Genomic DNA, 45,292 nt, shown 5'->3' on the forward strand with positions numbered 1-45,292 from the left:
TCTGGCCGCGCTGCAAGCCGCGCAGCCGGCTTTTGCCGCGTCCTGCAACTGGAGCGCCAAGATGGAAGAAGACGAAGGCGGCAGCGTGCTGACGGCTTCGGTGTGCGGCGGACCGAAGGCCGAGGCGCATCTGATGCTGGTCTGTTTCGACAAGCCGTTGCTGAGCTACGATCTGGGCGCGGCCGGCCAGCAGCTGGAGCCCGGCATCAGCGCTTCCTTCACCTTCAAGGGCGGTGACAAAAGCATGACCAAAAAGCTCGACCTCGAGGCCATGTACAATTACTTCACGGCTGAGCTGAGCAAAGACGATCCACTGCTCGGCTTGTTGCGCGGCAAGGGCGACGTCACGGTTACGGCCGACAAATATGGCGAGAACAGCTTTCCGCTGACGGGCTCGAGCGCTGCGATCGGCAAGGTGCTGGCGCAGTGCGGCAAAGGTTCGGCCGGCGAAGCGGACTGAAGCTCCCTACTTCGACCACGCAGCTTGGTCCCGCGCCTCCGTCAGGGCAAAGCCAAGCGGGTTCTAGCCGCGCCCCGGTTTGCCGTTTCGCTCATCGACGGGGGCACGGGTTTGGAGGCGGCAACATGCGGCCTGAGTTTTCAACGCGAGCTGCGCTCTCCCTCCGGTGTCGCCACCAGCAAGGCGGCGGTGGCATTGGCTGCGGCAATCGCTGCTTCCATCTGATGGCCACGCGCAAGGCCTGCCGCGAAGGCGCCGACGAATTCGTCGCCGGCGCCATGGGTGCTGACGACCTTGACGGGGACGGCCGCCAGCGCGAAGGCCGCGCCGGTCCGGTCGCAATAGGCGACGCCTTCGCCGCCGGCGGTGACGATCGCCGAGGGGTAGGCATCGATCAGCCGCCGCGCGGCTTCGGTTGCGCCGGCGAGCGTATCGACGACCGGAATGCCGGCCAAAAATTCCGCTTCGATGGCGTTGACGATGACGATGTCTATCAGCGCGGTCAATTCGGCCGACAGTGTTCGCGCCGGTGCGGCGTTGAGCACGACGCGGCCGCCGGATGCCTTCACCGCGCGCGCGGCAGCGATGTTTGCGGCGTCGGGCACTTCGTTTTGCAGCAACAGCACTGCCGTCTGTACCACCACCTCCCTTGCTGCCACGACGTCATCATCGTCCAGCGTGAGATTGCTGCCGGAGACGATCACCGCACCATAGTCGCCATCGCTGTCGAAGATCGCCACGCTCATGCCGGAGCCTGCGCCTGCCGCCACGCGCACGAAGCGGCGATCGACGCCGGCGCGATCTAGATTGGCCAGCAGCGCCGTGCCGAAATCGTCGTCGCCGACGGCGCCGATCATCGCCGCGCGCACGCCGGCGCGTGCCGCCGAGACCGCCTGGTTGCCGCCCTTGCCGCCGCATTTCGGCTGCCAGGCACGGCCGGTCACCGTCTCGCCCTTACGCGGACGGTCGGGCGCGTCCACCATGATGTCGTAATGCAGGCTGCCGAAGACGGTGACCAGCGGAACCGTCATGTGCCGCGGTCTTTTCGTTTCGAGGTGACCGCCGACATGGTGCGGCCGAGATTGCGCTCCGCCGCCTGATAGTCGCGCTGCGCCACCGCCACGAACAAAGCGTCGAGGATGTTGAGCTGGGCGATACGCGCCGCCGCGTTCTCGCCCATCAGCGGCGAGCCTTGCGCCGTCGAGCACAGCACGATGTCGGCAATCTGCGCCAGCGGCGAGTTGTCGTAGTTGGTGATGGCCAGCGTGCGGGCGCCGCTCTTGCGGGCAAGATGGATGGCGTCGATGACGGCCGACGTGTTGCCGGAATGCGAGAAGCCGACGGCGATGTCGTCGGCGCCGAGCAGCGAGGCCGACATCAGCATCATGTGCGAGTCGTCATAGACCGATGCGCGGATGCCGATGCGCAGGAATTTGTGCGAGACATCGCGGGCGATCTGGGCGGAGCCGCCGACGCCATAGAAATCGCGGTTCCTGGCGCGGTAGAGCAGATCGGCGGCACGGTCGAAATCGTCCATGTCGAGGATCGCGAGCGTCTCCTCCAGCGCCTGGATCGAGGTGCGGAACACTTTCTGCACGATCTCGGCCGAGCTGTCGTCGACCGACAGTTCCTGGTGCATCTCGGCGGTCGGGAGGCGGCTGTATTCATAGACGGCGGTGCGGAAGTCGCGGTAGCCGGAGAAGCCGAGTTTCTTGGCGATCTTGACCACCATCGCCTCCGACACGCCGGCCTCCTCGGCGATCTGCTTGAGCGGAATGGTCTCGTCGAAACCGCGCCGGCCGAAGACGGTTTCCACCACCTTGGCCTCAAGCGGGGTGAGATGCGGCATCATCATGCGGATGCGCGGCCCCACGGCTTTCAGATCGAGATTGCTCAACGTCATCCACGTCCCCTCGTCTCCGGCCCGAGCATGGCTTCCTGGACGATAGCCTGCGACGTCACGGCGTCCTGGCTGGCCATCGCGGCGGACAGGCGGTTATCCTTCTCCAGCCGGTCGACAACGCGCAGCAGGCGCTTGACGGTGGCGATGTTGACTTCGCATTCGCGCACCGGATCGAGCCCGGTCATGTCGGGGAAAGTGTCGAAGTAGATGGCGCCGGCGTAGCCGTCGCGACGGATCTGGCACAGCAGTTCGATGGTCTGCAGCGTGTGCACCGCGCCGACCATCAGGCCGTCGTCGCGCTTGGCATAGCCATCGTTGAGATGGACGCCGAGCAGCTTGCTGTGGCGAGCGATCAGCGCCGCGGCGAAGGCCGGCTGTTCGTCGGCATAGAGCACATGGGCGAAATCGAGCGTGACGCCGAGATTGGGTAGGCCGACCTCGCGGATCGCCAGCAAGGTGGTCGCCGCATCCGGCATCAGCGAGTAGGAGCGCGGTTCGTTAGGCTTGTACTCCAGGCTGATCTGGCAGCCGGGATCATGCGCGGCAACTTCACGAATCCCCTCGATTTCGTGCTGCCAGAGCGTCGCATAGTCAGTTTGAAATGCATAGTCGAAGCCATCCTGGCCCAGCCACAGCGTCATCAGACTGGCGCCGGCCGCGCGCACCGCATCGATACCGGCCTTGGTCAAGTCGATGGCTTCGCGGCGCACCGCCGGGTCCGGATTGGTGAAGGCGCCGAGCTTGAAGGCCGGATTGGAGTAGTAACGCATGGCAAAGCCATTGATGGAAAGCCCGAAATCGCCGAGCTTTCGGGCGATTTCAGCCGGCTTTTCACTGACATGATCGGGGAAATTAAGATCAAGATCGGTCAACCCGTCGACCTTGGCCGCGCGAGTGGCCATCTGCAGCATGGACGGCTTGCCGGTGAGATCAGGCCATTCGGCTTGCGGCCGCGAGGCGAAGGAATTCAGGCGGGTGGCGAAGCGACTGTTTGTCATGATCGACCTTTCAGTGATTTACTTCACATAAATACGAGTATTTGTAAAGTTATCATTTGCGAGGCGGTTTGTAGCGCGCAACATCCTGCTTGGCCGAGATCTTCGGCTGCGCCTCTGCATCCATGCCGGGAGTTTCGAGTCCCGCAACGGTGCGGATGCTGGTGCGAGCCCTTGCGCCCTGCCTGCCGATTGACCAATCTGGCCGACACTGTCATGAGCCGCGGTTGGGGGATCGCACATGCCAACGCTTTATCAACTGAAACCGGCCTTTCAGGCCAGGCTGCGGCCGTTGGCCGACCGGCTGGCCGATGCCGGCGTCACCGCCAACCAGATCACGCTTCTCGCCGCAGCACTGTCCATCGCCACAGGCCTGGTGGTCACTGCCTTTGCCTTCCGTCCCCTGGTGTTCCTGTTGATGCCGGTGGTGCTGTTTGTGCGCATGGCGCTCAACGCCATTGACGGGATGCTGGCCAGGGAACATGGACAAGCATCAAAACTCGGCATGTATCTCAACGAACTCTGCGACGTCGTCTCGGACCTAGCGCTGATCCTGGCCTTTGCCACCTTGTTCCCGGCCTGGGGTGTCGTCGCCTTCGCTATTACCGCCATGCTGGTCGAGTTCGCCGGCGTGCTTGGCGTTGCCGCAGGCAGCGGGCGCAACTATGCCGGGCCGTTCGGCAAGAGCGACCGGGCCCTGGCGCTCGGCGTCATCGCCTTCCTCATCGCCTGCGGCCTGTGGTTCCAAGCGATTGTGCCCTTTGTGTTTCCGGTCATGGCTACACTGTCAGTCGTAACCGCCATCAACCGGATACGCGGCGGCCTTAGAGCGGGCGGCGCATGATGCCAAAGCGTCAGGCGCCCGACCGCCAGAGGGAAACCATGATCCACCAGACCATTGCAGCCGGAGCACCGGCAAGCCTCGAGCGCATCGCGCTGGAGCGCACGTTCAAGAGCCATGACGGCACCGAGATCTTCTACCGCTACTGGCCGGCCGCCGGGTCGACGCCAAAGGGTGCGATCCTTCTGTTCCATCGCGGCCACGAGCATGGCGGCCGCATGGCGCATCTGGTCGACGAACTCGCCATGCCCGACCATGCCTTCTACGCCTGGGACGTGCGCGGCAATGGCCGCTCGGCCGGCGAGCGCGGCTATGCGCCATCCTTTGCCGCCCTGGTTCGTGACATCGACTGCCTGGTGCGTGAGATCGGCCGGGATGGTTTTGGCCAGCGCGACATCGCGCTGATCGCGCAGTCGTTCGGCGCCGTGCTGGCTGCTGCCTGGGTGCATGACTATGCGCCCGACATCCGCGCGCTGGTGGTGGCTTCACCGGCCTTTTCGGTCAAGCTCTACGTGCCCTTCGCCAAAGAGGGCATTGCGCTGTGGCAGAAGCTCAAGGGCCGCTTCTTCGTCAATTCCTACGTCAAGGCGAAGTTCCTGACGCATGATGCCGAGCGCATCGCTTCCTTCGACGCCGATCCGCTGATCACGCGACCGATCGCCTCCAACATCCTGGTCGAGCTTTACGACCACGCTGCCCGCATCGTCTCGGACGCGCGCGCCATCACCGTGCCGACGCAGCTCTTGATCTCCGGCAGCGATTGGGTGGTGCGGCATGGACCGCAGCACGAGTTCTTCGTCAATCTCGGCAGCAGCGCCAAGGAGCGGCATGTGCTGCCCGGCTTCTTCCACGACACGCTGGGCGAGCGCGATCGCAAGCAGGCGCTGGACCTGATCCGGCCATTCCTCGAAAAGCAATTTGCCACGCCGGAGAAAACCATCGACTTGCTTCAGGCCGACCGCGCCGGCTACACCCGCGACGAGGCCGAGAGGCTGGCCTCGCCGCTGGCGCTGCTGTCGCCAAAGGGTATCTACTGGGCGATAAGCCGCGCCTCGATCGGCATCGGCGCCTGGCTGTCTTCGGGCATGAAGATTGGCATCGCCACCGGCTTCGATTCCGGCTCGACGCTCGACTATGTCTACGAGAACGACGCGCGCGGCATCGGCTTCATCGGCCGCATGATCGACCGCACCTTCCTCGACGCCATCGGCTGGCGCGGCATCCGCCAGCGCAAGCTGCATCTGGAAGAGCTGATCGGCAACGCCGCCGCCAGCCTGAAGGCAGCCGGCCGTCCCGTCCACATGCTCGACATCGCCGCCGGTCACGGCCGCTATGTGCTCGATGCCGTCGCCAAATGCACTGAACCACCAGCAAGCGTGCGGCTGCAGGATTATTCCGAGCTCAATGTCGGGTTGGGTTCGAAGCTGATCGCCGAGCGGCGTCTGCCGACCAGCGTCAGCTTCCACCAGGCCGACGCCTTCGATGCCGACATGCTGGCCGGGCAAAAGCCGGCGCCGGACCTCGCCATCGTCTCCGGGCTTTACGAATTGTTCGCCGACAACACGATGATTTCCCGCTCGCTCGGCGGGCTGGCCAGCGCCATGCAGTCCGGCAGCCTGCTCGTCTACACCAACCAGCCATGGCATCCGCAGCTGGAGATGATCGCGCGCAGCCTGACCTCGCATCGCGGCGGCCAGGCCTGGGTGATGCGGCGGCGCACGCAGGGCGAGATGGACCAGTTGGTGACGGCTGCCGGTTTCGAAAAGATCGACCAGCGCATCGACCAATGGGGCATCTTCACCGTCTCGGTCGCACGGCGCGTCTGAGACCATGGCCCTGCCTGTCACTGACCCTGCCCCGGCGCGGGAACCCTATTTGGGCATCGTGCTGAGGGCCGCCCTTTGGCTGGCGCTGCTGGCGCCGTTCTTCTATTCGACCTATGGCTTTGCCAACTGGCTGGCGTCGCGGCGCGACCATGTCGGCAGCATCATGTTTGCCTGGGAACACGCCATCCCTTTCGTCGCCTGGACGATCGTGCCCTATTGGTCGATCAATCTGTTCTACGGCCTATCGCTGCTGCTCAACACGACCAGGCGCGGTGTCAACCGGCTCGCCGGCCGTTATCTCTCGGCGCAGATCATTGCCGTCGCCTGCTTCATCGCGTTCCCGCTGACGGCGACATTCGTGCGGCCGGAAACCACCGGCCTGCCGGGTTTCCTGTTTGCAGTGCTCGGTGGTTTCGACAAGCCGTTCAACCAGGCGCCATCCCTGCACATCGCACTCCTGGTGATCATCTGGGACCATTGGCGTCACGTTCTGGCACGTCACCGTCTCGGCGGCATTCTCCGCCCGGTCTGGCACGTCTGGTGTTTTCTCATCGGCGCCTCGGTGCTGACGACCTGGCAGCATCATTTCATCGACATTCCGACCGGCGCCCTGCTCGGCCTGTTTGCGCTGTGGCTGTTTCCGTCCAAGGGCGAGCTGCCATTCTGGGGTTTTCGGTTGACCGCCGACCCAAGGGCGCGGCGGCTGGCGGGTTATTACGGGCTGGGGGCGGCCCTTGCCCTGGCCGGCGCTGCCGAGGGCGCGTTGGTCTCCGCCGATTTTCTCATCCTGTTGTGGCCGGCATTGGCGCTGGCCATCGTCGCCTTCGGCTATGCTGGGGCCGGCGCCAAAGTGTTCCAGAAGGCAGCCGATGGTAGCGTCTCACTGGCCAACCGTATCCTGCTCCTGCCCTACCGGCTTGGCGCCCGGATCAATGTGTGGGTATGGACCCGCCAACTGGCGCCGCAAGCGGAGATCACCGACGGTGTTTTCCTCGGCCGGTTTCCGAGTGCCGACGAGGCCAACCGCTTCGGCACAGTGATCGACCTTGCCGGCGAGATGGAACGGCCGCGCGGCGTGACCTGCCGCTGGATCAGCTACGCGATGCTCGACCTCGTGGCGCCGCCTCACGACAGGCTGGAGCGAGCGGTGGCGGCGATCGAGCTGGCGCGCCGGCGCGGCACCGTCCTGGTCTGCTGCGCGCTCGGCTTCCAGCGCAGTGCAGCCGTCGTCGCCGACTGGCTGGTTGTGACCGGACGCTCGCACACTGCCGCGCAGGCGCGCAGGAAACTCGCCGCATTGAGCCGGCCCGTGCATCTTCAGATCGGGCTGGAAGAACCGACATGAGTTGGCCGGCATGAGTGGCGAGAATTTTCCCGAGAACGCCGAAATATTCGCCGCCGGACTGATGGTGCAGGCGGTGTGGCCGATCCTGCTCGTGGTGGCGGCTGTGATGGCAGCGCCGGTCATCGGCCTGGTGGCCGGGCCGCAGACGACAGCGCTGTCCGCGGCGGCCTGGCTGGTCACGGCGGCGAGCGCCGTGGCCACGCTGGCTCTTTCGGCCTTGCTTTTGTTCGATGCGCTGCTGTTCCGGCTGATGGCAAGCCACGCCAGCGAGGCCGCCGGGGGTGCCGCGGTCGACGATGTGCTGGCGCGCATGCGCCTGAAATCCACCACTGCCGGCGGCCGCTCGCTCGACCATCGCATGGCAGGCACGCGCCGCCTGCTGACAAGGCAGCGCATGGCGCTCGCCATGTTTGCTGCGGCATCCCTTTTCGCAGCATTTGTTTGAGCCATGACAAAACTTCACCTGCGCGCCAACACCTTCACCTTGCTGCAGACGGTGACGTCGGTCGGCCTGTCGGCGGCGGCCTGGGTGGTAACCGGCGTCAGACCAATCTGGAACGGCAGCCAGCCGTCGGAGCGGCAGCGCATCTATTTCGCCAACCATGCCAGCCATGGTGATTTCATCCTGCTGTCGGCTTGTCTGAGCGAGAAGGTGCGCGCCCGCACCCATGCGATCGCGGCGGCCGAATATTGGGGCAAGTCGCGGCTGCGCCGCTTCATCGCGCAGGACATGCTGTCGTCCGTGCTCATCCACCGGCAGTGGACCGACGAAACGCAACACCCGATCTCGATCATGCTGTCGGTGCTCGACGACGGCCACTCGCTGATCCTGTTTCCCGAAGGCACTCGCAACACGACGGAGGCGGATCTGCTGCCGTTCCGCTCCGGCCTCTACAATCTGTCGATGGCGCGGCCGGATGTCGAACTCATCCCGTGCTGGATCGAGAACATGTCGCGCGTGCTGCCCAAGGGCCAGTTCCTACCGGTGCCGCTTTTGTGCCGCGTCGTCTTCGGTCCGCCGGTGGCGATCGCGCCCGGCGAAGAACGCCGCACCTTCCTCGAGCGCGCGCGCCAGACGCTGCTGTCGCTCAACCCGCGTCCGGATCGAGACGACTGATGCCACTCACGCTTCCACCGATGCATGAAACCGTCATCCTGCTGGCCGGCCTTGTCTGCGTGCTGACCACGGCGAGCGTCATTGCCGGCATCCTGTCGTGGCGGGCGCCGAAGCCGTTGCCCTCGACGCTCGTCAACTTGAACCAGCGCATCAACGCCTGGTGGGTGATGGTGCTGGCGATCACCGTCGCCTTCTTCTTCGGCCGCACCGGCATGACCATCCTGTTTGCGCTGATCTCGTTTGCCGCGCTGCGCGAGTTCGTGACGCTGACGCACAGCCGGCGCAGCGACCACTGGGTGCTGCTCGGCATGTTCGGCATCATCATTCCCTTCCAGTACTGGCTGGTGTGGACCGCCTGGTACGGGCTGTTCACCATCTTCATCCCCGTCTACTGCTTCCTCTTGATGCCGGCGATCACCGCGCTCAACGGCGACACCGAGCGCTTCCTCGAGCGCGTGTCCGCGCAGCAATGGGCGGTCATGATCTCGGTCTACTGCGTCAGCCATGTGCCGGCGCTGCTGACGCTCAACGTGCCCGGTTTCGAGGGCCGCAACCTCCTGCTCATCGCCTTCCTGATCATCACCGTGCAAGGCAGCGACGTGCTGCAATACATTTTCGGCAAGCTGTTCGGCCGGCATTTTTTGTCGCCGTCCGTTTCGCCATCAAAGACTTGGGAAGGGCTGATCGGCGGGCTGGTGTCATCGAGCCTGCTCGGCGCGCTGCTGTCGTTCCTGACGCCGTTCTCGCCGCTCGCGGCGGCAGGCGTCGCCTTCATCGCCTGCCTGATGGGGTTCCTCGGCGGGCTGGTGGCGTCGGCGATCAAGCGCGACCAGGGGGTCAAGGACTGGGGCCACCTCATCGAAGGCCATGGCGGCATGATGGACCGCGCCGACAGCCTGGTCTTCGCCGCGCCGGTGTTCTTCCACATCGTCCGCTATTTCTGGACGTGAGCGAAGCCGCTCAATCGCGGATCGCGCGGCCCGCCTGCTGCAACAGTTCGAAGGCGGCGAAGCGCTTGTCGTGCCAAGGCACCAGATCGCCGCCGGCCGGGCGATAGATGTCGCCGATGCGCGACATGCCGGTCATCGCCGCGATCACATCGGGATATTTTTGCGCCGCCACCGCCGCCAATATGGACGAGCCGAGCAGCACCGGTTCGGGCGAGGTCGAACCGGCGACGGTCAGGCCTGTGGTGTCGGCCAAAAGCTGACGTACCAGCTCGCTTTGCGCGGCACCGCCGCTGACGACGATGGTGCCGATGGCGATGCCTTTGTTGGCCATCGCCGCAAGGATCTGGCGCACGCCGTAGCCGATGCCCAGCAGGCCGGCGACATAGAGCGCGACCAGACTGTCGAGGGACGTGTCCATGCCAAGCCCGGCGATCAAGGCCTTGGACTCGGGATCGGCGAAGGGCGAGCGGTTGCCGAGGAATTCCGGCACGACATGCAGTCCATCGGCCAGGTGCGCTACGGCGGACAGGTCGGCGGACTGCTTCGCCGCCTGCTGACCAAGCCAAGCGGTCAGGCCGAGACCTTCCGCCTTGGCTTTTGCGGATGCCTCAGCCGTGGCCGGATGGAAAGCGACGAGGTGGTCGATTGCAGCACCCGCCGCCGATTGCCCGCCTTCATTGAGCCAAAGCCCCGGCACCATCGAGGAAAAATACGGGCCCCAGACGCCGGGCACGAAGGCCGGCTCGCTGGTGCTGGCCATGGTGCAGGCCGAAGTGCCGAACACATAGGCCATGCGCGACTGCAAGGTGCCGACGGAGCCCTGCCCGCCAACCGTGCCGACTCCCCCGGCATGGGCATCGATCAGGCCGGCAGCAACCGGCGTTCCCGGCAGCAGGCCGAGATCGGCCGCGGCGGCCTCAGTCAGGCCTTGGGCAAGTGCCGTGCCGCCTTCGACGATTTCGGTGCCGATGCGGGCAAAGCCTTCATCGGCGAGCGCGCCGAGGCCGACGGCACGGAAATAGGCGTCGTCCCAGCGCCGCTCATGACCGAGATAGGTCCATTTGCAGGTCAGCGTGCAGATCGAGCGCCCCAGGCTGCCGGTCGAGCGCCAGGTCAGATAGTCGGTGAGGTCGAAGAAATGCTCGGCGGCATCGAAGGTGGCGGGCAGGTTTTCGCGCAGCCACAACAGCTTCGGCGTTTCCATCTCCGGCGATATGGTGCCGCCGACATAATCGAGCACGGCGTGCTTGCCGGCATTGATGCGCTGCGCCTGATCGAGCGCACGATGGTCCATCCAGACGATGATGTTGCGCTGGGCATCGCCGGAATGGCCGACCGGCAACGGCGCGCCGTCCTTGCCGACCACGACCAGCGAACAGGTCGCGTCGAAGCCGATGCCGGCAATGTCGCGCCCAGCGAGCCCCGACTTGGTCACCGCCTCGCGCACGCTGGCGCAAACCGCACGCCAGATGTCCTCGCTCGACTGTTCGGCGATTTCGCCGGGCTCGATGAACAGAGCGATGTCGCGCTTCGCCGAGGCAAGCATGGCGCCCTTGCTGTCGAACACCCCCGCCCTGGCACTGCCAGTGCCGACGTCGATGCCGAGGAAGTGGGACATGGGGAACCTCAGAAGTTAGGCAGTAGGCAGTGGGCAGTAGGCAGTAGGCAGTAGGCAGTAGGCGAGATGGTCAGCAGTGAACGGTCAGTTGCAAGAGCCTCTCCCCATTCCCTGCCTAATGCCTATTGCCTCACAAATCATTGCTCTGCGGCAGGATCACCAGGTCCCGGATGGTGACGTTGCGTGGCCTAGTCAGCATGAACAGCACGGCTTCGGCGACCTCGACCGGTTGTATCAGGCCGCCCTTGGCCAGTTCATCCTCAAGCTTGTCCTTCGGCCAATCGCTGATCAGCGCTGTCACCACCGGCCCCGGCTGCACCGCGCCGACGCGCAGGCCATGCGGGGCGACCTGGCGGCGCACCGTATGGACGAAGGCCTGCACGGCGTGTTTCGACGCTGTGTAGATCGGCTCCCAGACCACGGGCACCAGTCCGGCGATCGAAGACGTGACGATGATGTCGCCGGTCTTGCGTTCGACCATATGCGGCAGCACGGCGTGGATGGAACGAAAGACCGCATTGATGTTGAGGTTCAGCATGCGGTCCCAGGCATCCGGGTTGCCTTCGAGCACCGGGCCGCCGACATAGGCGCCGGCATTGGCGTGGAAGATATCGAGCTGGCCTGCCTTGTCCAGGATTTGCGGCATCATCGTCGCGACGCTGGCCGGCTTCATCAGATCGATCACCAGCGGGATCGCGTTGGGACCGAGTTCGGTGCAGACGCTTTTCAGCGCGTCTTCGGCGCGATCGACGAGCACAACGCGAACGCCGGCGGCAATCAGCGCTCTCGCGCATTCCAGGCCTATGCCCGACGCGGCGCCGGTGATCGCCGCGACTTTTCCACTCAAATCCTGAGCCATTCTTCTATCCTCGTATTCTCTGTTGGTTCAGGCTCGGCCGTGGGAAACCCGCGAGCGGCGTGCCAGGGAGTCGACGATGACCGCAATTGCCAGAACGGCGCCGGTGATCATGTAGCGAAGCGACGATGACAGATCGAGCAAGGTCAGCCCGCTGGCGATCGACTGGATGACGATGATGCCGAGCAGCGCGGAATAGGCGCTGCCCCGGCCGCCAAACAGGCTGGTGCCGCCTATGACCGCCGCCGCAATGGCGTTGAGGTTGACGTCGCCGGTGCCGGCCTGCTGGCTGGCGGAGGCCAGCCGCGCCGCCGACAGCACGCCGCCAAGGGCGGCAAACATCGAGCACATGACGAAGGCGCTGAGGTAGATCGAGCGCACCTTGATGCCGGCCCGGCGCGCCGCTTCGCGGTTGCCGCCGACGGCGGTCATCGAGCGGCCCCATTGGGTGCGGGTCAGCGCATAGTTCATCGCCACCACAAGGCCGACGAACAGGCCGAACATCCACGGTATGCCGCGCGCCTGGTTGAGATAACCGACGATCAGTTCGAGCAGGATGGTCAGGGCGGCGACGCGCACGATGAGGCCGCCGACAGACGGCGCCGACAAATTGACGGCCCGGCGGCGGCTGACGGTGCGCAGGCCGGTGATCAGCATGACGATGCCGGGCAATGCCGCCAGTGCATAGGACAGCCAGTCCGGCATGACCAGCAACTGGCCGAAATTCACCAGGTTCGACCCATAGGGCAGATTGATCGAGCCGGTGGAGCCCAGAATATACAGCTGCAGGCCGAGCACGGCGAGCAGGCCGGCGAGCGTCGAGACGAAGCTTGGCATGCCGAGCCGGTTGAACAGCAAGGCATAGAGCCCGCCGATGAAACCGCCGACGGCGATCGCGGCGAGGATGGCGAGCGCCACCGGCCAGCCCTGGTTGACCCACAGTGTGCCGACCATGGCCGAGGCAAAGCCGCTGATCGAGCCGACCGACAGGTCGATCTCGCCGACCATCAGCACACAGACGATGCCGAGCGCGATGACGCCGACGGTCGAGCAGTCGAACAGGAGATTGACCAGATTGCTCGACGAGACGAAGACCGGATTGAGGGCGGTGAACACGCTCCAGATGATGACCAGGCCGACGATGACCGGCAACGAGCCGAGGTCGCCGGAGCGGACGCGGTCGAAGAAGGCGCTGATGGCGCCACCAACGCCGGCCTGGTGCTTGACGCGCACGTCGCTGCGGTCGAGCGCCGTCGACGAGGAGGTGTCCTGCTTGGGCTCCGCGCTCATGGCCGCTGCTCCTGATTGTTCGCTTGTTCGGCGGCCTTGCGCCGTTCGGCGCGGCGCGACACTGCATTGTTGGCGGCGCCGGTGATGGCGCTGACCAGTTCCTGGTTCGAGGCGTCGGGTTCGAAGACGCCGTTGTTGCGGCCGAGCCTGAGCACCACGATGCGATCGGCGACGGCGCGCACGTCCTCCATATTGTGACTGATCATCAGCACGCCGAGCCCACGCTCGCGCACCCGGTCGATGAGGTTCAGCACTTCCGCCGTCTGGGCGACGCCAAGCGCGGCGGTCGGCTCGTCGAGGAGGATGACCTTGGGGTCGAGCAGCAGCGAGCGGGCGATCGCCACCGTCTGGCGCTGGCCGCCGGACAGCGAGGCGACCGCCTCGCGGACGCTTGGAATACGCGCCGACAATTCGTTGAGCAGCGTCCAGGCGCGGATCTCCATCGCCACCTCGTCCAGCCGTAGCGGGTTGAGCTCCTTGCCGAGAAAGATGTTGGCTACGACGTCCAGGTTTTCGCACAGCGCCAGATCCTGGAAAACGGTGGCGATGCCGAGCGTCAGCGCGGCACTCGGGTCAGGCATGGTCACCTGCCTGCCGCGGAAATTGATGGTGCCCGAGCTCGGCTGGTGGACGCCGGCCAGGATCTTGACCAGCGTCGACTTGCCGGCGCCATTGTCGCCGACCAGCGCCACCACTTCGCCGGCATGGACATCGAGATCGATATCGGTGAGCGCCGAAACGGCGCCGAAATTCTTCGAGATGCCGCGCAGGCTGAGCACCAGCTCTCCTGCCGAAACCGGTCCGTCAGAGATGTCAGACATGGTGGCAAACCTTTCCGGATGGCTGTCAAGAGTGACTGCGAACTTCCGGCCACCGCAAGGGCGGCCGGAAAGCAGGATCAGGATTCTAGGTCATCCTTTTATGCATGTCGTTATCCCAAAACCGCTGCGCACTTTTGGGCGACCTGCATTGTCACTTTGTAATGCCGAGCTTCTTGCAACCTTCGGCGTAGCGGTCGACGCAAAGCTCTTCGGCGGTGTTGATCTTCTTGTCGATGATCTCGGCCTTTAGGTTTTCCTGCGTCACCACCGCCGGCGTGAACAGCTGCGAAGGAGTGTCGTAGAGGGTCATTTCGGCCTTCGGCGTCTCGCCCGACAGAAGCTGGACGGCGACGTTGGCGGCAGCCGCCGCAACGATCTCGCTCGGCTTGGAGATGGTGTTGTACTGGTCGCCGGCGATGATCAGCTGCAGGGCGGCGATGGTCGCGTCATTGCCGGTCACCGGCGGCACCGGATCGACTCCGGCGGCCTTGAAAGCGGCGATGGCGCCACCACCGGTGCCGTCATTGGCCGCAACGACGCCGACGATCTGCGTGGAGAAGCGGGTGATCTGGCCGCTTGCCCATTGCTGCGCCTTCGGCGGCGCCCATTCCGGCGTGTCGTATTCGGCAAGGATCTTGTAGCCGCTGTTGTCGAGGCTGGAATGGATGCCCTTCTTGATCAGCCCGGCGGCCGCGTCGGTCGGCGATCCGTTGATCTGCAGCAGGCCGCCGCTGGCGGGGTCGACCTTCAGGGCCTTGAGGTGTTCAACGAGCGAGTCGGCAATGGCCTTGCCGATGCCTTCATTGTTGAATGAGACGTAGAAGTCGGCAGGTGCAGTCGGGATCGGGCGATCATAGGCGATGACCTTGACGCCCTGGCTCTGCGCCAGCTTGACCAGCGAGGCGGCGGCGGTCGAGTCGACAGGGTCAAGCACGATCGCCTTGGCGCCCTGCGAGATTACCGAGTTGAACTGCTGCTGCTGGCGCGAGGCGTCGGCATCGGCGTTCTGGTAGATCACCTTGCAGCCGGGGCAGAGTTTTTTCATCTCGGCGACGAAGCCGGGATAGTCGTGCTGCTCGTAGCGCGTCGAGGCCTGGTCGGGCATCAAGAAGGCGACCGTGGCGTCGGTAACCGGGGCGGCAAAGGCAGCGGTGCCGCCAAGAAGAGACAGAGTGAGCGCAATGGCTCCCGTCGATTTCCAGGCAAATCTGGTCATTTTGATAGCTCCGTTTCAAGGAATGGTTTCATGAAGCCCTGGACACCACATGGCGCCGGGCCTTGACTGCAGTCGGCTGTTGCGAGGAACAACGGAGCACTTGATCCGTGCTGCGCATCCCCTTGATATCCCTGGATTTCGGGACAAGCGATCTCCAGCACGGGGCGCCTCCAACGCACCCCGCGTTCTTACCTCAGTAAACGTCTAGGCTCCTCCCGGTCCTCCCTGTTAGGCGGCAATCTCCGCGCTGATGTTTTCCGCCAGCAGGGCCCTGAAGCGCGAAGGCGACATGCCTTTCTGGGTCAGGAACTGGCGGTTGAAATTCGAGATGTTGTTGTAGCCGGCGGCATAGCAGATCTCGGTGATCGGCATGTCGGCCTCGCTCATCAGCAGCTGGCAGGCGAGGTTGATGCGCAACCGGTTGACATACTGCACCAGCGCCATGCCGGTATGGCGGCGGAAGCTGCGCGAAAACGCGCTCGGGCTGCGGCCGGCGATCGCCGCCAGATCGCTTTCGCTGAACGGCTCGGTCAGGTTGGCGTTGATATAGGCAAGCGCCTTGTTGACGCCGGCCGACATGAAGCCTGAGGGATCCGGCAGATAGCTGGCGCTGGTGAGCGTCCGCACATCGGCGGCGCGGCTCAGAATATCGATCAGTTCCATGAACAAAGCGATGCGGCGAACGCCTTGCGCTTCGACCAGTTCGGCCAGCACAGGTGCGGCGAGCTTGGCGGTAGCGGTGGAGAACAGCGCGCCGCGGCGGCTGAGCTCGAGAATGTTTTCACAACCGGCAAGTTCCGGCAACGCGGCGGTGGCGTCGGCAATGAACTCTTGCGAGAACTGCACGACGCGGCCGCGCAGCGGCACGCTGGCGCCTGCCGGCACGTCGCTGACCCAGTTGTGCGGCAGGTTCGGGCCGGTGAGCACGAGGTTGCCGGGCTCGAACTCGCCGATGAAGTCACCGACGAAATAATGGCCCGTGGTGGCGACGACGTGATGGATTTCGTATTCGGGGTGGAAGTGCCAGCGCACCGTGTGGAAGGGGTAGCCGTGGGCCCAGGCCTTGAACGACTCGCCGCGTCTGATCTGGACGACTTCCAAGTCCGGATTCATGTCAGTTCCTCCCGGCGCCGGTCCGGTCATGCGACCAGTTGCAGTGCCATCTCCCGCAGGCCGCGTTTGCCGCTCTCTGCAGTGATCGAAGCTTAGGCGGCAATTCATGCAGCCGCCACCACGGTGTGTCCACCTCACTGATACTTTTTTGACGTTTTTGTGGTCAAGGCGATACGTTTGCGAGTACGCGGGAGAGATCAGGCCCCGCTTGCGAGACGGTGACGACGCAAACGATGTCGCCGGCGGCGAGAGCTGGTCGCTCGATTTCGGCTCCGTCACAGTGACAATATGCAAAGGGAGCGGATCGGCATGACAAGGACGTTCACCTACTCCGGCAGCCCTGCGCATATTGTCTTCGGCAATGGCGCGTCGTCCGAGGTGGGCACCTGGATCGAAAAACTCGGCTGCAAGCGCGCGCTGGTGCTGTCGACGCCGCATCGGGCTGCCGACGGCGAGGCGCTTGCCAAGTCCCTCGGCGCGCTGGCGGCCGGCATCTTTTCGGGCGCCGCCATGCACACGCCGGTCGAGGTAACCCAAACGGCAATGGCCAAGGCAACCGAGGTCAAGGCTGACTGCGTTGTCGCGCTTGGCGGCGGCTCGACCACCGGTCTCGGCAAGGCGATCGCCTGGCGCACCGACCTGCCGCAGATCGTCATCCCGACCACCTATGCCGGCTCGGAGGTGACGCCGATCCTCGGTCAGACCGAGAACGGCGAAAAAACCACAATGCGTGACGCAAGGATCCTGCCGGAAGTGGTGATCTACGATCCAGAGCTGACCGTCGGCCTGCCGATAGCGATGAGCGTCGCGTCAGGACTCAACGCCATGGCGCACGCGGCCGAAGCGCTTTACGCGCAGGATCGCAATCCGATTTCCACCCTGATGGCGAAAGAAGGATTGCACGCCATGACGGCGGCGCTGCCGGTGTTGACCAAGGAGCCTGGAAACATCGATGCACGCGGCGATGCGCTTTACGGCGCCTGGCTGTGCGGTACGGTGCTCGGCGCCGTCGGCATGGCGCTGCATCACAAGATCTGTCATACGCTCGGCGGCTCTTTCGACATGCCGCATGCCGAGACGCATGCGGTGATGTTGCCGCACACGATCGGCTTCAACGCCGTCGCGGTGCCCGACTTGTTGAAGCCGGTCGCCGACTTGTTTGGCGGCAGCGCCGGTAGCGGTCTCCAGGATTTCGCCAAGGCGGTCGGCGCGCCCCTTACATTGAAAGAACTCGGCCTCATGCAGGCCGATCTCGACCGCGCCGCTGAGATTGCGACCAGGAACCCATACTGGAATCCGCGGCCTTTCGACCGCGCCGCAATCCGCGCCCTGTTGCAGGACGCGTGGGAGGGAAGGCGTCCGCAAAACTGACTGCAACAAGCAAGGAACTTACCCGCCGCGAATTCATCAGGAAGACCGCCATGAGTGGCTCCGCCTGATCGGCGCAGGCCGCTCACGCTTTTGTGCGCGTGAAAAACTGCGCGGCTCGAAAAGCCCATTGACATCAACCGTATTTTCAACGCAAACGTTATATTGTTACTGTTATACAGTTACACAGCCCGCCTCTCCGGCGACATACCTTTCAGACTGCAAGGAGACCACGGATGCGTCGCATTCCCTTTCTCGCCGCGCTGCTCGTCGCGGTGCCGCTTTTGACCGGCACGGCTGCCCGCGCCGAAGACAAGCTGACCATCGTGGCGGCCGAGAATTTCTATGGCGACCTTGCCCGCCAGATCGGCGGCAGCAACGTCGCCGTCACCAGCATCCTGGCCAATCCCGATGACGATCCGCATCTGTTCGAGACCAGCCCGTCGACGGCGCGCACCATCGCCGACGCCAAGATCGTCATCTACAACGGCGCCGACTACGATCCGTGGATGGACAAGCTGCTGTCGGCCTCGACAGCCAAGGATCGCACGACCATCGTCGCCGCCGACCTGATCGGCAAGAAGTCGGGCGACAACCCGCATCTGTGGTACGACCCGGCGACGCTGCCGGCCATCGCCAAGGCGCTGAGCGCCGATCTTGCCAAACGCGATCCGGCCAATGCAGCGCATTACGAGGCCAATCTCAAGGCATTCCAGACCTCGCTCGAGGCCATTGACAAGGAAATCGCCGACGTCAAGAACACCTATGCCGGCACCGAGGTGACGGCTACCGAGCCGGTCTTCGGCTACATGGCGGAAGCGCTCGGCCTGAAAATGCTGAACTACGATTTCCAGGTGGCTTTGATGAACGATGCGGAGCCGAGCGCCACGCAGGTGGCGGCGTTCGAAAACAGCCTGAAGGACGGCTCGGCCAAGATCCTGTTCTACAATTCGCAGGTGACCGACGAGGCAACGACAAGGCTGCTCGACATCGCCAGGCAGAATAAGGTCACTGTCATCGGCGTCACCGAGACGGAACCGGCGGGCCAGACGATCCAGACCTGGTTCCGCGGCCAGATCGACGCGGTCCAGAAGGCGCTCGCCGCCCGCACACAATGAACGTGACTGCGAATGAATGTGACTAAATGAACGCAATCGAATTCGACAAGGTCACGCTGACCTATGGGGGACGCCGGGTTTTATCCGACGTCTCCTTTTCTCTACCGCAAGGCGCCTTTGTCGGCCTGCTCGGCGCCAATGGCGCCGGCAAGACGACGATGCTGCGCGCCATTCTCGGCCTGATCAAACCGGCCGGCGGCGCCATTTCGGTGCTTGGCAAATCGCCGACGCGCGGCAACGCCGACATCGGCTATATGCCGCAGGCGCGGCGCGCGCTTGGCGATGTCGGCGTCAGCGGCCTCGACTTCGTGCTGAGTGCCGCCGGCGGGCATCGCTGGGGCTGGCCCGTCGCATCGGCTGCCGAGAAGGAGGCGGCGTGGAAGGCACTTGAAGAGGTGGGCGCCGGCAGCCTCGCGCGCCGTCCCTTGGGCGAGCTTTCCGGTGGCGAGCGCCAGCGCATCCTGATCGCGCAATCGTTGATCGGCAATCCGCAACTGCTTTTGCTCGACGAGCCGCTGATCAGCCTCGATGCGGGCCATCAGCGCGCGATCATCGACCTGGTGCACGACATCGGCGAGCGGCTCGGCATTGCCGTGCTGTTCTGCTCGCACGAGATCAACCCGCTGCTGCGCGCCGTCGACCGCGTGCTCTATCTCGGCAACCGCAAGGCGGCGATCGGTTCCGTCGACGAGGTCATCAGCGGTCCGGTGCTGTCGAAACTCTATGGCACGCATATCAATGTGGTGCGGGTTGCCGGCCGCATCTTCGTCATGGCCGACGATGTCGAACTGGAGAGCGGGGCGCATGTCCACGATCTTTGACTATGAATTCATGCGCAACGCCTTCTATGCCTGCACCATTGTCGGCATCGTTTCGGGCGCGGTCGGCTATTTCCTCGTGCTCCGGGGCCAGACCTTCGCCGGCCATGCGCTCTCCCATGTCGGCTTTCCCGGGGCCACCGGCGCCGGCCTGATCGGGCTGTCGCCGTTTCTCGGCCTCACCGTGTTCACCGTCGCCGCCGGCATCGGCATCGGCCTGCTCGGCGAACGCGCGCATCGCGACGTCGCCATCGGCATCGTTTTGACGCTGTCGCTCGGCCTGGGCTTGCTGTTTCTGCATTTCTACACCGCCTTCGCCTCGCAGGCGACCAACGTGCTGTTCGGCAATGTGCTGGGCATCAGCCTGCGAACCGTCATCGTGCTTGCGGTGCTGGCGGTGGCGATCCTTGTCGCGCTTTTGCTGATCGCGCGGCCGCTGCTGTTCGCCAGCCTGCAGCCGGAACTCGCCGAAGCGCGCGGCGTGCCGCTCACTCTTGTCTCGACCCTGTTCATGGTGCTGGTCGCCGTCGCCACGTCCGAGGCGGTGCAGATCGTCGGCGTGCTGCTCGTCTTCGCGCTGATGGTGGCGCCTGCAGCCACCGCCCTCAGGCTTACCAGCGGCGTCGGAGCCGGCGTGCTGACGTCCATCGCGCTTGCCGTGATCATCGCCTGGATCAGCCTGACGCTCGCCTTCCTGACCGACTGGCCGACGAGCTTCTGGATCACGGCGCTGGGCGCGGCGGCCTATGTCGTCAGCGGCATGGTCCGGCGCCCGTCGGTCCGAGAGACTCAGAGCGCCGACGCCGGCCCCTGAGGCTTGCCCTCCGGCGGGTCGATCGGGCCGGCTGGAGTGCAAAACTGACGTGAGGGAAATACACCCAAAAAAAGTCAGGTTTACAAATCGGCTCCTGAAACGTTTCAGCCGCGAAAGACAAATTCATCCAATCGCCTAGATCGCGACCTCTGTCGCGCCAAAGGGCCGCTCCGGAGCGGCCGGAACACCCGGAAAACCGCCATTTCAAGCGCATTTTGTAGCGGCGAATGGCGTCCGCGCGGCCGGTTGGAAGCTGGCCGGGAGGTGCAAAGGCGACCCCCCGCGGCCATCGCGGGCGGCGTTGACAGACCGCGGTGCTGCATGCGTATAGCAAGCCATGGGTCACGCCATGGCCGTGGCGGTTGAGACGGGGCTGGGGGGTTTCGTAACAACAGCATTGACGGCCCGGCGCCGGACGGGCGGCATGCACTCTCGAAGTGCGCCGCTCGCTCTTGGCTGACGCGCCGGCGACCCGGCAGCAGTCCTGGCCTGCGTTATCTCGACCAGGCTCCGCAGAACGCCATCGTCTCAGCTTTTCGATCCGCATCGGTTCGAAGCGAACGAGGTGACGCCCTCTTAACCGATATTCGCTTCGCTACGTCCCCCTCCCCCTGCTGGGCGAGGGGGACGCTGGCGATGAACCGCGCCGGCCGACGTGTATCGGCACCGATCAGGCACTCCTGACGACGCGATCAAGCAAGCCTGACGACGAGCCGATCAGGCGACCCTGGCGACGTCGATCAAGCAAGCTTGACTACGTCGATCAAGCAAGCTTGACGACGAAGTGCTTGGTTACCGGCTCGAGGATCTGCCAGGTGCCCTTGAAATCGGCTTCGACCACGAACGCATCGCCCGGACCGACCTCGACAGGCGTGCCGCCATCGGGCGTGATGATGATGCGGCCGGCGATCATGTGCACGAACTCATAGTCGGTGTAGGTGGCGTGATAAGTGCCGGGCGAGGCCCGCCAGGTGCCCGACAGCACCTTGCCGTCGGCGGTGGTGTGCTGCACGGCGGTCTGCATGGTCGGCCGGCCCGCGACAACGATCCAGCCCGGTAAGTCGCCGCCCTCGGCATGCTCGACAGCGCCGAATTTGAAAATGGTGGTGTTGGTCATGGGAGGCTCCGTTTGAATTGCATGGCTGCCGGTTGGATAGCCGATGCGTGTGACGGGGGCAACGCAAGGGCCGACCCCGGATGTCGGAGATTTGGCGAAGGAGGCGGGGACCTAATCTCCCCCATCGAGGGGGAGATGTCGCCGAAGGCGACAGAGGGGGTCGCCGCGCGTGGAGCGCCTGCCTTCACTTGCAGGATTGGGCCGAGTCCGGTCGAACCGACCCCCTCTGGCCTGCCGGCCATCTCCCCCTCAAGGGGGGAGATCAGCGGCGTCGCCTCCTCCAATGTTGCACTGCGTTAGATTTGTTGCATTGCGATATCGACCCATAGGGCGGAGTCTTGGTCCGACTGTGAACGGTTGCAGCGCCGTGTCCCGTTGGGCGCAAAGCTGCCGCACGTATGATCCCGGCGCGATCGTTACTCGCCGAGGCGGGGTCATGCACCAGCACGAGGTGGCAAATCGTGTCAGCATCGTTCCGGCCCGATATCGAAGGACTGCGTGCCTTGGCGGTGGCAGGCGTGATCGCCTTTCATTTCGGCTTCACCGGCCTGCCCGGCGGCTTCACCGGCGTCGACATCTTCTTCGTCATCTCGGGCTATCTGATCACAAAACACCTGCTTGCCGAAATCACCGAGACCGGGCGGCTCAACCTGTGGCGCTTCTATGCCAGGCGCGCTCGGCGGCTGTTGCCGGCGTCGCTGTTCGTCATCCTCGCCACACTGGTGGCCGGCGCCTTCATCCTGTCGCCGGAGGAACAATCGCTCTATTCCAAAGGCGCCATGTTCGCCTCGGCCTACATGATCAATCTGTGGCTGATCCGCTGGTCGTTTGATTATTTCGCCGCCGATGCGGCCAGCAACCCGTTTGTCCATTTCTGGTCGCTGTCGGTGGAGGAGCAGTTCTATGTCGCCTGGCCGGCGCTGCTTGTGCTGGCGGCATGGCTGCGCCCCGGCAAGCGCGGCGCGATCCTGGTGATCGGCATTGCCGGCCTCGTCTCGTTCGCCGTCTGCGCGTGGCTCACCACGGTCTCGCAGCCCTGGGCCTTCTATTTCTCGCCGCTACGCGCCTGGGAGTTCGCCGCCGGCGGGCTGGCCAGCATGGTGCCGCAGCAAGTCTGGCAAAACCGCCCGCGGCTCGCCACGCCGCTGGCGTGGCTCGGCCTAGCGCTGATTGCCGGCGCCTATCTTTCCTTCAGCGACGAAACGCCCTTCCCGGGTTTCCTCGCCCTGGTGCCGGTGGCCGGCACCGTGCTGTTGCTGCTGGCAGGAGCGGCGCACGCGCAGCAGGAGAGCGCTAAGAAAAGCCCGATCGAGGCACTGGCGCTGGCGCCGCTGCAATGGGTCGGCAAACTCTCCTACTCGCTCTATCTCTGGCACTGGCCGGTGATCGTGTATGCCACGATGCTGACGCCGGAACTTTCGCCGCTGCAGCGGCTCGGCTGCTTGGCGCTGACGCTGGCGCTGTCGGGGTTCACCTATCATGTCATCGAAAACCCGATCCGCCGCAATGGCTGGCTGATGGCCAGTGCGGCGCGGGCGCTGGTGCCGGCCGTCCTCCTGACCGGCACCGGCGTCGCAGCCGCCTACGCCAATGCCAGGCTTGCCGTCCACGATCTGGACCCTGAGCAGCGCAGCATTGCCGCCAGCGCCGCGCAGCCGTCCACGGCGCGCGCGGCCGGCTGTATTCTCTCCTTTGAGACGGTGACGCCGAAGGCCTGCGTGTTCGGCAACAAGGACGCCGGGCGCTCGATTGCGCTGTTCGGCGATTCGCATGCCGACCACTGGTCGACGCCGCTGATCGACGCGGCGGCCAAGAACAATTATCGCCTCGTCACCTATCTCAAATCGTCCTGCCGTGCCTCGCGGGTGACGACCTGGAACTGGCGGCTGAAGCGCGACTACACCGAATGCGACCAGTGGCGGGAGCAATCGGTCAAGGACATTATCGCGTTGCACCCGCACATGGTGGTGATCTCGGAATTCTCGATCGGCAATGTGATGAAGGAATCGCCCGAGGAACTGAAGCACGCCGATTGGAACGAGGAGTGGAAGGCCGGCCTGCGCTGGACGCTGGCGGCATTCAGCCGGGCCGGGATCAAGGTCGCGGTAATCCGGGACGTTCCCTACAATGGAAGCTATGCCGACAAATGCGTAGCGCGGGCGCTGTGGCGCGGGCAGGTGCCTGAAGTCTGCGACACGCCGAGGGACGCGGCGGCGAACGACGACATCGCCGCGGCCGAGCGCGACGTCGTGCGCAGCGTGCCCGGCGCCACCTATGTCGACCTGACCAGCCAGTTCTGCGACGCCCAAACCTGCCACGTGTTCATCAACGGCCAACTCGCCTTCCGCGACCGACACCACCTGGCGACGCCATTTGCTGAATCACTGGAGCCGGTCTTGGAGAAGGCGGTGTTTTAGGGGGCGGCGAGGTAGGGGGACCTGACGGCTGACCGCTCAGTTGATGCGAGCTATGCCACAAACACATCCTCTCGATGGTGAGCGAGGTAAGCCTGCTGCGGCGGGGTGAAGGTGCTAGTGCGCCAGACGGCGGGGGCTTCGGCAAAGCCGAAACTCTGCATCACCAATTGCTCGAAACCGAGCCGCCGCAAATCAGTCTTGTCGACGCGCTGGGATATGAGGACCTGCCCGCTATCTTCAAAACTGATGAAGCCACGGTCAAAGAGGTGGTCGGCATCTGGCGTGAGGAGCAGCCCGTTCATGCCGTCCAAGCGCTCCTGCGCGGAAGCGCATAGGCGCCAAGGCTTGATGTGGCTTGCAATCAGCAACGAGGGATTGGTGACCCCTGTGAGTCGGCACGAGCGCTCCATGGCTTCGACATTGGAACGAAATTTACCTTGGCCGCGACGAGCTTGAATGACGCTCGTCTTTACAGTGTCCTCGAGTTGGAGGTCGTCTCGGATACGGCGCTCAACGACGTCCTCTAAAATTTCATTGACGACTTCGAAAGTGAGACTGTTTGCGCCACCACGCCTCAGAGCTTCGCGGTCGAAAGCTGTACCCGCGACAATGGTGTGAAACACCTCTTGCGATACGCTCGCGAGATAGGCGTTTTGACGGCCTGATCCGGAGTTTGGGTCGATGGGCGAATATCGGGGAGGCAGAAGCGGACCCAATTCGCCAATTATGTCCGACGGGCGCACCGTCGGCAGGAGCGGCGCCCAATACACCGGGAGAAGCCAACCTTCCTCGTTCCAATTGGCTCCAGTGTTCTTGAACTCCGGTGGTTTCGGTGCTGTGAATGCAAACTCCGCTACCCGACCAATATAGCGCACGGCTTGACCGAAAAAAGACAACACGAGGTCACCAGGTGTCGCCCGACGCATATTTTTGTAGAACTCGCTGCGTGCCCCATTCTTCTGAGTTTTGGGCGACCAGAGATATTGCCCGTCGATCTCTTGGCAGGCGGTCTGACTGTGATTTACCCACCAGAATTGCGACATCGTTTTTGATTTTAATAGTTGCCGTCGGCTGGGTAAGCTCTATTCGAGACCTGTCTCGCCTACAAGCATGGAGCCGACCTTATTGCCAGGTGCGACAGGCGGCGTAACTGCATCTTTCGGCGAGACGCCAAGAAGAGCGTAGGGCGACGATAGTCGCCGCCCCCACCCCACTTGCAAATCGCCCCCCAAATGCCATCTAGATCACAGGCGCACCGCCGGTGCGCCTTAGCCACGGAGCTTTCACTTGACGCAGCGAAGCGGCAGTGCGGATTTGCCGCTGCATGGCGGGCGGGTTCCGAAATGGCTGGGCGATCGCATGACGCGGCTGGGCGCTGTGCTGTGCGAGGCGATCATCCATCACTATGGCCGCGACGAGCTGTTGCGGCGGCTGGCGCATCCGTTCTGGTTCCAGTCTTTCGGCGCCGTCATGGGCATGGACTGGCACTCCTCGGGCATCACCACCTCGGTCGTCGGCGCGCTGAAGCGCGGGCTGAACCCGATGTCGCGCGAGCTCGGCATCCATGTCTGCGGCGGGCGCGGCGCGCATTCGCGCAAGACGCCGCAGGAGCTGACCGCGATCGGCGAACGCGTCGGCATCGATGGCGCGGCACTCGCCACCGCCAGCCGCCTGGTCGCCAAAGTGGACAGTGCGGCCGTGCAGGACGGCTTCGACCTCTATCTGCACGGCTTCATCGTCACCGACGACAGCCGCTGGGTGGTGGTGCAGCAAGGCATGAACGGCGACAGCCGCCAGGCGCGGCGCTATCACTGGCTGTCGGAAGGGCTGACAAGCTTCGTCGACCAGCCGCATGCGGCGATCGAGGGCGAGCGGCAGGGCGAGATCGTCAACCTGACCGACCATCGCGCCGCGCCGTCACGTAGCGGCCAGATCGACCTGTTGAAGACCATGAGCCCGGAACGGATCCTCGACGAGCTTGCCGTGCTGGAGCCGCCGCCGAAAGCAGCGCCTGCGAAACCGGCGGCGCAGCCGATGCTGCCCAATCTGGTGATGCCGGCGCATCACGACGTGCGCGAGAGCGACATCGTCATGCACCGGCTGCACGGCAACATTTCCGCCGCCATCGAAAGCGGGCCGGCCGACTTTCCCGAGCTGCTGCTGGTGCCCGGCGTCGGCGCGCGCACGGTGCGGGCGCTGGCCATGGTGGCGGAAGTGGTGCATGGCGCGCCCTGCCGCTTCTCCGATCCGGCGCGCTTCTCGCTCGCCCATGGCGGCAAGGACCGCCACCCCTTCCCGGTGCCGCTGAAAGTCTATGACGAGACGATCGCGGTGCTGAAATCGGCCGTCGGCAAGGCCAAGCTCGGCCGCGAGGAAGAGCTCGGCGCGCTGCAGCGGCTGGATGGCGAAGCGCGGCGGCTGGAGCGCTACGTCACCGGGCCAAGCCTTAAGGAGATCGTCGCCGGCGAGTTCGACCAGTCGCATCTGCTTGGAGGGCGCAGTGTGTTCGGGTGGGAGGGGGCGGCGGAAAGCGACGACGGTTCAGACAGGGGCCGCCAGTAGCTGCCTGTCCATCATGCAGAGATAGTGCGCGGCCCATAGAAACACGTGCTCGGCTTGTTTTGATAATGCTTGCAAAGACCCATTTCTCAAGTGATGCTCTGCCAGGCGAGGCTCGGCATGAAGACATTCGCATGGACGTTGGTTTTCGTGCTGCTGGCGATTGGCGGCGCGATCGCCCAAACGACGCCTGAGCCTGCCATACTGGCATATACACCGCCGATGCACTTCGTCGTTGTACGCAACAGCACGCCAGGATGCGAGCCGACATGCCCGGAATGGATTTCGGCGGAAGGTCACATCGTGGCCGGCACGCCAGCTTTGCTGAAGGCTTTGCTGAAAAAACTCGGCCCCCGCAAATTGCCTTTGGCGTTGAATTCCCCGGGCGGCGAGACCGATGCGGCGATGGCGCTTGGCCATATGATCCGCGCCAGCGGGCTCGACACGATGGTTGGCAAGACGGAGTTCTCCGAATGCGCGCCAGACACAAAAGCCTGCGGGCCGGGCGACCTCCGCTTCGGCGTCGCCAACCCCGTCGGCGCAGTCTGTTCGTCAGCTTGTACGATGGTTCTTGCGGGCGGCGTACGGCGCCTGGCAGACAGCCGCGCCTTTGTCGGCATTCACCGGATCATGCTGCCGGCCGCCAAGAAAATCCACGGCAAGAAGACCATCGTCCTCGTTCCGATACCCAAATGGTATGAACGCAAGGTCGACAGCTATTTCACCGAGATGAAAGCAGGTTCGTGGATCGTATCGGCCATGCAAAAAACACCCGACGACAGCATACGATACCTCATGACATACGAACTTTTGGACCTGAATCTGATAACCGAAACCGGTCACGGCGACACGCGCACCTCCATCGATATCTGCAAGACCACGCCGCCGGCGGGCAACTGCCGAACGGTCAGGCAATAGGAATAGCGGGCCACGTAGGTCGTCGAAGCGCCTGTTTCTCAACAGCAACCCTTCACTTTACGCGGCACCCTTCAACAGGTCTTCCGGCCGGCCCTCGACCAGCGCCGCAATATAGCTTTCCAGGCTGGTCGTGCCGCGCTCCGGGTTTTCCGGCTGCATCGGCTTGTCCAGCGTGGCCCCGGTCATGCGGGCATAGGACTCGGCCGCCGTTTTGGAGAAGCCGAGTTTTTCGTAGGTTTCTGTCCAGCGCTCGCGCGGCACCGTGACCACGCGCACGTTTTTGCGCAACGCCGCACTGAAGGCTGCGGCGACATCGGCGGCTGAGTAGCGCCGAGGGCCCTCGATATAGTGCGTGCCGGTCTTGTCCGCCGGCTCCAGCAGACGTCTCGCCGCGGCCTCGCCGAGATCCTGCGTCGCCACCATCGGCAGCTCGAAATCCGCCGGGAAGAAGGAGGTGATGACGCCGTCGCGCCGCGCCGTCTCCAGGGCCTGATCCCAGTTGCTCATGTAATAGGCGGCGCGGTTGATGCTTGCCGGAATGGCTTGGGCCTTCAGCTTCTGCTCGAGGCCGTAAAGGGCGGTGAGATCGCCGACACCCTCGCCGGCCTGCGCGCCGTAGGTCGATTCCGCCACCAGCTTTTCGAGGCCGGAGCCCTCCAGCGCCGCCGCAATGGCGCCAACCGTCTTGCGCTCCTCGGCGTCGGTGTCGGTCGATGGATCGGCCGGCGGGTTGAGCAGAAACGCCCGCTTGCCGCGCCGCAAGACTTCACGCAGCGCCTCGACATCGAGCACATCGGCAACCGCGGCCTCCGCGCCCTGTTCAACCAACCATGCGGCCTTCGACTCGTCGCGCGTCACCACCGTGACATCCTCGCCCTGCCGCAACAGCGCCATTGCCGCCGCCGAGCCGACATGGCCGGTACCTCCAAGAATGACATGCATGGTCTCGTCCTTCCCTTGCTGATTCATGCCGGATTAATGGCTGGGGCGGCGAAGGGTTCAAAAATCGGGGGACGATGCTGACAGGAGGTGACGCCGGCTTTCCTCGCAATGCACGGCGCAGGGGTCGTTCGCATCTTGCAAAATTATGGAACGAGGTCGTGCCCAGCGAGTTATATTAGCGCAACCTTGAATAGGAGGCAGCTATGAGAAAGCTCCTGCTTGCTTCGGCTATCGCTATCACTGCGGCGGCGGCGATGATCGCCCCGGCGAATGCCGGCGGGCGCGTCGTGATCGGCATCGGCAACGGCTACTATGACGATGACTACAATGACAGCTATGGCGACTATTACGATCGCTACGCTCCTCGCCCCTACTACCAGTATGATGCCTACGACAACGGCTTCAGGTACCACAGGTATCACAGGCACCATCGCCATTGCCGTATAGAGTTGGTCAAGCATTGGCGCCATCATCACAGGATCGTCGAGGAAATTCGCGTTTGCGAACGGTGATCCGATAGGGTGAAACCGGTCGGCCGGCATCTGCCGGCCGGCCGCTTCCTGCGCGGCTGCCGGCCTTATCGCGGCTTCCGCATCAGCATCATCCCGTAACCCACGGCCAAAAGGTCGAGCCCGACCTTCAACAGCTTCACCACCACATCTCGTCCCTCGCCGGTGCGTTCGGCGAGCGCCTTCACCGACTGGCCTTCGAGGCAGATCTTGCGAACCACCTCCGCCACTTCCCAGTGGGCCATGGCGGCGATGGCATGGGTGTGGGCGCGGCCGGCGTTGAGCACGCGGTCGGGGATGCCGCCATTGATGCGGCCGCCGTCAATGCGCTCTTCCCACGGCATCGGCCGCAGCCCGTCACGCGAGGCGCGCTCGAAATCGTCGCGAAACCGCTGGCCGGCCTCACGCTGCTGGCGGGTCAGCGAGGTGATGCCGACCAGCGGATCGACATTGCGCACCCGCACGATGCCGCCGGTCGCGGTGTAGCCGTCATTGGAGACCTCGTAGACGCGCCGCGCCTCTTCGGTGCCGACGCTCAACCGCTTGCGGCCGAAGCGATCGTCCTTCAGCGCGAAATCATGGCCGATCTCGCGGCGGATGCGCACCTGCTCGGCTTCGCCTATGGGGAGTTTTGGTGGCTGCCGTTTCTGCGCGGTTTTTTTGCTCATCGGGGGATCCTTGTGGGATTGGGTTGTTGAGCCGGAAGGTTGGCGTTCCTTCGCGCCCCCCTCTGCCCTGCCGGGCATCTCCCCCTCAAGGGGGGAGATTGGCAGCTTTGGTCATGTCGCTGACTTGCAACGCCGGCGATCGGCAAATGCCGTGGTGGCATCCGATCTCCCCCCTTGAGGGGGAGATGGCCGGCAGGCCAGAGGGGGGCGCTGTCCCGCCGACCTTTCGATCATTGGTGATGTCGTTCCCGAGGCGAGGAACGGAGCCCAGCCGCTCACACCACCTCCGCCACAGGTCGGTGGAAACGCGTCTGATGATATTCGCAGTAGCTTTTCAGCGCCCTTGTGCGCAGGCCGCAGCACAGCATCTCGAGCCCCGGCCGACTGCCGGGAGCATCGTTGTCGGGGTCTTCCTCCAGCGTCAGGTCGAGCGGCGCGCGGCAGCGGTCGAACAGGCAGTCGATGAAGCGCATGGCGGCGACATGCGGCTGACGCCCGAGCGAGGCAGGGCGCGGCGCCGGCACATTGAAGCGGTAGATTTCGCCGTCCACCACCAGCCGTCCTTCGCCCGGGATCGAGGGCGCCGGACGGGCTGGCAACAGAGGCCTGGCCGATGGCTGACGGCTCGGTTTGGCGGCCGGTTTGACCGGCGCGGCCTGCTTCGAAACTCCTACTTCCCTTACGAGCTTGCTTGGCTGCGCCGGCGGATTCCTCTTGGCGGTATTCTCGTTTGCCGCAGTCTTCCCCGTCGCATTCTTCCTCGGTCGGCCGCCGGACCTGCCGCCTCTGGGGTTGGCGAAGCCGATGGTCTTTAACGCGCTGTTGCGGTGGACGATGCCGATGATGGCATTGCGCGAGACCGGACTGCCGCGCAGCGCCGTGAAGCGGACGGCGATCGCTGTGGCCGACAGGCCATCCCTCAGCCAGACGGCGATCTCCTGCAATTCGGTGTCGGTATAGGCAGTCATGTCGGTATCCATTGATTGCGCGCGCAAAGGCCGAGCGCCGGCCCCGAGGGCCCACGGGAAAAAATCAGAGCGGATGGTCGGTGCGGTCAGCCGATACTGGCGGCCGGCAGCGAGCCGGCGAGATGTCGCAAGGCGGCTTCGGCGGCCGCTTTGGTGAGGGCGGAAACCGCCCTGCCCGTCAGCCGGTCGAACAGGATGACGGTGCCATCTTCCGTGCGGATGCAGGAAAGGCCCTGCCCGCCGGAAACAGCCCTTGGCGCACCGGCGGCGCCATGGGCCGAAGAGGTGGCCGGAGCCGGGAGAGGAGCGGCTCCGGCCGTTCCGGTCGATCGGGGGAACGACGGTTCGACCGGATCCGGGGCAAGAGCCCCGGTTTGCGTCCGGACCGGGGAGGAGGACAGCCCGGACGATGGGAGAAAGCTGAGGATGCCTGCGGAAACGCTTGCGGTTTGTTCGATCATGCGCTAAGCGTACGATATGTACGAAACGTACGCAAGCGAAATCGTACGTATTGGACGATAAATTTCAGGCAATTTGTACGATGCAGGAACCGAGGCACAGATTGCAGCAGGCACGGGCGGAGGCGGGTTATGCCTCGCCGAGCGACGCCGCGCGGGCATTGCGCGACATCAACAAGAACACGCTGATCAGTCACGAGAACGGCAACCGGCCGCTGTCGCGCAAGGCGGCGGAGAAATACGGCCGCCTGTTCGGCGTCGATCCCGGCTGGCTCTTGTTCAACGGTGACGGCGGCAGCCTTGCGGGGGGCCATTTCGGCTTTGACGAGTCGGGCCGGCAGATCCCGATGCCGTCGCTGGCCACCGTCGATGTGCCCATCGTCTCATGGATCAGCGCCGGCGAACTCGGCAGCCAGGACATGGTGGTCAATCTGAGCGACTATCCGACCATCCCCACCACCGATCTGGAGCAGGGCCAATGGATTGCTCTGCGCGTCGACGGCCCGTCGATGAACAAGATCTCGCCACCGGATTCGATCATCTTCGTCAACCTCAGGGACAAGCGGCTGGTGACCAATGGCTGCTACGTCATTTCGGACGAATCCGGCCAGGCCACCTACAAGCGCTACCGCCCCAACGAGAACCCGCCCTTCCAGCCGGCCTCCTACATGGACATCCCGCCGCCGGCGCTCGAAGGCGCCATCACCATCATCGGCCGGGTGAAGCGCTCGATGATCGATATGTGAGGGAGAAGGCGGTGAGGCGCAATCTCCCCCCTCGAGGGGGAGATGGCCGGCAGGCCAGAGGGGGTCGCCGCGCGTAAGGCGCTGACGTCCTCTGTCCGCGATAGGAAGTCGCGTCAGGACGTACCGACCCCCTCTGTCGCCTTCGGCGACATCTCCCGAGGGGGGAGATTACGCGCCCAAAAACTCGTTCGTAAAATACCCCCCGAAATCCGGCTTCTCCTTCAGAACCTTGCCATCGCCATCGAGCAATATGCCGGCGTTGAAGAGATAGGTTCCCATCGCCTCGATCTTGGCCTTGTCGATGGTGCCGATGACGCCGGCCTGGCTTCTGAGGAAGTGCCCGTCGACGAGCATCTTCAGCGAAGCGTGGATCAGCGCCGGGTCGGTCAGCGCATCCTTGTTGGAAGCGATCAGCAGATCGCCGGCTTCCTGCGGGTGATCGCAGGCAAATTGGTAGCCGCGCCGCGTCGCCTCGACAAAGGATGACGCCGCCTTTGGATTTGCCTGGAGATAGGCATCACTGGAGGCGATCAAGGTGGTGTGCTCGTCGGGCACGCCGTAGTCGGCGTAGCGGAAGCCGCGCTGCCTGACGCCTTTCAACTCGGCAGCGACGCCTTCCCAGGTCGAGACCTCCAGCGTGAAGTCGACCGAGCCGTTGGCCAGCGCCTCATAGGCCGAGGTGCCTAATGTCACCGTCTCGAAAACGCCCTTGCCGCCATCGTGGCGGATGATGGTCGAGATCAGCGTGTTTTCCCAGGCGCTGCCGAAGCCGCCATAGGTCAGACCGTCGAGATTCCTGGGACTCTTGATCTCGCCGCGATCCGCGTTGAAGACCAACCGGCCGGTCTCCTGCTGGACCACGGCGTAGACCGCCTTGAGATCGGCGCCGGCAGCCCGCTGGGTAAACAGGCCAACGCCGGCAATGCCGAAATCGGCGATGCGGTTGGCGACCAGCGTGCCGGCGCCAGTATCGCCATAGGGCAGGATCTCAACATCGAGCCCGGCCTCGTTGTAGAATCCTTTGTCGCGGGCAACGAACAGGCCGACATGGTTGGTGTTGACCGTCCAGTCGAGCGCAACGGTGATTTTTTGCGCAGCCGCATGAGCGCGCGAGGCCAGCGGCAGTCCGGCAGCCAGCGTCAGCAGCAAAGCCTGCCGGCGTGTGAATTCGGTCATGAAAAACTCCTTTGAGCGGTCTGCGGAAACAAGCCCCGGTCAGTCCCGGGATTGAGCAGCGTGTCGAGGATGTCGGCTTCGAGCGCGGCGGCCTGGCGCGCGGCATCGCTGCCGGTGGTGCGCGGGCGCGGCAGCGGCACGGCAATCTCGCCGATGATGCGGGCCGGCCGCGCCGACATCAGATAGATGCGATCGGAGAGGTAGACGGCTTCGCGCACGTCATGGGTGATCAGCAGCGCCGTCCAGCGTTGGCGCTGCCACATGCCTTCCAGCCAGCGCTGCATACCCGCGCGGGTCAGTGCATCCAGCGCGCCAAAGGGCTCGTCGAGCAGCAGCATGTCGCGCTGCTGCACCACGGTGCGCAAAAGGGCGGCGCGCTGGCGCATGCCGCCGGAAAGCTCGGCCGGCCAGGCGCGCTCGAAACCGGCAAGGCCGAACTCAGCGAACAACGGCGCGACGCGTTCGCGCGCCGCCTTGCGGCCAAGACCCTGCACTTCCAGCCCCAGCGTCACATTGTCGATGACGCGCCGCCACGGCATCAGCGCGTCGCGCTGCGGCATGAAGGCGAAGGGGCTGCCCTGCAATGGCGCGCCGTCGAAGCGCATGTCGCCCTCGCCTTTCAGCGCGCCGGTCAGCAACTGGAACAGCGTCGACTTGCCGGCGCCGGAAGGGCCGAGGATGGAGACGAACTCGCCGGCCGCGACATGAAGCGAAATGCCGGCGAGCACCTCAAGCGCGCCGAAGTTCTTCCTGATGTCCCGGAGTTCGAGCCGCGTCATTGACGGTTCTCTTCTGCAGCTTCAACCTTGCCGTCGCGGCTTTCGCTCCCTGCATTCTCCCAAGGCATGGCGAAGCGCTGGACGAGCACCGCAATGGCGAACAAGACAAGCGTGAGCGCGGCGCTGACGGCGACCGCGGCGAGCACCAGATCGGGCCGAAAGTTGTTCTTGGCATTGAGCATGTAGATGCCCAGCCCCTTCGCCGCCCCCGCATATTCGGCGAAGATCGCGCCGACGACGGCGTAGGTGATGGAGATGCGCAGCCCGGCGAAGAAATAGGGCAGCGCCGAAGGCAGGCGCGCCAGCCAGAAGATGCGCCAGCGCCCTGCCCCCATGGTGGCGAGCATCTGCGAAATCGCCTTGCTGGTCGCGGCAAAACCCTCGACCAGCGCCACCATCATCGGGAAGAAGGTAACGAGCGCCACAAGCAAGATTTTTGGCATCAGCCCGAAGCCGAACCACAGTACGATGAGCGGCGCAATCGCGACCAGCGGCAAGGTCTGGCTGATAATCAGCAGCGGAAACAGCGCGCGGCGCAGCGGGGCCAAGAAATCGACCAGCGCCGAAAGCACGAAGGCAGCGACCAACGAGCAGGCGAAGCCGGCTGATGTGGCGCGGATGGTGGGCAGCGTGTTGTCGGCAAGGGCAGCGCGATGCTCCCAGGCCTGCTGCAGCACGCGCGACGGCGCCGGCAGCATGGTGGGCGCAGCGCCACCATAGCGGGCGTAGAGCTCCCACGCCGCGAGGAGCAGGGCGGAGGCGCAGGCGGCGGGGATGGTCTTGGCGATGGCTGCGGCTAATCTCCCCCCTCGAGGGGGAGATGTCGCCGAAGGCGACAGAGGGGGTCGTCTCGCATAGAGCGCCCACGCCTTGCCGATGCGAAAAGGACGTCGGCGCTCCACGCGCTGGGACCCCCTCTGGCCTGCCGGCCATCTCCTGCTCGAGGGGGGAGATTCGTGGGCATCGCGGTCTTCGCCAATCGCCAATGGCTCCCCTCCTCTCTGTGCTGAGGGGTCAGAGGCATCTCCTCCACGCAATGGGTCAGATAAACCAGCCACGGCAATATCCTCAAGGAACGACGCTTGAGCCGCGGCTCAGACGGCGCTCGGGCTGTTCGCCGAGATCGTGATGTCGAGGGTGACGTGGCCGGCGCCGGGGCCGAAGCGGCAGAAGGCCTCGTTGAGCGTGGCAAACACCGCACCGGCATCGCCACGCAATTTGGTGCAGAAGTTCTTTGAGCGCTCAAAGACGCCGGACTGTTTCAGGAAATCGATGCAGCCGTAGATCTCGTCCATATGGTCGCCCGTGCCCATAACGTAGAGCGAGAACTGCGCCGCCACCGGCTGGCCGGTCGACGGCGTGGCCTGGACAGCGCGGATCGCGGCGATCTTGCGCTCGTCCAGCGGAATGGCGGGGCCGCCGGTCTCGTCGGAGCGGCAGATCGGATCGTCGGGCTCGCCCGGACAGCCGCGCGAGACCGCCGCCGAAAGCACGCAGTGCTTGCCGCTTTTGGCCGCCGCGACGAACAGGTCGCGCATGGCGGGAAACAGCACCTCGGGCGGCCCGACCATAAGGGTCGAGATGTCATCGGTTTCGATCCGCAGCCGGTCGCGCCAGGGATCGAGCGCGCCGAGCGCGCCGAGGATGACGCCGACGAAATCGTCGGTCATGGGATAAAGGGAAATCTGTGCGCCTGAAAACATCGCCCGCCTCGCTCCGCTGGTATTATCCAGATCAGCTTTAGGGTCCGAAGGCTTGCCGCCCTCATCTCAGCCCCGACGATACGGAGCACCCCTGTGGATGGGCGGGTTAAAGCACCGTTCGCGGCATTGGGGAAGCCGTTTGTTGAGGCACTGCGGGAAAGTGTTTTGGGCCAGACGTGCCGGGCGCCCGGGCGTTAACAGACGACTCGTCAGTTCGTTGCGTTATAACGTTTCCACGAACTTCTTATAACTGCGTTGAAATTCAAGCTGATAAACGTAATTATAAGAAAACGGCAGAGACTCCGCGCAGCCCTTACGGTTTCTGGATTTCCTTATCCGCGACCCCATCCGGACTGTGCTCCTGCATCGCTCGGGCTTGCCTGTGCTGGTCCCCTCGCCCCAGCGCTACGCCATCCACAAGCTGATCGTCGCCTCGCGACGCGGGCCGAGCGCTGGCGCCAAGCGGGAGAAGGATCTCCATCAAGCGCGCCTGCTGACCCAAGCGCTCGAAGCCACGCGTCGCCAGGACGACCTTGCCTTCGCCTTCATGGAAGCGTGGGACAAGGGCGAAAACTGGCGCGAGACGATCCGGGGCGGCTTGAACCTGTTCGACGCCGCCACGAGGGAAAACAGTCACACCATCCTGGGGAAATCCCTCCGCGAAATTGGTGCGACTCCTGAAGGATTCACGATGCGGGATTAGCTGAAGCGACCGCTGCTATATTCATTTCCATCGTCCCAACCGTACGAAATTGGCTTGACGCTTATTCGTACATAAAGTACGATATCTCTTTTCGCAGAGAGGAATGTCCTTGAGCACAGCGAACCATGTTGCCTTCGCCGATCTCTCTCGGCCTTTGCTGTCACCCCCGTCGTTGCCGCCGCCTTTGTTGCCGCCGCCTTTATTGCCGCCCCCTTTGTTGCCCTTGTCATTCGATCAGTGCGAACGCCTCGCCGGGGCTTGGCGAATGGCCAGCCAAGACATCGCCGACGACATCCGCTTCATCCGCCAATATCTGAAAGTCGTTGCCGAGAAGGACGAGAGGCTGTCGACCGGCACCCTTGTTCACAGCCGCGCCTATGTCGAGGCCTGCGCCGGCTGGCTGCCACAGACTGTAACGCGCTATCTGCGCCACCTGCGCCAGATCACCGAATGCGAACTGGCCATGACAGCTGCCGGCATTCGCTTTGCGCTGTCGAGTTATGCCTGGGAGGCATGAGGGCGCCTGTCGCCAAACACAAGGAATTGCGCTGCCCGTCGCAGGCGCAATTCGTCAGGTTGAGAGGCTCGGGCGCGCCTGAACGGCGGGCGCCAAGGATGGCCCCGGCCAGCGAATTCCGGCCTTGCTTTATTTCGACTGGCCTTATTTCTGGCCTTATTTCGATTTGGCTTTGCCGGACTTTGCGGCGGCAGGCTTCGCCGCCTTTGGCTTGGCGGCTGCCTTGGGGGGCTTGGCGTCAGCTTTCTTCGCCGCCTTTTTGGGCTTGGCGACCGCGCCATCGACTTCAGCCGTGGCCTGCTCCCAGTGTTCCTGATGCGCGCCTTCAGGCCGGCCGGCCTTTTCCCAGATCTCGTGCGCGCGCTGGCGAATGCGGTCCTGTTTGTCGTCCGTCACTTAAGCCTCCGTGGTTGGGTCCGGTCGGTTGGTCCAGATTCCACGAAAACATTAGCCGAAAATTCGGCCGGCGTCTTGAGTGACGAGACATCTCAGCGCGGGTCGGAAATCACCGCAACGCCGAGCAGCGCCGCTTTCTTGACGATCAGCCCCGCGAGGTCGGCATCCGAACGATCGGTGCCGGTGCGCTCCCGCAGGAGCGCGATCGCTTCCTTCATCGATAACAGCGCCGTGTTGCGCTCGGCCAGCAACTTGTCGCAACACGCCGCAACATTGGCGGAGTTCGGGGTCTCGACATGCGGCAACATCGCAATTCTCCTTTCATCATGTTCGTCATTCGGCCCTGCCGCCCTTTGGGAAGAACGACAGGGCCGTATCACCGATGAATGGTTAGGTTGTCGAGCGTTACTCGACCACCTCGACAATCCTGCGCGTGCTGGGGTCGACCAACACGGTATGGTTGTCGACGACGGCGTATCTGTACTGAACGTCGGGAACCTCCTGCAGCTCGACAGTGTCAGGCAAGGCAGTGCCGACATTCAATTCGACGCCGAGCAGATTGACCGAGGCAAGCGGATGTTTCTTTACGTACTGGTGCACGACCGTGCGCTGTTCCGGGGTGATGATCACCTGCTGCTGTGCCGGCTGCGTGACGATGACCTCGTCGGCGGCGGCAATGCCGATACCAGCGATCATGGCGAGCCCGGCGACGGCGGGAATAAGGATGGTTTTCATCTTCGTCTCCTGTCGTTGTTGGCGAGCTCCGCCGTGTTCCCGCATGAGGCGAAAACAGCGCAGATCGAGGTGGCGGGCTCCTGGAGGCAAACGCAGCCGGTACGGTCTTGTTCCGCAAGCGGAGACTAAATTGATCGGCTTCCCGGTCATGCCAGCAGAACCCGCACCCGCAAGATTCGCATTGAAGCACAATCCCTCAGGAGACCTTCGACGTGGATGATGCACGGCTCCAAATTCCGGTGGCGATCGCGGCCGGCGCCTGCATTGATCCGGTGACCGCGTCGCCCGGCCAAGACCGGAACCGACCGCCTTCGTGCCACGCCGTGAAGTTTCAAGCAAAGGTCATTGCTTCGGCGGCTGCGCAGGCACCTCGCCAGGCTTGATCACCGGCGTCTTGCCCTGGTCCGGCGGCGGCTGCGTCATACCCTGGTCACCGCTGGGCGGCGGCTGCAGCACGCCGCCGCAGGGACCGAGCGTGCTGGTCGATTCGCCACCGCCATTGGCGACCGGCGGCTTCTGAGCATCGTCCTGAGGCTGCGCCTGGCAAGGCGCGGGAGGGCCGTTCCGGTCGCCATTGTCCTGCGCAGCCGCCGGGTCGGCCAGCGCCAAGAGCAGCACGCATGGGATGAGGGGGAAAGTCTTCATGGTCCAGCTCCTCTGGATTCATCTCCTTGGCAAAGCAGACTAGTCCTTGGCAAAGCAGACTGGCGGCAATTGGTTCCACGGAGATGGAGTGGTTGCCGGAACCTGACAGCCGGAAGTGAGTTCCACCTTCTCGACGCAAAGCCGCCCAGAGGAGGCAATCATGGAAGAACGAAACAGAAAACCCAATGACGAGGTCGAGGCGCCACCGAGCAAAAACGATGCCCGCGACAGGATCGCCAATGACGAAGTGGAAGCGCCGAAACCGCGCCGGCAGGATTGGGATGCGCTGCGTGGCGCAACGGTCCTGCCCGACGGAGCAGATGAGGAAAGCCTGCCGGACACCACCGGTGTCGAGAAGGAAGGCAAATTGCCCGAGGAGGATGACGACAACCCCTACCAGGACAGTGACGATGCCTTGCCCGACGACGCCGAGGAAGCCGCCATTGGTCACGACCTGGCGAGGCGCGGCGGCCCGTTCGACGAGGTGTAAGGGCAGCGACCGCGGACTTTCGAGAGGTTTCCCGGCACGTCCACGCCGTCACCAGTTGGACCAAGGATGAGCTGAAGGCGATGCCGGAGCATCGCGATTGATATTTCGAAGGATCCGGTCGGATCCTTCGTTTAAGGCGCCTCGGCGGTTTGGTTAAATTTAGCCCTTGTGGTCAAGGACTGGACGGCGACGGCGACACACCTTCGACAGCCGCGAGGCAGCCGAGAGCACGAACGCGAAGTCCAATGTTCCAAGCGCCGTTGAGGCCGCTCGCCTGAAATCTTCAAGTGCGCAAGAGATCGTCCGCCGCGGCGGGCGGTGCGCACACTCTCCAGTATCGCAGACGACCGGCGAAACGGGCCATCGACCGCCGGCACTTAGTGCCGACGGGCGCATGGCTTCAATTCGACGCGGGATCGCCGAGCGCCTCGGTGACGAAGGACGCCGCGATCAAGTCGTCGGCGTCGAGGCGTAGGGAGCCTTCGACACCCCCCATGATGGCAGCGACCTTCTGGAAGGTCTGCATCTCGTGTTCAGTAACGCTGGCGTCTCGCATCCTGGCTTTCAGATCGGCGATGCGTCGGCCCAGTGAGGCCGACGTTCCGATTTCTCTGTTCGACATGGTGTCCTGCTCCTCCCCCAACCCATGCTGTGGACGTACTCAAGTCTGCCTATATATAAGGCAGCGCGAATACAGTCGCCGCAACGCGCGATATCTGGGAAGGTTCCGGCGCCAAATAGTCACGAAATAATACGTGGTGGGACTCGGGTATGTTAAGCGCCGACGCGGCGATAGACACCGCAGCCAGCGGCTGCGGACATCGGCCTGGCCAACCCGTGTCGCGGGTCGCGAACGCGGGTCGGACTTTGATCGCCGCGCGCGAAAAGTCAGCGAGAGGCCGGAACCACGCCGGACACCGAGCGCGCCGTTTCGGGCGAAAACACCACGAAAGCAAAAACCAGAACGGCAGCGGCGATAATGAGCGAGCCGCCGGCGACGATCGGTTCAAGCGCCGGGTTTCCCTGCAGCATCACGTACAGCGCCGGCAGCATGATCACCAAGCCGAGAGTGTAGAGCCCGTAGTGGATCATGGCGACGCGACGCGCCGCCTTTTGCGGATTGAGCGCGTAGTAGCCGCCGAAGATGGCGCTCGTCACCCAACCGAGCAGATTGATATGCGCGTGCGCCGGAAAAGCGGCGTGGTCGCCCGAGATCGCCATCTGCAGGCCGGCCGCAATCCCCAACATCAGGAACAAGATGGCAGTTTTGAAAAAGAGTTCCGAAACCCTCGGCATGTCATTTCTCCCCCTATGCGGTCTGCGACCGCTTGCGTCCTGGAGAATACACCACGCGCAGAAATTTTCCACGCCCCGCTTATGGGCCATGCCTGCACAGCTTTTTGCACGCTGTTCGACTCTTCTGGCTGCCACAACCCGGCGCCGCCCCGCTACGGCGTCAGCAAGATGTCGGCGCCCGCTCGCTCGTCAAACACCACCGCGCAGCCGCGCCCCAGCGCCACTGCCGACAGCGCGTTGGCCACCGTCTCGTCCGGCGATACGAAATCACCGGTCAGCACTCGCAACTCCTCCACCGCCCTGGCCATTGACACGCAGTGCCCGGCAACGCGATCGCTCGTGCAGGCGTCAACGACGCTGACAAGGTCGATCATCTCGAACTGGCCCATACCGGCCTCCACAAAAACAGCGTCCCGTCGCGGATATGAACGCCGAGGCGAGAGACAATGTTCCGCAGGTCCGATGCCCAGGCGGAGCACTCGACAGCCCGACCTGGAACGGGCCGGCCAGCGACAACGGCTTCGCTTGACAATAGGCCCTGTTTGTTCTCTATTTGTTCGGCAAAAACGCCTCTCACAACAGACGCGGCTAATGCTGCAACGCCGCAAAGGGAACGGTCAGGATGGAGCCCACCATCCTGCATGCGGATCTCGACGCCTTCTACGCCTCGGTCGAGCAGTTGCTCGACCCGGCGCTCAGGGGCAAGCCGATCGCCGTCGGCGGCGGCGTCGTGCTTGCCGCTTCCTACGAAGCCAGGGCTTTCGGCGTGCGTGGCGGCATGCCCGGACGACGCGCGCGCGAGCTTTGCCCCGGACTGATCTTCGTCGGCGGCCATTTCGCCGACTATCAGCGGCTGGGCGACGCCGCCATCAAGGTGCTCGACGATTTCACGCCGCTGGTCGAGCGGATTTCCATCGATGAAGCCTTTGCCGACGTCGCCGGCTGCACGCATCTGTTCGGGCCGCCGGCCGAGATCGCCGCCACGGTGCGTCGGCGCGTCCGGGCAGATCTCGGCCTGCCGATCTCGATCGGCGTGGCGCGCACCAAGCATCTGGCCAAGATCGCCTCGCAGGTGGCCAAGCCCGACGGCCTGGTGGTGGTCGATCCGAACACCGAACTTGCCTTCCTGCATGATCTGCCGGTCGGCCTGATGTGGGGCGTCGGCCCGGCGACCAAGGCGCGGCTGGCCGAGATCGGCATCGAGACCATCGGCCAGTTGGCAAAGACGCATAGCGGGGCGCTGCGAAGGTTGCTCGGGCCCGCCACCGGCGAAAAGCTGGCGTCGCTGGCATGGAACCGCGACTCGCGAAAGCTCGAAACCCACAGGCGGTCGCATTCCGCCGGCGCGCAGTCGGCGCTTGGCAGACGGCCGGCCGAGGCGCGTATCTTCGGACCCGTCCTGCTGCATCTGGCAGACCGGGTCGCCAGCCGGCTCAGGGCGAAATCACGGCCCGGGCGCACGGTGACGGTGCGCGTGCGTTTCGCCGATCTGCACGCGGTCACACGCTCGCTGACGCTCGAGCAACCGATTTCGGCAACCGCGATGCTGGCCGAAATCGCCGGGGAGCTGGTGCGCGGCGTGCTGGCCGCCAACCCTCGGGAGAAGACCATCTCGCTGCTGGCGATCTCGGTGTCGCAGCTGGAAGAAAGTGCCGAGCTGCAGTTGGAGCTGCCGCTCGGGCTTGCCGATGAAAAGCAGCGACCCGGCAGCAGGCAAGGCCTGGCGCGCTTTGGCGCCGACCGCGCCATCGACAAGATCCGCCAGCGCTTTGGCAGAGAGGCTGTCGGCTATGGCGCCGTGGCGCTGGAAGCCCGGCGCTCGGTTCCCGATGCCTTCCGCGAACTGGCGGAAAAGGAACTGTGAGTGCGGCGCGACGGCAAGGCCAATGTTTAGGCTGGGCCAGTCCGCGCTGCATTGCCGCTCTGTTTGAGCAGGCCGACCAACCAGGCCAGACCCGCCGCAGTTTCGGACATTTTTCGCACCGCAACCCGGCCACGCCATGCACGCCCAAGAACAACGCTTTGTCGATGAAGGTGGACTTGCAGTTAGCGCATCGGCGCCAAGAAAAACCGGGATGGGACAGCGAGGCCGCGAAGGTTGACAGTGCCGATCCGTCTGGCATTATCGCGTAAGCTTGGAGGATTCACTATGAGGAAAACCTATTCGAAGCCTGTTCTGGTCAAAAAAGGCAAGCTTTCGCAGGTAACGGCGCTCGCCAATGGAGCGGGTTCCGGCCCGATCGAGTGAGGTCGTTGAGTCGGACTGTCGCCTGATCTGGCGGCCTCGCCTGACACTGGAGATGCGGCATGAAGAAGACCTATTCGAAGCCGGTGCTGGTCAAGAAGGGCAAGCTCTCGCAGGTTACAGCCGACAATGGTAACGGCTCCGGGCCGGTCGCAGTCTAGCAGCCGATTATCCGACGCCTCGTGCCGTCTGGCCGGGAACAGGGCTTTGGGTGCCCGACGTGGAGAGTGGAAAATGAAGAAAACCTATCTGAAACCGGTGCTGGTCAAAAAAGGCAAGCTCTCGCAGGTCACCGCGAACGGTGCTTCCAATCCGCGATAAACCCTTTCACCCCGATTAATCGCGACACGCTTCAGCGCACAACCACCAGATCGTCGAGCACGAGCTGCCAGTAGTGACTCGTGGAGAGGCGCACGCGCGTCACCGCCGCCAGCATCGGCGCATAGTGGACGGGCGCCAGTGCCGACAGGACGATCGTGTCGCTGGCGATCAGCCGGTCGCCAAGCCAGCTCTCGACCAGTGCGGTTTCGCCTTCGGACTTCAACCATGCCGCTGTCAGCATCACGGAATGGAACCCGAACGGTTTGTCGCTCGAGAATTCGGCCGGGTGTCCGCTGCTCGTATAGCAGACATGGTCTCCCGAGATATTGCCGTTGACGTAGCCTTCGCTGCCTTCGGTATGATCGCGCGCCAGTGCGTTCAGGTTGAACCAGGTCAACCCGGCATAACCTGACGGCACCTTGCGCAGGCCGCGCGTCGTGACATCGTCGAAACCGATGGCCTGCAAGGACGCGGCGCTGTCGACAGCCGCGTTCTCGGGCGACAGCAGGCCGAGTTCGGTCGGGTAGGCCGACAAGGCCAGTCGTCGTTCCATGCCACCGCCGGTGATTTCGATCGCGTCGGCGTCATCGGGCAGATCGAGGCGGAAGCCATCGCTGAGCGGATGCACCGCCACCTCTTGCCCTTTCGCCATCACCGAGATGCTCGCCGAGACACCGTCCGCTACGCGGCCGCTGAGCCGGCGTATCGCAAACAGGCCGACCGGCTGCAGCATTGATTCCGAGACCAGCCCGGTGGGCGAGCCCGGCAGCGGCCGGAGGTGCTGCGACTGGACCTCGTTGGCGCTGCTCGAGCGCCAGCCGGGCGGCACAGACACGCTGAAGCGGTAGCTGCCCGGCACATGGATGGGCGCGGCGCGACGTTTCGTCGACGCCAGGAAATTGGCAAAGCCGCCGCGATTGCTCCGCGCCGCGGCGACGAAGCGGCCGTGGCCATCATGCAGTCTGACCATGATGCCGGCCATCGGGCGGTCGCCGAGCCCGTAGCAGCCGTCGCGATCGGCATCGAAATAGACAAAGGACGAATGATTGAGCTTGCCGTGGTTGCCCGACCAGTCGCGGCGCACGGCGTAGTCGTTGGCCGGATCTTCACGAAGCCGGGCTCTGCGACGAGACCGCGCCAGCCGCCAGGCCAAAGCCGCAACGACAGCGGCGAGCCCGACAAGGAGTATTGCCTTGATCACGGACGGCTCAAGCAATGCTGTCGGCATCTGGATCTCCTGCGCATGCATCGATCATATATCGATGCTGCAGGCGCTTGAGCAACCGGACACGGGACTGGCGGACACGGCATCGGCGTCACATACCCATTTCAGGCACCTATTCCGGCGATGGCACCGGCGGCCTGGTGGTCAGCGCGGCTCCGAAGGCGGCGACGACCACGGCGGCGATGCCCGCGCATTGCAACGGGCTCAGGATCTCGTGCAGGAACAGGAAGCCGGCCAGCGCGCCCAGCGCCGGCTCCAGACAAGTCAGCGTGCCGTAGAGCCTGGCCGGCATCCGGGTCAGCGCCACCATCTCCAGCCAGAACGGCAAGGCGCTGGAGAACAGCCCGACCAGCAGCGCGCTGACCAGGATCGCGGGTGCGATCAGGCCGGTACCCGCCTCGGCGAGGCCGAACGGCAGGGCGACGGCAGCGGCTATGACCAGCCCGTAAGCCGTGGTCTGGCTGCCGAGCTCGGCGCCCGCCTTTTGCGCAAAGACGATGTAGAGCGCCCAGCAGCAGCCGGCTGCCAGCGCCAGCATCACGCCGAGCGGGTCGAGTGCACTGCCGGAGTGGATGAAGGGCGACAACAGCAATATGCCGGAAACGGCCAGGACCACCCAGACGAAGTCGGTGGCGCGCCGCGACGACAGCGTCGCCACAAGCAGCGGGCCGGAGAATTCGAGTGCCACCGCGACGCCGAGCGGGATTCTGGCGAGCGCTGCGTAAAACAAAAGGTTCAGCGCCGCGAGGTTGACGCCGTAGGCGATGAGCCAGGGCAGCACGGCGCGCGACGGCCGCACCCGCCACGGCCTCAGCACCGCCGCCAGCATCAGCGCGCCCACGACCAGCCGCAGCGCCGTGGTGCCATTGGCGCCGATCAGCGGAAACAGGCCCTTGGCGAAGGTGGCACCGATCTGGATCGACACCATGGCGCCAAGCAACGCGCCGATCGGCAAGGCCTTCGCTTCAGCTGAGGCAATCGGCGTCGACGTCAATTCCAGTCCCTCCCCGCGCGACCAGCAGGCCGTAGCGCAGGCTGGAGATAGGGATAAAGGGCCTGGCTGTCGTGTGGCACGAGCGGGCTGTTGATAGGGCAAGGGTGGGAGGCGAACGCCGACGCCCTTCCTCTCCCCCGTCGATCGGGGGAGAAGGTGGCGGTGTCCGAACCGGATAGATAGGTAACAGAATGGACCGATAGCATGGGTGACAGTTTTCTTGTCCGCCGGAGGACCGGCGATGGTTTGGCGATAGACTGGCATCATGGACGAGCGGCTACGGTTTGTTGTGGAGT

Annotated in this window: 49 protein-coding genes, 1 pseudogene and 1 riboswitch (1 of these 51 only partly in view); of the genes and pseudogenes, 22 read left to right on the top strand and 28 right to left on the bottom strand. The window is 64.2% G+C overall.

The features are described from left to right. A protein-coding gene (locus X730_RS0134525) for a hypothetical protein (protein WP_023708694.1) crosses the window boundary here: on the top strand, window positions 1–460 show its 3' portion. The gene continues 41 nt to the left of window position 1, outside the view; 460 of the gene's 501 nt are visible here — the last part of the coding sequence; its start codon lies beyond the left edge, outside the window; the stop codon is at window positions 458–460. 140 nt (window positions 461–600) lie between these two features. On the opposite strand, the gene X730_RS140525 is transcribed toward X730_RS0134525, so the two are convergent. Genes X730_RS140525 through X730_RS140515 form a run of 3 tightly spaced genes read right to left on the bottom strand, consistent with a single transcriptional unit; the run spans window position 601 to window position 3,361 of the window. After that, the gene (locus X730_RS140525; protein WP_023705145.1) at window positions 601–1,491 is read right to left on the bottom strand and encodes a ribokinase; all 891 of its coding nucleotides are present in this window, start codon (window positions 1,489–1,491) and stop codon (window positions 601–603) included. Beyond that, window positions 1,488–2,363, bottom strand: a complete 876-nt coding sequence (locus X730_RS140520; protein ID WP_023672510.1) for a MurR/RpiR family transcriptional regulator — start codon at window positions 2,361–2,363, stop codon at window positions 1,488–1,490. The genes X730_RS140525 and X730_RS140520 overlap by 4 nt, the downstream gene beginning before the upstream one ends. Next, complete coding sequence (locus X730_RS140515; protein WP_023672509.1) at window positions 2,360–3,361, bottom strand: sugar phosphate isomerase/epimerase family protein; 1,002 nt, start codon at window positions 3,359–3,361, stop codon at window positions 2,360–2,362. Before X730_RS140515 ends, X730_RS140520 begins: the two co-directional genes overlap by 4 nt. 238 nt (window positions 3,362–3,599) lie before the next feature. Here X730_RS140515 and X730_RS140510 point away from each other — a divergent pair, with 238 nt between their 5' ends. The 6 genes from X730_RS140510 to X730_RS140485 are packed head-to-tail and all read left to right on the top strand — an operon-like array spanning window position 3,600 to window position 9,437. Then, on the top strand, window positions 3,600–4,202 hold the full coding sequence (locus X730_RS140510; protein ID WP_023688982.1) for a CDP-alcohol phosphatidyltransferase family protein: 603 nt from the start codon (window positions 3,600–3,602) through the stop codon (window positions 4,200–4,202). A 38-nt stretch (window positions 4,203–4,240) separates the two neighbouring features. Continuing rightward, entirely contained in the window at window positions 4,241–6,025 is a 1,785-nt protein-coding gene (locus X730_RS140505; protein ID WP_023831078.1) for a bifunctional alpha/beta hydrolase/class I SAM-dependent methyltransferase, read from the top strand. Between the two features lie 4 nt (window positions 6,026–6,029). Continuing rightward, window positions 6,030–7,370: a phosphatase PAP2/dual specificity phosphatase family protein gene (locus tag X730_RS140500; RefSeq protein WP_023695494.1), complete on the top strand. Its 1,341-nt coding sequence runs from the start codon at window positions 6,030–6,032 to the stop codon at window positions 7,368–7,370. 10 nt (window positions 7,371–7,380) lie between these two features. Next, entirely contained in the window at window positions 7,381–7,815 is a 435-nt protein-coding gene (locus X730_RS140495) for a hypothetical protein (RefSeq protein WP_023688985.1), read from the top strand. Between the two features lie 3 nt (window positions 7,816–7,818). Beyond that, complete coding sequence (locus tag X730_RS140490) at window positions 7,819–8,487, top strand: lysophospholipid acyltransferase family protein (protein WP_023685463.1); 669 nt, start codon at window positions 7,819–7,821, stop codon at window positions 8,485–8,487. A 20-nt stretch (window positions 8,488–8,507) separates the two neighbouring features. Then, the gene (locus tag X730_RS140485; RefSeq protein WP_023827267.1) at window positions 8,508–9,437 is read left to right on the top strand and encodes a phosphatidate cytidylyltransferase; all 930 of its coding nucleotides are present in this window, start codon (window positions 8,508–8,510) and stop codon (window positions 9,435–9,437) included. 10 nt (window positions 9,438–9,447) lie between these two features. Here X730_RS140485 and X730_RS140480 read toward each other — a convergent pair whose 3' ends face one another. From X730_RS140480 to X730_RS140455, 6 genes are all read right to left on the bottom strand, one after another. Beyond that, entirely contained in the window at window positions 9,448–11,055 is a 1,608-nt protein-coding gene (locus tag X730_RS140480; protein ID WP_023827268.1) for an FGGY-family carbohydrate kinase, read from the bottom strand. Between the two features lie 130 nt (window positions 11,056–11,185). Then, complete coding sequence (locus X730_RS140475) at window positions 11,186–11,914, bottom strand: SDR family oxidoreductase (protein ID WP_023727028.1); 729 nt, start codon at window positions 11,912–11,914, stop codon at window positions 11,186–11,188. 27 nt (window positions 11,915–11,941) lie between these two features. Next, window positions 11,942–13,201 carry an ABC transporter permease gene (locus tag X730_RS140470; protein WP_023727027.1) on the bottom strand — a complete coding sequence of 420 codons (1,260 nt, stop codon included), beginning with the start codon at window positions 13,199–13,201 and terminating at the stop codon, window positions 11,942–11,944. After that, window positions 13,198–14,022 carry an ATP-binding cassette domain-containing protein gene (locus tag X730_RS140465; protein WP_023695497.1) on the bottom strand — a complete coding sequence of 275 codons (825 nt, stop codon included), beginning with the start codon at window positions 14,020–14,022 and terminating at the stop codon, window positions 13,198–13,200. Before X730_RS140465 ends, X730_RS140470 begins: the two co-directional genes overlap by 4 nt. A gap of 151 nt (window positions 14,023–14,173) precedes the next feature. Further along, window positions 14,174–15,238, bottom strand: a complete 1,065-nt coding sequence (locus X730_RS140460) for a sugar ABC transporter substrate-binding protein (protein WP_023672498.1) — start codon at window positions 15,236–15,238, stop codon at window positions 14,174–14,176. Between the two features lie 228 nt (window positions 15,239–15,466). Further along, window positions 15,467–16,351 carry an AraC family transcriptional regulator gene (locus X730_RS140455; RefSeq protein ID WP_023672497.1) on the bottom strand — a complete coding sequence of 295 codons (885 nt, stop codon included), beginning with the start codon at window positions 16,349–16,351 and terminating at the stop codon, window positions 15,467–15,469. A gap of 309 nt (window positions 16,352–16,660) precedes the next feature. On the opposite strand from X730_RS140455, the gene X730_RS140450 reads away from it, so the two are divergent. From X730_RS140450 to X730_RS140435, 4 genes are all read left to right on the top strand, one after another. Next, window positions 16,661–17,722, top strand: a complete 1,062-nt coding sequence (locus X730_RS140450; RefSeq protein ID WP_031197277.1) for a maleylacetate reductase — start codon at window positions 16,661–16,663, stop codon at window positions 17,720–17,722. Window positions 17,723–17,955: 233 nt separating this feature from the next. Next, on the top strand, window positions 17,956–18,837 hold the full coding sequence (locus X730_RS140445) for a zinc ABC transporter substrate-binding protein (protein ID WP_023740093.1): 882 nt from the start codon (window positions 17,956–17,958) through the stop codon (window positions 18,835–18,837). Between the two features lie 26 nt (window positions 18,838–18,863). After that, window positions 18,864–19,658 carry an ABC transporter ATP-binding protein gene (locus X730_RS140440; protein WP_023735454.1) on the top strand — a complete coding sequence of 265 codons (795 nt, stop codon included), beginning with the start codon at window positions 18,864–18,866 and terminating at the stop codon, window positions 19,656–19,658. Then, window positions 19,642–20,469, top strand: a complete 828-nt coding sequence (locus X730_RS140435; protein WP_023685454.1) for a metal ABC transporter permease — start codon at window positions 19,642–19,644, stop codon at window positions 20,467–20,469. The genes X730_RS140440 and X730_RS140435 overlap by 17 nt, the downstream gene beginning before the upstream one ends. 763 nt (window positions 20,470–21,232) lie before the next feature. On the opposite strand, the gene X730_RS140430 is transcribed toward X730_RS140435, so the two are convergent. Further along, window positions 21,233–21,586: a cupin domain-containing protein gene (locus X730_RS140430; RefSeq protein WP_023688994.1), complete on the bottom strand. Its 354-nt coding sequence runs from the start codon at window positions 21,584–21,586 to the stop codon at window positions 21,233–21,235. A gap of 461 nt (window positions 21,587–22,047) precedes the next feature. Here X730_RS140430 and X730_RS140425 point away from each other — a divergent pair, with 461 nt between their 5' ends. After that, window positions 22,048–24,003, top strand: coding sequence for an acyltransferase family protein (locus tag X730_RS140425; RefSeq protein WP_023712494.1), 1,956 nt, complete (start codon window positions 22,048–22,050; stop codon window positions 24,001–24,003). Window positions 24,004–24,053: 50 nt separating this feature from the next. Here X730_RS140425 and X730_RS140420 read toward each other — a convergent pair whose 3' ends face one another. Next, the gene (locus X730_RS140420; protein WP_023702917.1) at window positions 24,054–25,046 is read right to left on the bottom strand and encodes an HNH endonuclease; all 993 of its coding nucleotides are present in this window, start codon (window positions 25,044–25,046) and stop codon (window positions 24,054–24,056) included. A 244-nt stretch (window positions 25,047–25,290) separates the two neighbouring features. Between X730_RS140420 and X730_RS140415 the strand changes: the two genes are divergently transcribed. Next, the gene (locus tag X730_RS140415) at window positions 25,291–26,565 is read left to right on the top strand and encodes a DUF763 domain-containing protein (protein WP_023689001.1); all 1,275 of its coding nucleotides are present in this window, start codon (window positions 25,291–25,293) and stop codon (window positions 26,563–26,565) included. Between the two features lie 147 nt (window positions 26,566–26,712). Then, window positions 26,713–27,480, top strand: coding sequence for a hypothetical protein (locus X730_RS01000000164780; RefSeq protein WP_155922513.1), 768 nt, complete (start codon window positions 26,713–26,715; stop codon window positions 27,478–27,480). 57 nt (window positions 27,481–27,537) lie between these two features. Here the strand turns inward: X730_RS01000000164780 and X730_RS140410 are convergent, their stop codons facing one another. Further along, window positions 27,538–28,422, bottom strand: a complete 885-nt coding sequence (locus tag X730_RS140410) for an NmrA family NAD(P)-binding protein (RefSeq protein WP_050588153.1) — start codon at window positions 28,420–28,422, stop codon at window positions 27,538–27,540. A gap of 203 nt (window positions 28,423–28,625) precedes the next feature. On the opposite strand from X730_RS140410, the gene X730_RS140405 reads away from it, so the two are divergent. Beyond that, on the top strand, window positions 28,626–28,934 hold the full coding sequence (locus X730_RS140405) for a hypothetical protein (protein ID WP_023693854.1): 309 nt from the start codon (window positions 28,626–28,628) through the stop codon (window positions 28,932–28,934). A gap of 65 nt (window positions 28,935–28,999) precedes the next feature. Here the strand turns inward: X730_RS140405 and X730_RS140400 are convergent, their stop codons facing one another. The 3 genes from X730_RS140400 to X730_RS140390 all read right to left on the bottom strand — a co-directional run bounded on the left by X730_RS140400 (window position 29,000) and on the right by X730_RS140390 (window position 31,028). Continuing rightward, window positions 29,000–29,599: a DUF6456 domain-containing protein gene (locus X730_RS140400; RefSeq protein WP_023751861.1), complete on the bottom strand. Its 600-nt coding sequence runs from the start codon at window positions 29,597–29,599 to the stop codon at window positions 29,000–29,002. Between the two features lie 275 nt (window positions 29,600–29,874). Further along, the gene (locus X730_RS140395) at window positions 29,875–30,567 is read right to left on the bottom strand and encodes a hypothetical protein (protein ID WP_031197286.1); all 693 of its coding nucleotides are present in this window, start codon (window positions 30,565–30,567) and stop codon (window positions 29,875–29,877) included. Between the two features lie 86 nt (window positions 30,568–30,653). Beyond that, window positions 30,654–31,028, bottom strand: a complete 375-nt coding sequence (locus X730_RS140390) for a hypothetical protein (RefSeq protein ID WP_023672483.1) — start codon at window positions 31,026–31,028, stop codon at window positions 30,654–30,656. Between the two features lie 80 nt (window positions 31,029–31,108). Here X730_RS140390 and X730_RS140385 point away from each other — a divergent pair, with 80 nt between their 5' ends. After that, window positions 31,109–31,771 carry a S24 family peptidase gene (locus tag X730_RS140385; RefSeq protein WP_023672482.1) on the top strand — a complete coding sequence of 221 codons (663 nt, stop codon included), beginning with the start codon at window positions 31,109–31,111 and terminating at the stop codon, window positions 31,769–31,771. A 168-nt stretch (window positions 31,772–31,939) separates the two neighbouring features. Here X730_RS140385 and X730_RS140380 read toward each other — a convergent pair whose 3' ends face one another. From X730_RS140380 to X730_RS140365, 4 genes are all read right to left on the bottom strand, one after another. Next, window positions 31,940–32,947 carry an ABC transporter substrate-binding protein gene (locus X730_RS140380; RefSeq protein ID WP_023672481.1) on the bottom strand — a complete coding sequence of 336 codons (1,008 nt, stop codon included), beginning with the start codon at window positions 32,945–32,947 and terminating at the stop codon, window positions 31,940–31,942. Next, entirely contained in the window at window positions 32,944–33,726 is a 783-nt protein-coding gene (locus X730_RS140375) for an ABC transporter ATP-binding protein (protein ID WP_023695506.1), read from the bottom strand. The genes X730_RS140380 and X730_RS140375 overlap by 4 nt, the downstream gene beginning before the upstream one ends. Next, a complete protein-coding gene (locus X730_RS140370) occupies window positions 33,723–34,565 on the bottom strand; it encodes an ABC transporter permease (RefSeq protein WP_023831086.1) in 843 nt (280 codons plus the stop codon). Before X730_RS140370 ends, X730_RS140375 begins: the two co-directional genes overlap by 4 nt. A gap of 255 nt (window positions 34,566–34,820) precedes the next feature. Then, window positions 34,821–35,429, bottom strand: coding sequence for a YkoF family thiamine/hydroxymethylpyrimidine-binding protein (locus X730_RS140365; protein WP_023670364.1), 609 nt, complete (start codon window positions 35,427–35,429; stop codon window positions 34,821–34,823). Continuing rightward, window positions 35,420–35,532, bottom strand: a riboswitch (TPP riboswitch). (Overlaps the previous gene by 10 nt.) 198 nt (window positions 35,533–35,730) lie before the next feature. On the opposite strand from X730_RS140365, the pseudogene X730_RS140360 reads away from it, so the two are divergent. Together X730_RS140360 and X730_RS140355 are read left to right on the top strand one after the other, a co-directional pair. Then, window positions 35,731–36,027 (top strand): annotated as a pseudogene (locus X730_RS140360) (GSU2403 family nucleotidyltransferase fold protein); the annotation flags it as partial. Window positions 36,028–36,397: 370 nt separating this feature from the next. Next, complete coding sequence (locus X730_RS140355) at window positions 36,398–36,649, top strand: hypothetical protein (RefSeq protein WP_023684826.1); 252 nt, start codon at window positions 36,398–36,400, stop codon at window positions 36,647–36,649. 156 nt (window positions 36,650–36,805) lie between these two features. Here the strand turns inward: X730_RS140355 and X730_RS140350 are convergent, their stop codons facing one another. The 4 genes from X730_RS140350 to X730_RS140335 all read right to left on the bottom strand — a co-directional run bounded on the left by X730_RS140350 (window position 36,806) and on the right by X730_RS140335 (window position 38,425). Next, a complete protein-coding gene (locus tag X730_RS140350) occupies window positions 36,806–37,045 on the bottom strand; it encodes a DUF2934 domain-containing protein (RefSeq protein WP_023695508.1) in 240 nt (79 codons plus the stop codon). A 92-nt stretch (window positions 37,046–37,137) separates the two neighbouring features. Beyond that, entirely contained in the window at window positions 37,138–37,353 is a 216-nt protein-coding gene (locus X730_RS140345) for a hypothetical protein (RefSeq protein WP_023670360.1), read from the bottom strand. Window positions 37,354–37,450: 97 nt separating this feature from the next. Further along, the gene (locus X730_RS140340; RefSeq protein WP_023670359.1) at window positions 37,451–37,780 is read right to left on the bottom strand and encodes a DUF1236 domain-containing protein; all 330 of its coding nucleotides are present in this window, start codon (window positions 37,778–37,780) and stop codon (window positions 37,451–37,453) included. 342 nt (window positions 37,781–38,122) lie between these two features. Beyond that, window positions 38,123–38,425 carry a hypothetical protein gene (locus tag X730_RS140335; RefSeq protein WP_023827274.1) on the bottom strand — a complete coding sequence of 101 codons (303 nt, stop codon included), beginning with the start codon at window positions 38,423–38,425 and terminating at the stop codon, window positions 38,123–38,125. A gap of 160 nt (window positions 38,426–38,585) precedes the next feature. Here X730_RS140335 and X730_RS140330 point away from each other — a divergent pair, with 160 nt between their 5' ends. After that, window positions 38,586–38,915, top strand: coding sequence for a hypothetical protein (locus X730_RS140330; protein WP_023827275.1), 330 nt, complete (start codon window positions 38,586–38,588; stop codon window positions 38,913–38,915). 400 nt (window positions 38,916–39,315) lie between these two features. Here X730_RS140330 and X730_RS140325 read toward each other — a convergent pair whose 3' ends face one another. From X730_RS140325 to X730_RS140315, 3 genes are all read right to left on the bottom strand, one after another. After that, window positions 39,316–39,537, bottom strand: coding sequence for a hypothetical protein (locus X730_RS140325; protein WP_031197288.1), 222 nt, complete (start codon window positions 39,535–39,537; stop codon window positions 39,316–39,318). A 266-nt stretch (window positions 39,538–39,803) separates the two neighbouring features. Continuing rightward, window positions 39,804–40,211 carry a hypothetical protein gene (locus X730_RS140320; protein ID WP_023693868.1) on the bottom strand — a complete coding sequence of 136 codons (408 nt, stop codon included), beginning with the start codon at window positions 40,209–40,211 and terminating at the stop codon, window positions 39,804–39,806. A gap of 152 nt (window positions 40,212–40,363) precedes the next feature. After that, complete coding sequence (locus X730_RS140315; protein WP_023689015.1) at window positions 40,364–40,600, bottom strand: hypothetical protein; 237 nt, start codon at window positions 40,598–40,600, stop codon at window positions 40,364–40,366. 233 nt (window positions 40,601–40,833) lie between these two features. Here X730_RS140315 and dinB point away from each other — a divergent pair, with 233 nt between their 5' ends. The 3 genes from dinB to X730_RS1000000166670 all read left to right on the top strand — a co-directional run bounded on the left by dinB (window position 40,834) and on the right by X730_RS1000000166670 (window position 42,617). Further along, window positions 40,834–42,075, top strand: coding sequence for a DNA polymerase IV (gene dinB / locus X730_RS140310; protein ID WP_023827277.1), 1,242 nt, complete (start codon window positions 40,834–40,836; stop codon window positions 42,073–42,075). A gap of 285 nt (window positions 42,076–42,360) precedes the next feature. Then, window positions 42,361–42,459, top strand: coding sequence for a hypothetical protein (locus tag X730_RS1000000166665; protein WP_023695511.1), 99 nt, complete (start codon window positions 42,361–42,363; stop codon window positions 42,457–42,459). A 59-nt stretch (window positions 42,460–42,518) separates the two neighbouring features. Next, window positions 42,519–42,617, top strand: coding sequence for a hypothetical protein (locus X730_RS1000000166670; protein WP_023684816.1), 99 nt, complete (start codon window positions 42,519–42,521; stop codon window positions 42,615–42,617). A gap of 191 nt (window positions 42,618–42,808) precedes the next feature. Here the strand turns inward: X730_RS1000000166670 and X730_RS140305 are convergent, their stop codons facing one another. Then, a complete protein-coding gene (locus X730_RS140305) occupies window positions 42,809–44,005 on the bottom strand; it encodes a hypothetical protein (protein WP_031197290.1) in 1,197 nt (398 codons plus the stop codon). Window positions 44,006–44,114: 109 nt separating this feature from the next. Then, window positions 44,115–44,996: a DMT family transporter gene (locus X730_RS140300; protein WP_023735468.1), complete on the bottom strand. Its 882-nt coding sequence runs from the start codon at window positions 44,994–44,996 to the stop codon at window positions 44,115–44,117. Window positions 44,997–45,292 lie beyond the last annotated feature (296 nt).

The sequence above is a fragment of the Mesorhizobium sp. L103C131B0 genome (assembly GCF_000502275.1).
Classification (GTDB): domain Bacteria; phylum Pseudomonadota; class Alphaproteobacteria; order Rhizobiales; family Rhizobiaceae; genus Mesorhizobium.

Bases quoted from the DNA above. Each gene is read 5' to 3' on its own strand.
- X730_RS140525 (WP_023705145.1), bottom strand. From the start codon at position 1,491: ATGACGGTTCCGCTGGTCACCGTCTTCGGCAGCCTGCATTACGACATC.
- X730_RS140520 (WP_023672510.1), bottom strand. From the start codon at position 2,363: ATGACGTTGAGCAATCTCGATCTGAAAGCCGTGGGGCCGCGCATCCGC.
- X730_RS140515 (WP_023672509.1), bottom strand. From the start codon at position 3,361: ATGACAAACAGTCGCTTCGCCACCCGCCTGAATTCCTTCGCCTCGCGG.
- X730_RS140510 (WP_023688982.1), top strand. From the start codon at position 3,600: ATGCCAACGCTTTATCAACTGAAACCGGCCTTTCAGGCCAGGCTGCGG.
- X730_RS140505 (WP_023831078.1), top strand. From the start codon at position 4,241: ATGATCCACCAGACCATTGCAGCCGGAGCACCGGCAAGCCTCGAGCGC.
- X730_RS140500 (WP_023695494.1), top strand. From the start codon at position 6,030: ATGGCCCTGCCTGTCACTGACCCTGCCCCGGCGCGGGAACCCTATTTG.
- X730_RS140495 (WP_023688985.1), top strand. From the start codon at position 7,381: ATGAGTGGCGAGAATTTTCCCGAGAACGCCGAAATATTCGCCGCCGGA.
- X730_RS140490 (WP_023685463.1), top strand. From the start codon at position 7,819: ATGACAAAACTTCACCTGCGCGCCAACACCTTCACCTTGCTGCAGACG.
- X730_RS140485 (WP_023827267.1), top strand. From the start codon at position 8,508: ATGCATGAAACCGTCATCCTGCTGGCCGGCCTTGTCTGCGTGCTGACC.
- X730_RS140480 (WP_023827268.1), bottom strand. From the start codon at position 11,055: ATGTCCCACTTCCTCGGCATCGACGTCGGCACTGGCAGTGCCAGGGCG.
- X730_RS140475 (WP_023727028.1), bottom strand. From the start codon at position 11,914: ATGGCTCAGGATTTGAGTGGAAAAGTCGCGGCGATCACCGGCGCCGCG.
- X730_RS140470 (WP_023727027.1), bottom strand. From the start codon at position 13,201: ATGAGCGCGGAGCCCAAGCAGGACACCTCCTCGTCGACGGCGCTCGAC.
- X730_RS140465 (WP_023695497.1), bottom strand. From the start codon at position 14,022: ATGTCTGACATCTCTGACGGACCGGTTTCGGCAGGAGAGCTGGTGCTC.
- X730_RS140460 (WP_023672498.1), bottom strand. From the start codon at position 15,238: ATGACCAGATTTGCCTGGAAATCGACGGGAGCCATTGCGCTCACTCTG.
- X730_RS140455 (WP_023672497.1), bottom strand. From the start codon at position 16,351: ATGAATCCGGACTTGGAAGTCGTCCAGATCAGACGCGGCGAGTCGTTC.
- X730_RS140450 (WP_031197277.1), top strand. From the start codon at position 16,661: ATGACAAGGACGTTCACCTACTCCGGCAGCCCTGCGCATATTGTCTTC.
- X730_RS140445 (WP_023740093.1), top strand. From the start codon at position 17,956: ATGCGTCGCATTCCCTTTCTCGCCGCGCTGCTCGTCGCGGTGCCGCTT.
- X730_RS140440 (WP_023735454.1), top strand. From the start codon at position 18,864: ATGAACGCAATCGAATTCGACAAGGTCACGCTGACCTATGGGGGACGC.
- X730_RS140435 (WP_023685454.1), top strand. From the start codon at position 19,642: ATGTCCACGATCTTTGACTATGAATTCATGCGCAACGCCTTCTATGCC.
- X730_RS140430 (WP_023688994.1), bottom strand. From the start codon at position 21,586: ATGACCAACACCACCATTTTCAAATTCGGCGCTGTCGAGCATGCCGAG.
- X730_RS140420 (WP_023702917.1), bottom strand. From the start codon at position 25,046: ATGTCGCAATTCTGGTGGGTAAATCACAGTCAGACCGCCTGCCAAGAG.
- X730_RS140410 (WP_050588153.1), bottom strand. From the start codon at position 28,422: ATGCATGTCATTCTTGGAGGTACCGGCCATGTCGGCTCGGCGGCGGCA.
- X730_RS140405 (WP_023693854.1), top strand. From the start codon at position 28,626: ATGAGAAAGCTCCTGCTTGCTTCGGCTATCGCTATCACTGCGGCGGCG.
- X730_RS140400 (WP_023751861.1), bottom strand. From the start codon at position 29,599: ATGAGCAAAAAAACCGCGCAGAAACGGCAGCCACCAAAACTCCCCATA.
- X730_RS140395 (WP_031197286.1), bottom strand. From the start codon at position 30,567: ATGACTGCCTATACCGACACCGAATTGCAGGAGATCGCCGTCTGGCTG.
- X730_RS140390 (WP_023672483.1), bottom strand. From the start codon at position 31,028: ATGATCGAACAAACCGCAAGCGTTTCCGCAGGCATCCTCAGCTTTCTC.
- X730_RS140385 (WP_023672482.1), top strand. From the start codon at position 31,109: ATGCAGGAACCGAGGCACAGATTGCAGCAGGCACGGGCGGAGGCGGGT.
- X730_RS140380 (WP_023672481.1), bottom strand. From the start codon at position 32,947: ATGACCGAATTCACACGCCGGCAGGCTTTGCTGCTGACGCTGGCTGCC.
- X730_RS140375 (WP_023695506.1), bottom strand. From the start codon at position 33,726: ATGACGCGGCTCGAACTCCGGGACATCAGGAAGAACTTCGGCGCGCTT.
- X730_RS140365 (WP_023670364.1), bottom strand. From the start codon at position 35,429: ATGTTTTCAGGCGCACAGATTTCCCTTTATCCCATGACCGACGATTTC.
- X730_RS140355 (WP_023684826.1), top strand. From the start codon at position 36,398: ATGGCCAGCCAAGACATCGCCGACGACATCCGCTTCATCCGCCAATAT.
- X730_RS140345 (WP_023670360.1), bottom strand. From the start codon at position 37,353: ATGTTGCCGCATGTCGAGACCCCGAACTCCGCCAATGTTGCGGCGTGT.
- X730_RS140340 (WP_023670359.1), bottom strand. From the start codon at position 37,780: ATGAAAACCATCCTTATTCCCGCCGTCGCCGGGCTCGCCATGATCGCT.
- X730_RS140335 (WP_023827274.1), bottom strand. From the start codon at position 38,425: ATGAAGACTTTCCCCCTCATCCCATGCGTGCTGCTCTTGGCGCTGGCC.
- X730_RS140330 (WP_023827275.1), top strand. From the start codon at position 38,586: ATGGAAGAACGAAACAGAAAACCCAATGACGAGGTCGAGGCGCCACCG.
- X730_RS140325 (WP_031197288.1), bottom strand. From the start codon at position 39,537: ATGTCGAACAGAGAAATCGGAACGTCGGCCTCACTGGGCCGACGCATC.
- X730_RS140320 (WP_023693868.1), bottom strand. From the start codon at position 40,211: ATGCCGAGGGTTTCGGAACTCTTTTTCAAAACTGCCATCTTGTTCCTG.
- X730_RS140315 (WP_023689015.1), bottom strand. From the start codon at position 40,600: ATGGGCCAGTTCGAGATGATCGACCTTGTCAGCGTCGTTGACGCCTGC.
- dinB (WP_023827277.1), top strand. From the start codon at position 40,834: ATGGAGCCCACCATCCTGCATGCGGATCTCGACGCCTTCTACGCCTCG.
- X730_RS1000000166665 (WP_023695511.1), top strand. From the start codon at position 42,361: ATGAGGAAAACCTATTCGAAGCCTGTTCTGGTCAAAAAAGGCAAGCTT.
- X730_RS1000000166670 (WP_023684816.1), top strand. From the start codon at position 42,519: ATGAAGAAGACCTATTCGAAGCCGGTGCTGGTCAAGAAGGGCAAGCTC.
- X730_RS140305 (WP_031197290.1), bottom strand. From the start codon at position 44,005: ATGCCGACAGCATTGCTTGAGCCGTCCGTGATCAAGGCAATACTCCTT.